This window comes from Klebsiella sp. GB_Kp047, assembly GCF_040065235.1.
Taxonomy (GTDB): Bacteria; Pseudomonadota; Gammaproteobacteria; order Enterobacterales; family Enterobacteriaceae; genus Klebsiella; species Klebsiella quasipneumoniae.
Map to the genome: position 1 here is coordinate 1 of NZ_JBEAJG010000037.1, position 55,326 is coordinate 55,326.

A 55,326-nucleotide genomic window follows, 5' to 3' on the forward strand; every position below is an offset into this window, starting at 1 on the left:
TCCCCATGTGAGAGTAGGGAACTGCCAGGCATCAAATAAAACGAAAGGCTCAGTCGAAAGACTGGGCCTTTTGTTTTGTCTGTTGTCTGTCGGTGAGCGCGCTCCTGAGGAGGACAAATCCGCCGGGAGCGGATTTGAACGTTGCGCAGCAACGGCCCGGAGGGTGGCGGGCAGGACGCCCGCCATAAACTGCCAGGCATCAAATAAAGCAGAAAGCTCAGTCGGAAGGCTGAGCTTTTTGTTTTTGCGTTTTAACAAGAACCCCGTCCCGAAAGGTGCGGGGTTTTTTGCTGTGTGGGGTATGCCTCCCCGGTGGCGCTGCGCTTATCGGGGCTACGGATCCTGAGCCACAAAACCTGGTGCGCAGCACCGTCTCCAGGCAGACCACTATGCCGGTTCGCTACTATCAGCAATAATTATCACATTAATAGGTTATCTTGCCATTGCCCTTAGTAATGCTATGGTTTATCTTCCCTGCGTGATGTACCAATGCATCGCTCTCCTGACGGAGAAAATATTAAGCAACTCGCTTATCTTTCATCCTGTTAACTGGTTAAACATTAAATGAAAAAACCGCTAATTGGGATTCTGATTTTCGCTTATGGATTAAGCTCACCTCTGTTTGCTGCCGAAACCGCCAACCTAACGCTTTCCGGGCGGGTCGTGTCAGAAACCTGCAATACTGATATTGTGAATAAACAACTTCTGCAGCGCTGCGGAAAAAATACCTATCTCATTGCCTCGAAAAATATAGCGAATCACGCGCGTGGTGTGGTCACTCGTACAGTGAATTTATCCAATGATACGAGTCGAAAAATAATTATCAGCAGCTACGATTAAATATCTCTCTCTATTTCAGCGCTATTATATTGTGTTCTGCTAAATAATAGCGCTGCATCTTCTTCATATATATTAACGCGTTAGCGAAATTACGGAATTATTCCCGCCGCTGAATACATCACTCCCATTTATGGCGACAATGGGTATGCTTCTCGCCGGTTTTTTGGTTTAATGAGCGATATCATTAACACTTTGTTAACTTGATCTGGTTTATATGACAGCAAATTTGATATACAAAGAGGGATGATTGCCTGTATGGATGCTGCCCGACGTACCTTGCGTTATCTGCTTTGGTTATCGGCTGGCAATATGAGAATAGAAATGAAAATCCTGCTTAACTGGTCGCCGTTGCGCCGGCTCTTCACTTACCTTCAGGAGCGCTTTACCTTTCTGGTGCTGCTCTGCTGGCCAGCGATAATCTGGCTGTTCTGCCGGGTCGGCGTATGGCTTACGGATAACCTGTATGAACTGCTGGGGAAATCACCCGCCCAGTCCTTCACCGTCTATCTGCAGCCGTTTATGACCCCCGGCACGCTGCTGCGCATCTCCATCAGCTGGGTGGTGTTGCTGTTCATTCTCTTCAGCATGGCGATGGCCTTCACCTGGGGTCTGCGCCACTTTATGAACCGCCACAAATAAACCATTCGGGCCGCCGGAAGTCGACGGCCCTTCTTAAGCCCTTACGCCATTTGACCGATCGTTTTGCGAAAACGCAGCAGGGCGATAGTAAAGAACACCGCTCCGATAGCCAGCAAGGTTAAGAACTGCGGCCAGACGATACTGAAGCTGGCGCCGCGGTACAAAATCGCCTGCGCCAGACTGACGAAGTGGGTGGTCGGCATGGTCAACATGATATCCTGAACCAGCTGCGGCATACTTTCCCGCGGCGTGGAGCCGCCGGAGAGCATCTGCAGCGGCAGCAGCACCAGGATCATTAGCAGCCCCAACTGCGGCATTGAGCGGGCGAGGGTGCCCATAAAAATGCCGATTGAGGTAGTGGCGAACAGGCTGAGCGCCACCCCCAGCATAAACAGTAGAATCGACCCCTCAATGGGCACCTGCAACATCCCCTGTACCATCAGCACCAGCGACAAACCGGAGACCACTAGCACCACCAGCCCCATCGACCAGATCTTGGCCATCATGATCTCAAACGGCGTGACCGGCATCACCAGCAGATGCTCGATGGTACCGTGCTCGCGCTCGCGGATCAGCGCCGAGCCGGTGAGGACAATGGCCAGCATGGTGATGTTGTTGATGATCGCCATCACCGCGCCAAAGCGCTCCTGTTCCAGGTTAGGGTTAAAGCGCATTCTTATCGCCAGCTCTACCGGCAGCACGCTGTTGTCCCGATAGCGGGCAATGAAGCTGTTTACTTCGCCGCTAATAATATTCTGGATATAGCCGTTGCCGGTAAAGGCCTGGCTCATGCGCGTGGCGTCGACGTTGACCTGCACTTCCGGCTGGCGGCCGGCCAGCACATCGCGCTGGAAGTTAGGCGGAATATTGATGGCGAAAGTGTAGCGCCCGGCATCCAGGCCGGCGTCCATCTCATCGGCGGTAATCAGCTCCGGTTCGAGAAACCAGGGGCGGTAGAATGCGTTAATAATGCGTGAAGAGAGCTGCGACTTATCCATATCGGCAACCGCAATCGGCGCCAGGTGTAGCGAGCCGGGCATCACCGTGGCTGAGGAGTACACCGACACCGTAAAAGCAAACACGATCAACGCCAGCATCGCTTTATCACCCAGCAGGCTACGCAGCTCTTTGACGCCAAGATTATAAATATTGCGTAATCCGCGCATCACCCCTCCTGTTTCTTCAGCAGCAGCACGCTCAGCCCGAGCACCAGCGGCACTGCAATCAGTAGTGGAATAAAGGAGCCCCACAAATCGCTGAGATTCAGCGCCTTGGAGAAGGTGCCGCGGGCGATAGTCAGGAAGTGGCTGGTCGGGTAGATTTGCCCAATCCAGCGCCCGGGGCCTTCCAGCGACGCTACCGGATCGATCATCCCGGAGAACTGGGTCGCCGGAATTAGCGTAATGATGGCGGTGCCGAAGATGGCGGCGATTTGACTCTTCATAAAGGTTGAGATCAGTAGTCCCAGTCCGGTGGCGATGGTGACATACAGCAGCGCCGCCAGGCTCAGCGTCAGGAAGCTGCCCTTATGTGATACGCCAAAGACGAAGACCGACAGCGCACACAGCAGAAAAAAGTTAAACATTCCCAGCACGATGTAAGGCACCTGCTTGCCGAGCAGGAATTCGCTGCGGGTGGTCGGCGTCACGTACAGGTTGATGATCGACCCGAGCTCCTTCTCACGTACCACGCTCAGGGCGCTGAGCATCGCCGGGATCATCATCAGCAGCAGCGGGATCACCGCCGGGACGATGGCCGGCAGGCTCTTCACGTCCGGGTTATAGCGATAGCGGGTCTCGATGGAGATGAGCGAGGTATCGCGCGGCGGGCTGCTCTGCCGGCCGGCCATCTCCTGCAGCCAGGCGAGATGCATGGCCTGCACGTAGCCGCGCACCGTCTCCGCGCGGTTTGGCATTGCGCCATCCACCCAGACGCCGATTTGTACCGGCGTGCCGCGGGCGATATCGCGGCCAAAGTTCGGCGGGATCTCTATCGCCACCGCCAGTTCGCCGTCGCGCATCCGCCGGTCGAGCTCATCGTAACTGCGCAGCGGCGCCTGTTCGATGAAGTAGCGTGAGCCGGCGATATTCTGCGACCAGCCCTGACTGCTGAGGGTTTGATCGCGATCGAGTACCGCAAAGTGCAGATCCTCGACGTCCATGCTGATCCCATAGCCCATGATAAACATCAGGATCACCGTTCCCAGCAGCGCCAGCGTCGAGCGTACCGGATCGCGGCGCAGCTCCAGCGCTTCGCGGCGGCTGTAGCTGAACAGCCGTTGCAGACTGAAGGCCTGGCGCGGGGCCGCGCGTTCTGGATGGGATGCTGCAGCAGGCGCAGGTTCCTCAGGAACTGCGGCGGTTGGCTGCGCCTCCTGGAGCCAGGCGATAAACGCCTCTTCGAGGCTGGCGGCACCGCGCTGTTCGACCAGCGCCTGCGGCGTATCGCTGGCCAGTACCTTGCCGGCGTGCATCAGCGAGATGCGGTCGCAGCGTTCCGCCTCATTCATAAAGTGGGTGGAGATAAAAATGGTCACCCGATCCTGACGCGCGAGGTCGACCATCAGCTGCCAGAACATATCCCGTGCCACTGGATCGACCCCGGAGGTGGGTTCGTCGAGGATCAGCATTTCCGGGCGATGGATGACCGCCACCGCCAGCGACAGACGCTGACGGATGCCCAACGGCAGGGCGGTGGGCAGGGCGTCTTCCACCTCGCTGAGCATGAAGCGCTCGCTCATTTCCGCCACCCGACCGGGGATTTCGCCGTCCGGAATATGAAACAGGCGGGCGTGCAGTTCGAGGTTTTGCCGGACGGTCAGTTCGCTATAGAGCGAGAAGGCCTGCGACATATAGCCCACCCGCTGGCGGGTGGCGATATCCTTCGGATCGACCGGCTGGCCGAACAACCAGGCTTCGCCTTCGCTGGCGGGCAGCAGGCCGGTGAGCATCTTCATGGTGGTGGATTTGCCGCAGCCGTTGGAGCCGAGGAAGCCGAAGATTTCACCGCGCGCGATGCGGAAGTTAACGTGGTCGACGGCGACGAAGTCGCCAAAGCGCATGGTCAGCCCACGGGCTTCGATGGCGATCTCTTCCTCGCGGTCGTCGCGCGGCGGGATTACCACCGCCTTATGCGCCTGGCGCTGCGCTTCCGGTAGCAGGGCGATAAACGCCTGCTCCAGCGTCTGGCTGCCGGTCTGCACTTTCAGCTCCGCAGCGGTACCGGTCGCCAGCACCTCGCCGGCGTTCATCGCCACCAGCCAGTCAAAGCGCTCAGCCTCTTCCATATAGGCGGTGGCCACCAGCACGCTCATCTCCGGCTGGCGCTGACGAATGCTGTCGATAAGCTCCCAGAACTGCGCCCGGGAAAGCGGGTCGACGCCGGTGGTAGGTTCATCGAGGATCAGCAGCTGCGGGTCGTGGATAAGGGCGCAACATAAACCCAGCTTTTGCTTCATCCCGCCGGAGAGCTTACCCGCCGGGCGATCGCGAAACGGCGCCAGCCCGGTGCTCTGCAGCAGCTCGTGGATACGTGATTCGCGTTCGGCTTTATCATGGCCAAACAGGCGGGCGAAGAAGTCGACGTTTTCATACACCGAGAGGGTGTGATAGAGGTTTTTCCCCAGTCCCTGCGGCATCCAGGCAATCTTCGGGCACACCTCGTGGCGATGATGAACGTCGCGCATATCGCCGCCGAGCACCATCACGTTACCCTGCTCAATGGCCCGCGCCCCGGCGATGAGAGAGAGCAGGCTCGATTTGCCGACGCCGTCCGGGCCAATCAGGCCGACCATGCGCCGCGCCGGGATCGCCAGGCTGATATCCCGCAGCGCCACGGTGGCGCCGAAGCGCTGGCCAACGTTGTCCAGCCGGGCAATGGGGGGCGAGGTATCCAGTGGCGTCATTATCATTGCGGCAACCTCACCGTCAGGTCTTCAGGCCAGGAGTGTTGGTTATCCAGCCGCACGTAAGCCATGCCGGGCAGGCCGGTTTTGACATACTCCAGGTGCTGCGCCAGCAGCTCCGGCGGGATGCGCGCTTTGACGCGGAACATCAGTTTGAGACGCTCGTCGCGGGTCTCCACCGTTTTCGGCGTAAACTGCGCGACGCTGGCGACAAAGCTGATATTGGCCGGGATCACCAGATCAGGGGCGGCATCAAGGATCAGCCGCGCTTCGCTGCCAAGCGCCAGCAGGCCCGCCTGTTCGGTGGGCAGAAAGAAAGTCATATAGACGTCGGCGAGATCGACCATGTTCAGCACCCGACCACCGGCGGCCAGCACTTCCCCCGGCTCGGCGACGCGATACTGAATACGGCCGTCGCGGGGCGCCTTCAGCTCGCTATCGTCAATATCGGCAAGGATCCGCCGCTCGGTCGCCTGGGCCGCTTCGACGCGGGTTTGCGCCTGAATAATGCTGGTGCGGGCGGCCTCGATGGCGGCGCGGGCGGCGGAGACCTGGGCTTTCGCCGACTCCAGCGCCGCGCGGGCGCTCTCTGCCGCGGCGCGATCGTCATCCAGCTGCTGGGCGGAGACGGCGCCGCGCTGCGACAGGGCATTCGAGCGGACGTGACGTTTCGCTGTGGAGTCGAGCTCCGCCTGACGCTGCTTCACAACCGCTTCGCTGGCGCGCATTTCACTTTGCCGCTGATCGAGCAAGGCTCTGGCGGCCAGGACCGCGCTTTCCGCTTCCTTGATTTGCGCGGCGGCTTCAAGACGCTGCTCGTTCAGTACACGGATATCCATTCTCGCCAGTACCTCTCCCTGGCGCACGAACTGACCCTCTTTGACCAGAATGGTGTCGATACGTCCGGCGATTTTGCTGGCAATATCCACTTCGGTGGCTTCTATTCGTCCGTTGCTACTGGCGAAACCCTCCGGAAGGCCCGGCGGGCGCAGCAGCCACCATGCCGCGGCGGCGAGTACCACCAGTAAGCCGACAAAATACCCTGTCCAACGTTTCTTTATTTTGTCCATACGCGACTCGCTTGATTCCCTGTGCTGAGTGATACGCGTGTCTCCTCCGGCGGGCGGAGCGTCCTTCTTGCGAAGGACGAATAAAGGGGGGAAGGGCCGCTGACGCAGCGCTCTACCGCGTCGATGCGCAGCCGAACGCTGTACTACTTATGTGGTCATCATCAGCGATCCTGGCCTTAATGAAACACGCATAGTGAGAGCTACCGTTAACGCGATAGTAACATCCGCGGCGGGCTTGTCCATACGAAAGGCAGGGTCTTGTCGACGTGTTAACAAAATATCCACTACCGGCAACATTTCATCACCTCAGAACAGCACCGGCAGCCCCAGACCACGTTTCACCTCATGCAGCGTCTGCTGCGTCAGCTGGTGGGCGCGCTCGCTGCCCTGGCGCAGCAGATCCAGCAGCATCCCTTTATCCTGAATAAAGGTGGCTCGCCGTTCGCGGATCGGCGCCAGTAGCGCCTGCAGGCAGGTCTCCAGTTCATTTTTACACTGGCGATCGCCCAGCCCGCCGCGCTGATAGTGGGCTTTCATCTCAGCCACCAGTGCCTTATCGCTATGGAAAGCGTCGAGATAGGTGAACACCACGTTGCCGTCGACATGCCCCGGATCGCTGACTCTCAGGTGTGTCGGGTCGGTATACATCGCGCTGACCGCGCGGTGAATCTCCTCTTCACTGGCCGATAACGTCAGCGTATTGCCCAGCGATTTCGACATTTTGGCGTTGCCGTCGACGCCCGGCAGGCGGCTCACTTCGCTGAGGAGCGCCTTGCAGTGGCGCAGCACTGGCGCGCCGGTGAGGCTATTCATCTTATGGACGATCTCGTTGGTCTGCTCAATCATCGGTAGCTGATCGTCGCCCACTGGCACCAGCTCGGCCTTGAAGGCGGTGATATCGGCGGCCTGGCTAATCGGATAGGCAAGAAAGCCCACCGGCAGCGAACGGGCGAATCCTTTCTGGGCAATCTCATTCTTGACCGTCGGATTACGTTCCACGCGGGCGACGGTGACGATATTCATATACAGCGCGCTGAGCTCCGCCAGCGCGGGCAGGGCGGACTGCAGGCAGATCGTGGTGAGCCTGGGGTCAATGCCGACGGCCAGATAATCGGCCATCACTTCGAGGATATGGTGGCTAACTTTTTGCGGATTGCTGCCGTTGTCAGTGAGCCCTTGCAGGTCGGCGATCAGGATAAACTGCTGGTGGTCGTGCTGCAGCGCGACGCGCTGGCGCAGCGAGCCGACGTAATGGCCAAGATGTAGTTGGCCGGTGGGGCGGTCGCCGGTGAGAATGGTTTGCGGGTGGTTCATCAGGAACTCCTTATCAGACTGTTCAGCCGAAAGACGTCCTGAAAACACCAAAGCCGCCTTCCGGCGGCTTTGAAAATGGAAACGTATATCGTGCCGCCTGTTATGCAGGCAGCCACCAACGGCGGGGAAAGGTCACGATCGCGTTTCTGTTCATCTTTTTATCCTGCCACGAAACCATAGTGGGGTAAACCCCGTTTGGTAAAGTGCCCGGCGGCGCTGCGCTGGCGCGGGCCTACTGACTGCCCGTACAGGCCGGGTAACAGGATAAAACGACCGCTGTTACATGGTCGAGAAGACGTTCATGATCACGCCGCCGGAGATAATCAGCGCCATGGCGATAATGGCCGCCAGGTCCGGTTTCTGCTTATAGAGGATCATGGAGCAGATGGTGACGCCGACGATACCAAAGCCGCACCACAGCGAGTAGGCCACGCCCACCGGGATGGTGCTCATTGCGCGGGTGAGGGCGAAGTAGCAGAGGCCGTAGGCGCAGACCACCAGCACCGAAGGGGCCAGTTTGCTGAAACCGTTGGTCTTTTTGATCATCGAGGTGCCGGTGATTTCGGAGCCGATAGACAGCGCCAGCCATAAAAATCCGAGATTAAACATAGGGGGTATTCCTTTCCTGTTAGTTAGCGATGTTCTTATCCATGGCGGCGGCTGGCGCGGCGGGCGCCGCCTCTTCGCTCGCTTCGGAACCCATTTTCGAGAACAGGTTCATGATAATGATGCCGCTGGCGATCACCGCCATGCCGATGATGGCGGCGGTATCCGGGTGCTGGCCGTAGAATGCCATTCCCAGCGTCGAGACCACCAGAATGCCGGTGCCGGACCAGGTGGCGTACGCCAGGCCGACCGGGATATCTTTCACCGCCCTTGAGAGCGAGTAATAGCAGGTGCAGTAAAGCGCAATCAGCAGCCCGAGCAGCAGCATTTTGCTGCCGCCTTCGCTGCTACCGAACATTTTTAACGTCGAGGTTGCCGAGGTTTCGGAGAGGATAACCAGCAGCATCCATAACCAGCATTTTGTTTTCGAAGACATCGTTAAGCTCCAGGTTTTTCGTTGGGTAAGGTCATATCTTTCTGTTTTTTAAGTAATCAATGGCCGCATCGGTCAGCTGAGCGCGCGGGGCCGCCGCCAGCGCCGGATTATTCACCACGTCTGTGACGGTAAGATAACGGCGCGGTTCGCTGCTGGCGGCGGCCGGCGCGGTGGGCGCGTCCAGCTTCGCCAGCAGCTCATTCATGGTGCCGAGGAAGACGCCGCAGGCTTCCAGACGAGCCAGCGTGGCCTGCAGATGCCCGGCATAGGCGCTGCCGGCCTGCGCGCCGCGCAGCTGGTTGAGCTCGCTGTGCGGATCGCAGTGGTAGCGCAGGGCCAGAACCGGAATACCCGCCAGCAGCGCCTCGTGCGCGCAGCGGGAAACCGGATTGCGCAGGGTGCCGTTCAGCAGATCCGAGGCTTGCGGATAATCGAGAAAAGGCAGCAGTACCCCCCGCCATGGCGCTGACGGCAGGGCATCCTGCCAGGCCGATGACGGGATAATCTCGCCCACCTCTCGCCAGGCGGCGGCGTCGGCGAGACCCTCCTCCAGCGCGAGGCGCAGCGGATAGCCGCTTCCCGCCAGGCGTTGGCGGATAGCTGCGCGGTAGCCGTCAGCGGCGGTCACCATCACCAGTACCGGCGGCCGCAGGCGCTGCAAAATCCGCGCAACTACACCTTCAATCTGTTCGTCGGTCATGGCGAGCCTCCGTTAGCCGATGAGCGTCACCTGCGCGCCGTTTTTTAACCCGGCGGCATTGGCTTCTTCGGTGTCGATGTGAAATTCCAGCGCGAAGTCATCGCGCACCCGCACCACCACTTCATCGAAAGTCAGCTGGCGCTCGCCGTTGCTGCGCACGCTGACCTTCTGGCCATTGCTGACGTTGAGCTGGCGCGCGTCCTGCGGCGACATATGAATATGCCGCCAGGCGCAGATCACCTGAGAATGGAGCTCAACGTGACCGGCGGGGCCAATCAGCAGCGCGCTACCGGCATTCTCCAGTTGCCCGGACTCACGAACTGGCGCTTGAATGCCGAGCGTGAAGCAGTCGGCGCGCGACACTTCCAGTTGCGATAGCGGGCGGGTCGGGCCGAGGACGCGAACGTTGGTCAGCGAGCCCTTCGGCCCGACGGCGGTTACGCACTCCTGGGCGGCAAACTGCCCCGGCTGGCGCAGCGGTTTGAACGGCGTCAGGCTGTAGCCTTTACCGAACAATGCCTCGACGTCCTGTTGCGCGAGATGGACGTGGCGGTTGGAGATCCCCACCGGGATCGCCGGCGCCGTTGCGCTCAGGCGGGCGACGATTTTTTCGCGAAGCAAAGTGTCGATCATGACTTCTTCCCTTTCTTCAGCGCAGGGTGCTTATCTTCCGCTTCGTTCGGGATAGCGGGCGGAACGATGGGTTCCGGGGCGGTGATAACCACCGGTTCGTCCGTTGTTTCCTCGCGCGGAGGGTTGCCTTTGAGGTTGCTTAACGCTTCAACCACGCAGCGCTCCGGACGGGCAATGACCAGCGACTTCACGGTGTGCTCGGCGCCGGCAACCGCCACGCCGCGTTCTATAGCGGTGTGGATGGCGCTGATTTCCCCTTCAAAGCAGACGCTCACCAGCCCGGAGCCTGGTTTGCGATAGCCAATGCAGGTCACTCCCGCGGCTTTACAGGCGGCGTCGACGGCCTGAATGGCGGCGACCCATCCTCGCGTTTCAATTACGCCTAAACTTTTCATGGTCGGCTCCTGTTAATGGCGGACTAAGCGAATATCAAAATCAAATTGCCGGAAGAAGGCTTCCAGCCGGTCCAGTTCATCCGGTGAATAAGACGGGTCCTGGCTAATCGGGTAGGGCATATCCAGGCGTTCGTACTTTTTGCGTCCCAGCTGGTGGTACGGCAGCATGTCGATGCGGCGGATATTCCCGCGCTTCGCCAGCTTCTGTACGTAATCAATGGCGCCGGTAATGGCGTCGAATGAGTCGTTGTAGCCGCGAATGAGCGGCATACGCACAATGACGTTGGCGCCGGAATCCACCAGCCATTCGAGATTGCGGCGGATCCCTTCGTTGCCGATGCCGAGCATCGCCTTGTGGTGTTCGCTGTTAATCTGCTTAATGTCGAATAAGAAGGTGTCGGTGACCGGCGCCAGCTTCTGGTAGTTGGCAAGCGGGGTGGTGCCCTGGGTTTCGACGGCGGTGTTAATCATCATCTTTTTGCATTCGCGAAATAAGGCGACGGCAAAATCAGTTTGCAGGCTCATCTCGCCGCCGCCGATGGTCACGCCGCCGCCGGAGGAGATGTAGAAGTCGTAGTCCTGCATGATGATCTCCATCAGCTCGCTGACGGTGACGTCCTTGCCCATAATGTCCAGCGCGTTCTGGGTGCAAATCTCTTCGCATTTGCGGCAGCCGATGCAGTCTTTATGGCGGTCGACGAAGTGCTTCATTTCGCCGTTCTCTTCCGCCCGATAATGAATACCCGCCGGACAGACGCTGACGCAGTCGCCGCAGTTAATGCATTTGTCGTGCGAGAACATCACCTGGAACTGGCTGTTCAGCCCTTCCGGGTTGGCGCACCACGGGCAGCGAATGTTGCAGCCCTTAAAAAACACCAGCGTGCGAATGCCATCGCCGTCATAGATCGAATATTTCTGGATATTGAAAATTCGGCCCGTTAATTCTTGTTTTGCGATCACGCTTGCCTCCCGCTCCGTCCCGTTACGGGACGGAGAACTTCCGGTTATTTCTCAAATACAGCTCATTTAATTCTCTTTAAGAGAACTAGAACTTCTCAATCACCGTACGGCTGATGATCTCGTCCTGGACTTCTTTGCACAGCTCAACGAAGTAGGCGCTGTAGCCGGCGACGCGAACGATCAGGTCGCGGTATTTCTCCGGCTCCTGCTGCGCCTTCTTCAGCACTTCGTTATCGACATAGCTGAACTGCATCTGGCCATTGCCGAGAATCGAGGCGGTACGCAGCAAGGTAATCAGACCATGGCGACCTTCCGGGGTATCCAGCAGCCCTTTGAGGAATTTGAAGTTGTGCACCATGCCGATGTTCATGGTTTCCACGTTCATCTTGCTGACCGACTTGATAATCGCCGTCGGGCCTTGCTTATCCGCGCCCTGGGTCGGGCTGATGCCGTCGGAGAGCGGCATCCACGCCAGGCGGCCGTTCGGCGTGGCGTTGGTTAGCTCGCCGATGGGCGTGTTGTTGGAGATAGACAGGGTGCCGTGGCTGAGGGTCGAGTAGAGCATCTTGTACTTACGGCACTCTTTCTCGGTCCATTCGGTAATATCCAGCGCGTACTGGTCGACATAGTTATCGTCGTTACCGTATTTCGGCGCGTTCAGGCAGTCGCGGCGCAGCGCTTCGTAACCTTCAAAGTTGGCCAGCAGCGCATCGCGGATCTGCTCAAGGGTGTATTTCTTCTCTTCGAACACCAGCTTGCGGATCGCCGCCATCGAGTCGACGTAGGTCGCCAGACCGGAGAAAATCAGCCCCGGACCGTGGTTGACCATCGCGCCGCCGGCGGCGACATCTTTGCCGCTCTCCATGCAGCCTTCGACCAGTAGCGACATCAGCGGCTTCGGCGCCACATCGCGGTGGACGCGCTGGCTGATGACGGTGCCGATAGCCGACAGGCGCACGATATGGGCGATCTGCTGTTTCACCGCCGCGTCGAATGCTTCGAAGGTGCGCAGGTCGCGCAGGTCGCCGGTGTCCAGCCCCTGATAGCTATCGAACAGCACCATCCGCCCGCGGTTAAGCACGAACTCGATAGCGATAGGCCACTGGGTGTAGCCGGTGGAGGTCCACTGGTAGATGCGCCCGGATTTCTGCGGCTCAACGCAGCCCATCAGGCAGTAATCGCGGGCGTCTTCAAAATCGAAGCCTTTGCGCAGCATCATCTTGATGTGGGAGTCATCGAAGTGGCAGGCCGGGAAGCCCATTCCCGCTTTCACCACGTCGACGATTTTTTCCATGTATTTCTGCGGCGACTGGTTGTGGATACGGCAGGCCAGCGACGGCTGGTAAACCTTCACGAAGCGCACGGCGTCCATAATCAGATAGGTCAGATCGTTACAGGCATCGCCGCCGCTACGTTTCTGGCCGCCAACGGTGAGGTTGATAAACGGCTGATAACCCGCGAAATATTTCGCTCCCAGTTCGCTCGACATCCACATCAGTTCGGCACATTTGATGATAAACGCCTGCAGCAGCTCCAGTGCGGTGTCGTGGGTCAAGCGGCCTTCGCGGATATCGGCTTCGAACATTGGATAGCAGTACTGGTCGACGCGCCCCAGCGACAGCCCGGTCTGGTTCTCTTCGATTTCAAACAGTGATTCGACGGTCCAGATACTCTGCAGCGCTTCCTGCAAGGTCTTCGGCGGATTGGCCGGCACGTTTTCGTTGACGTCGGCGATGGTCAGCAACTCGGCGCGGCGCTGGGCGTTTTGCTCTTTAGCCGCCAGTTCGCGGGCATGGGCGGCGATGCGGCGAGCGTAGTTGACCACCCCTTCGCAGGTTTCAATCGCCGCTTTGTAGTAGTAAATGCGGTCGATATCTTCCGGGTTTTCCATGCTCAGGCTGGCCAGATGCGCCTCGGCATCGGCTTTAATGCCGTTCATCCCTTTGGTGAACAGCAGCACGTCGTAGCCCGGGCAGGTATCGCCGCCGCCGTTAATCTGGTGATAGGAGAGGTCGCTGACGAAGGTCTCGCCGCTGAAGGCCCAGACGCCAGCCTCACGGTATTGCGCTTCGCAAATCTCATCCAGCGAACGGCCTTCCCAGAATGGGACGATCTCTTCGCGAATGGTTTTTTTATCCGCTTCGCTGATCTCAAACGGATCCTGCGGGCGGGTGCTCATGGTGTCGAGCTCGTCGCGCACCCAGCGCCAGGCGATATCCGGCGAGAAGGCGCCCGCGCGCGGCTTGCCGCACGGATGGCCGACGATCAGCTCATCGTCCTGAATCAGAATCGGCGCGGTTTCGCAGGCGTGGCGGAAGGCTTTCGCTCGCAGCAGAATGGTCGGCATGCCTGGGTTAGCTTTCACCACTTCGGTAAAGGCCAGCGCGCGATAGATAGAGACGCTCGGGCGTACCGTCAGATAGTGGTTACGCAGACGCTGCATACGCGGGGTTAACCCTTCCATCACCGGCGTGTCGGCGCAGGCGGCGAACGGCGCATGGCTGACCTGTTGTGCGCCGCTAAACAGACGCACCGGCAGATTCAACGCGCTGAGATTGCGCTGGGCGCTGATGAACATCGCCGAGAGTTCGTTCACCTCGGCATGGTCAAAAGCGGCGCCATGCAACATGGCGTCGAGCATCGGATAGCCGTCAATGGCGCAGGCGGCGCGGACTTCGCTCAGTTCCGCCAGCTTGAACCACAGGCACTCCACGAGCTCATACGCCTGCTGGGTATTCAGCGCGCCGCTGTTGATATCGCGCTGGAAGTAAGGCAGCAGCGCCTTGTCCGCCCCTTCCGGGTTGACTGCATAGCTGCCGTTATCCAGCTGGAGCGCCAGCTGGAACAGATAGAACGCCTGGCAGGCTTCTTTGAAATTACGCGCTGGATGGGCCGGCACGTGGTGGAGAATGGCTGCGCTATCGAGCAGCTCGGCTTTGCGATAAGCATTGGTCTCCGCCGCCGCCAGCTGCTCGGCGCTGTTGGCCAGATTTTGCGCCAGCGCCAGCAGGGCGTCGCAGGCGTAGATGGCGGCGCGGCAGCCGTTGACTTCATCCATACCGCTGCGGCTGACCGCGCTGCCGAGTGCGCGGGATTTCTCTTCCAGCTGGTGCTTAATCGCCAGCACCCCTTTTTCGACCACCAGCCGGTAGTCCGGCGAATCCAGATCGCTGTTGAGGTTGAGGAACTGGAAAGCCGATGGGCGACGGGTCGCGTTTTCGTCATGGAAAATCGCCCCGTGCGGTTTACGGCTCTGGTTGCCGACAATGAGTTCGTCGGGGCTGATGGTCAGCGGCAGCTGGCGCATCAGTTCATAGAAACGGCGCGCCGGTTTAACGGCGGCGGGAACGCCCGCGATATCGCCATCCAGGGCGTTCAGCGTGGTGGCATGTTCGGTGCACAGCGTGCTTTTCTGGGCGAGTAAACGGTCTGCCAGCACTTTGACGCGCGGCGTTAAGCTGTAGTGTGCCATGGGTAAGGTTCTCCAAATCTTGTTATCAGTGGCCCTGAGCGGCGTTGCCGGTCCATGCCCGGCGATAGAGTTCGGTCAGTGCGTGAGCATCCGGCGCGCGTGGGTTCGTCGGAGTACAGCTGTCGCGTAACGCCTGGCCGATCATCTCCGCCAGCCGTTGTTCAAACTCGTCTGCAAGGACGCCGGTATCGCGGATGCCGGCCGGCATGCTCATTTCGTCTTTAAGCGCCTGAATGGCGACCAGCAGGCTGGTGACGCCCTGGCGGGTAGTGGCCGCAGGCAGATCCAGCAGATGGGCTAGTCGGGCATATTTGCGGGCGGCATCGGTATCGCACAGCCCGTGATAATCAGCGTTCCAGGCGACGACGTGCGTCATCAGCAGGGCGTTGGCGCGGCCATGGGGCACGCGGAAGACGCCGCCGAGGGCGTGGGCCAGGCTATGGGTGATCCCCAGCGACGCGTTGGTGAAGGCCATCCCCGCCATGCAGGAGGCGTTGTGCATCTTTTCGCGCGCCTGCAGGTTGTCGCCGCTGCGCCAGCAGGTTGGCAGATAGCGAAATACCTGCTGCACCACTTTCTCCGCCAGGGCGTCGGAAAAGTCGCTGGCGGCGCGGGAGACGTAGGCCTCAAGGGCGTGACACAGCACGTCCATGCCGGTGTCGGCGGTAATTGCCGGCGGCACCGAAGCCACCAGCGCCGGGTCCAGAATGGCGATATCCGGCAGCAATGACGCATCCACCAGCACCAGCTTTTCCGCGTTGGCTTTCACCACCGAAAAGGCGGTGACTTCCGAACCGGTACCGCTGGTGGTCGGGATGGCGATGAAGCACGGACGGGGACGGTCGGCCAGCGGACGGGTTTGCGCCAGGGAGAAAATAACCGCTTTGGCGGCATCGATTACCGAACCGCCGCCGAGCGCGATAACCAGATCCGGGTAGTGGTTATCCATCAGCTTCATACCGCGCACCACGGTGGCGATATCCGGATCCGCCACCACGTCGTCCCACACCTGCCAGGCGATCCCGCGCTGGCGCAGCAGGGCGGTGACGCGCTCGGCGAGGCCAAACTTCACCATCGCTTGATCGGTCACCAGCAGCACGCTGCGGGCGGAAAGTTCGTTCAGCACCGAGAGGGCGTCCTGACCGAAGCAAATCCGCGGTTTCAGTAAAAATTCACTCATTGGGCTATTCACTCCTGTTCGGCGTCCCGAAACACCTTCTCAACAATGGCGACCACCGACATCGCTTTGTAGCGGTCTTTATTGAGCGCGAAATACTCTTCCGCCAGCACGATGTCGTGCATACCGGCGCCGACGTTATCGATGGCGACCCAAGTCTGGTCCTTCATCGGCTGCTGTTTGTCATCTAAGCGAGTGATCAACAGCAGGTTGCTGCCGCGCAGCTCATCGCATTTTTGCGTGGCGACAACATGGCCGGTCACCTTTGCGAGAATCATCGTTATATCGCCTTATATCAGTGCGTTACTTAGCAAGGCGCTCCAGCACCTGGCGGATAACGCGTTCCACGTTTTGCTCGTTGATTGCGCCTTCCGCATTCGCTGCGGCGCCTGGGCTGGCGAAGCGGTCATCGCTGCCTGCCGGGTGTGCTGGCGCAGCGCTGGCCGGAGCGTTGAAACGCACGTCATCAAGAATGCTGCGCTGCGGATCGCTCGCCGGCGTGACGATGGTCGGCTGTGGCTCAGGGCGGCTGCCCGGCGCGCGAAGCTCGTCAATCGACCGCACGCCGTAGCCGACTTTGCGGATATTGAGCAGGTTCATCGGGCCGACGTTGTCGGAGCTGGAGCCGCCGCCGACCGCGCCGCAGCCGAGGGTCAGCGCCGGGGAGATATTGGTGGTGGCGCCGATGCCGCCGAGCGCCGCCGGGGTGTTGATCAGGATGCGGTTGACCGGTTTTTCGAGGCTGAACTGGCGGATGACGTCCTGGTTGCGGGTGTGGATCACCAGCGTATGGCCGAGCCCTTCATTAGTCAGCAGCTCTACCACGCGGTGGCAGGCGGCTTTCCAGTCCTCAGCCACGTACAGACCGAGTACCGGGCACAGTTTTTCGCGCGAGTAGGGGTTTTTCGGTGAGACGGTGGTCTGCTCGGCGATCAGCACTTTGGTGCTGGCCGGGACGCAGAAGCCGGCCATCTGGCTGAGGTACAACGCGGTTTTACCGACCACTTTCGGGTTGATGGTGCCGTTCGGGCGCAGCAGCAGCGCCGCCATTTTCGCCGCTTCATCTTCATTCATGAAGTAAGCGCCCTGCGCTTCCAGCTCGCGGTGAACCTCATCATAAATGCAGCCTTCGACGATGATCGACTGCTCGGAGGCGCAGATCACGCCATTATCGAAGGTTTTGCTGGTGATGATATCTTTCACCGCGTGGTGGATATCGGCGCTGCGTTCGATAAATGCCGGGCCGTTGCCCGGACCGCCGCTGATGGTCGGGGTGCCGGACGCGTAGGCCGCGCGCACCATGCCTTCGCCGCCGGTGGCGAGGATCAGCGAAACGTCTTTGCTGTGCATCAGCTCTGAGGTGGCTTCGAGGGTCAGCTGGGTGATGCCGTCAACGCAGCCCTCCGGCGCGCCGGCCGCTTCCGCCGCGCGTTTGACGATCTCAATCGCCTTCCAGCTGCACTGACGCGCGCCCGGATGCGGGGAGAAGATAATGGCGTTACCGGCCTTGAGGGCGATCAGCGCTTTGTAGATAACCGTAGAGGTTGGGTTAGTTGAGGGGACCAGCGCGCAAATCACGCCCAGCGGCACGCCCACGTCCATCACTTTTTTTACCGGGTCGTCATGAATGATGCCAACGGTCTTCAAATCTTTGATGGCGTCGTAGACGCGCAGCGAGGCGAAGCGGTTTTTCAGCACTTTGTCCTGCCAGTTGCCAAAACCGGTCTCTTCCGCGGCCATTTTCGCCAGCGCTTCGGCGTGGTGCGCTGCTTCCTGGGCCACGTTTTTCACGATGGCGTCGATTTGCTGCTGCGAAAAGGTGGCCAGCATTGCCTGCGCTTTTTTGGCGTTGCGCACCAGTTCCCGGGCGTTCTGCCGGGACTGCAAATCGTTATCCAGTTCAATCATGAGTCTATCCTTCATCAGACGAAAAGAGTGGGGACGGGGCGTGCCCTGTCAGGTCATGCTTTGTGCTGCGCCGCGATTTTTTCGATGTCGTTATGGGGACGCGCGATGACGCGAGAGCTGACGACTTCGCCAATGCGTTTCGCCGCTTCCACGCCGGAGTCGACCGCCGCGTTGACCGCGCCGACGTCGCCTTTCACCATCGCGGTGACGAGGCCGGAGCCGACGTTTTCATAGCCGATCAGTTCGACGTTGGCGGCTTTGCACATCGCGTCCGCGGCTTCAATACAGGCCACCAGACCTTTGGTTTCGATAAGACCAAGCGCTTCTTTCATCAGGTTTCTCCGTTAGTCCGCAATTTTGTAATGCGAGACGATTTTGTTGATGTCGTTATGCGGACGGGCGATGACCAGCGAGGTCACCACTTCGCCAATGCGCTGGGCCGATTCGACGCCGGAATCCACCGCCGCTTTCACCGCGCCGACATCGCCTTTCACCATCGCGGTGACGAGGCCGGAACCGACGTTTTCATAGCCGATCAGTTCGACGTTGGCGGCTTTACACATCGCATCCGCTGCTTCAATGCAGGCCACCAGACCTTTGGTTTCAATCAGACCTAATGCATCACCCATTTGCGTTCTCCTGGCCTTCAGGCCTTGTGTTTAATGACGATTTTGTTGATGTCGTTATGCGGACGCGCGATGACCAGCGAGGTCACCACTTCGCCGATGCGCTGCGCCGATTCCACACCGGAATCCACCGCCGCTTTTACTGCGCCGACGTCGCCCTTCACCATCACGGTGACGAGGCCGGAGCCGACGTTTTCATAGCCGATCAGTTCGACGTTGGCGGCTTTACACATCGAGTCCGCTGCTTCAATACAGGCCACCAGACCTTTGGTTTCGATAAGCCCCAATGCATCACCCATCGTGATCTCCTCCAGAACAGGTTTTGTGATTCGGGAAAACCGTCCGCGTAACGGCATCAACACGCGGAAGCGGCGTTCGGGGTTCACTATAGGGAATGGGGAGGGAAGTGAAATTTAAATCCGTGTAGATGAATATTTTAGTGTTTTGTTCTGCAATTTAGCCTTATTTAGACTTCTTTTTATATTTTCATTCTGTTTTGTGCGTATTGATTTTTATGATGATATGGCGCTTTTTTAGGCTCTTTATCGGCGGGAGATGAATGTTAATAAGATGCTAATTACTTGCCTGCGGTTGGTAATATAGCCGCGTGATAATTGTGGGTATGCTCAAGTTCTCGCGTCGAAGCTAAATGCAAAACGTGCGCTTTTAGCATCCAGGGAAAAGGGGCATTAATGGAGCGTGAGCGAGGGCGCATTTTCCTCGCAGTGGTACAGGGGGGACGGGTTAATTAAGCGTGCTGCCGGACTTCAGCGTGCAGATGTAGAGCGGTGAGTTGATAGAGCTCAGCAGGATAGCTTTGTCGTTAAGCTTTTGCGCATTGAGGAACAGGCCGTCGTGGCTGTCGGACATCTCGCGCATGAAATAGTCGAAGATGACATCCGGCGATTCATCGATGGACGAGGCGCTGGATTCCCATTTCTTGATGCGGTAGTGGCGCTCGGTCGCCGAGATGCGCTGGCTGGTGTAGCTGAATTTGACGTAACGCTGCAGGTAGAGCCAGCCGGCGGCAGAATCGGTATAGCCTTCCACTACCATCGACCCGTTGCCATTGGCGGCAAAATTAAAATGGATATTGCCGTTCACATTCTCTTTTTCCATGTTTTCAAAACGCATGATCGCTTTGGTGGAGCAGCTCATCACGCCGTCGTTGGCATCCGGCAGCAGGCGCCAGGCGCTAAACCCGGCGGCGGCGATAAACGCGAGGGCAGAGAGGGCGAAAAAGGTGCGGGGCGCGAGTCTCATTGCGGCTTCCAGGAGTAGTAAAAGTAGTTATCGCAATAGCTAAACGGGTTGTCTTCGTGCATCGCGCAGTGGGCGAGAAATACCCGGCCCAGGCCGTTGGTCTCCAGCCGGTCGCCATAGAAGAAAACAAAACGCTCCCCCGGCTTGCAGCTGAGCTTCAGCCGCTGACGCACCTCATCAAAATTCTTCCCGTAGGCCGTCGCCGAGACCGAACGCAGCATTTCATCGCTGGCGAGCAGTTCGCACTGGCTGTGGTTCATCAGCGTCAGATTAATTGGCCGGGCGACGTGGGTTCCGGCAAACGTGAATGCCACCAGAAGCAGGGCGATGACCAGCAGGCAGCCGCCGGCCAGATACCAGCACATTCCGCGCGCGTGTGGTGAAGCGGCAGGCGGTATGGTTTCCCTTCCTGCCCCGGCGGGTTCGCCAGGCGGCGCGGCCGGGCTGGCGACATCGGCCAGCGCCGGCCCGGCGTCGAGCAGTTCGATGCTGAGATCCTGATTCAGCTGCAGCATGCCGCGCGACACGGTGACGATAATGTTATCGATATCGTAGTGGCGGAAAGTTTTGCGCAGCATGCTCAGATACTGGTTGAGGTTGCTATTGGAAGAAGTTAAGCCGTTATCGTCCCAGACTTTTTTCAACACTTCATCGCGACTGACCACGCCGGTATGGCGGAGAAAAAAATAGAGCAGCGCGCTGGCGGTGATGGATAGCTGGCTATCTGGTTCATCGCTGCCGGGCAGGGTTAGCGTGCCGTCTGTTGCATCATAAATGAGACGGGCATTGATGTTGTAGCGCATCGCGGCCTCACTCTATTCGCTTCATGCGGGAAGCGTCATTTTGGTCAGATCGTTCACCAGCGACTGGCGATGTTCGCTGCTCATGGTGCGCCCCTCGGTCAGCTCCGATAACCAGATACCGTCGGCGGCGTAGCGTACCAGGGTACCGGTTGGGCCGTTATCCAGCGCATCGCCTTGCGCCAGATGATCCAGCATCCAGTCGCGCCAGCATTTTCGCAGCACCGGTTCGTCCGGCATCGCCAGCGACAGCACCATCAGCTGACGGCTTTCGTGCGTGTCCGTCAACTGCGGATTGGACAGATAGTGCAAATAGGCCCGGGTAAAGCGTCCGTAAGCGATGTTATCGGCGGCCATCAGTTCGCTAATCGCCTTTTCCATAATCGCCAGCAGCCTGGCGAACAGAGCGAAAATCAGCGCCTGCTTATTGGGAAAATGGTGCAGGAGGCCGCCTTTGCTGACCCCAGCCTCGCGGGCGACAGCGTTCAGCGACAGGGCGGCGATACCGTCCCGGCCGGCAATCATCGCCGCCGATTCAAGCAGCTGACGGTGGAGACGGACGGGATCTTTTTTACGATGCTGGGCTTCCATGTTCATGGCCGGAATCATACCGACCAGACGGTATGATTATTTTTGATCGCTATCAATATGAGAGGCAGCTTCGCGCGACGGGATGCCGTTAATGCGTGGAGGCTCACAAATTGTCATATTAATGAAAGCGATAACCCGGAAGGGCTATCGCGTTGAGGTTTATTTCGTTGCCAGGTGCACCGCCAGGCCGCTTTGCCCCGGCGCCAGCTCCGGACGCAGCGTTAGCGATGGGATCAGGTAGTCGCCATGATTTTGCCGGCGAAATGGAATGGGCTCGGTTTGCCACAGCGTGTCCAGCCGCTCGGCCAGGGTGGCGCACTGGTCGGCGAACTGCGCGGCATCGGTTTTGTCCGTGCGGTAAAACACCAGCGGCGGAAGCACCTCGAAACCGGGATAGAACAGCATACCGTGCTGAATGGGGAACAGAATGTCGTCGATGGGGCCATTGATCCCGCGCGGTGAATAGTGTTCCGCCCAGCCGCCAGCGGTGACGATCAGCATCGCTCGCTTGCCGACGAAGGTGCCTTCCCCATAGCGATCGCCCCAGTGGCGGTCGCTGTGCTCGCCGACGCCATAGGCAAACCCCCAGGCGTACACCCGGTCGATCCAGCCTTTCATGATCGCGGGCATCGAGAACCACCACAGCGGAAACTGAAAAATCACCGTATCGGCCCACAGCAGCTTTTCCTGCTCGGCGGCGATATCCGCGCTTTGAGTACCTTGGGCAAAGGCCTGTTTAGAGTCCAGGGTAGGACGCCAGAACTCGCCGACCGGCGGCGCGCCGCTGTCGTCGGCGTCATACCCGGCCTTCCAGCGCATGGCGTAGAGATCGGAGACCTGGACTTCATGACCGGCCTGCAGCAGATGACGGATGGCGAAATTTTTGAGTCCGCCATTGAGGGAGCGCGGTTCCGGATGGGCGTAAATCAGCAGTACTTTCATAACATCACCTCTGAAGTGGGAAGAGCTGCAGAGTAGGAAAGCTGGCGCTATAGTAGAAATTAATTACTTAAATCCCAGGTATAGCTGTGATTAATTTACATCGTCTGGATCTCAATCTGCTGCGCACGCTCGACGTGCTGCTCAGTGAAAATAACGTTACCCGGGCGGCGCAGCGGCTGAATCTGTCGCAGCCGTCGGTCAGTATTCAACTCGCCAGGCTGCGGGAGATGTTCGCCGACCCGCTGCTGATGCCGGGCCCGCGCGGCATGCAGCCCACCGCCCGCGCCGATGAGCTTCGCCAGCCGCTGCGCGCTGCGTTAGCCGCGCTGGAGCAGGCGGTGGCGCCGGTGGCACCTTTTAATCCGGCCGCGGCGGCGGAGACCTGGCGGGTGGCGGCGACGGACTATATGGCTTCGGCGACCCTCATGCCGATGCTGGGCAGGCTACGGCAGGCCTCTCCCGGCAGTCGGCTGGCGGTATTCGAACTCCAGCCGGCGCGGCTGGAGCAGCAGGCGGCCAGCGATGAAGTGGATCTCTTTTTCCATACCCGCGAGGGCGCGCCGCCGGGGCTGCATCAGCGCCTGCTGTTTCGCGAGCGCTACGTGCTGGCGGGCCGGGCCGGGCATCCGGTGCTGCGGCAAGGGTTGAGCCTGGAAACGTTCTGTCAGCTGGAGCAAGCGATCGTCTCCCCGGACGGAGGCGGCTTCAGCGCGGCGACCGATACCGCGCTGGCGAATCTTGGCCTGACGCGGCGGGTTGTCCTTTCCGTGCCACATTTCCTGTTTATGCTGGAGACCCTGCGCAATAGCGATCTGGTGGCGGTGCTGCCGGAGCGGCTGGTGCGCGGGCAGAGCGGGCTGGCAGTCGTCGAGCCGCCACTGGCGGTCGCCGGCTTTGAGATGCTGATGCTGTGGCACGAGCGCTGGCACCGCGACCCGGCGCATCAATGGCTGCGCCAGTTCATTGTGAATTCACTGGAGGAACAGACATGCTGAGCGGACTGAATCACCTGACCCTGGCGGTCAGCCAGCTGGCGCCGAGCGTGGCGTTTTATCAGCAGCTGTTGGGCATGACGCTGCACGCCCGCTGGGACAGCGGCGCCTATCTCTCCTGCGGCGATCTGTGGCTGTGCCTGTCGCTGGATCCGCAGCGGCGTGTCACTCCGCCGGAGGAGAGCGACTACACCCATTATGCGTTTAGCATTAGCGAAGCCGATTTTGCTAGCTTCGCCGCCCGCCTTGAGGTTGCCGGCGTGGCGGTCTGGAAGCTGAACCGTAGCGAAGGCGCTTCGCACTATTTCCTCGACCCCGACGGCCACAAGCTGGAGCTGCACGTCGGCAGTCTCGCCCAGCGCCTGGCCGCCTGCCGCGAACAGCCGTATAAGGGGATGGTGTTTTTTGATGAGTGACAGGGGGCTACTATGCATTGTTATAGATTTGATTATAAGTTGAGGTTAAATGTCTGCTGAGCACATTTTTTTGATGTAAAGTCACAAGCAAATTATTGGTTGCCCGAGTGAAACCAACATATAGTCGCTTGATCTCGTCGCTGAGATCATCGCTATTACCCATTATGTTTGAACTATCTATCACTGCGACTGAATGAAACTCGAGACCTTTGCTACTAGGCAAAGGTATAATAGACAAAAAATCGCTTTGTGGTGAGTAGCGTTTTTTATCTTCCGAGCTTGCTATAAAATAGTGCGGGATTTTTGAATCCCTTAACTCTTTTACTAATATTGCAGAAAGATGTGCGGTCGAGGGACATAATATAGCCATGTCATTCCAGCTAACACCAGTATGATGTTGTTGCTTTAGCCATTTAATTATATGGATGATTTCTTGTTGGTGGTTATCAAAAATAAGCATATTTGGATCCTGGCCTTGAAGTCCACCAGCATCTGGTTTATGATATTTAAAGTTATCCTCAATATGATCATTTAAATAATCAAATGCAATGCTGGTAGCAAAGTGGAGAATCTGCTGTGTATTTCGATAATTGATGTCAAGAATAGTTGTACGCCCTTGAGCTTTGATACCAACGCTGGAAAGCGTAAAATCAAGTGAGCTTTTTTTCTGATAAATTGATTGCGCATCGTCATATAGAAATAATAGATAGTTAGTTTCGCTATCAACCATTCCAGAAAGTATTTTTAGCCAATCCTGTTTAAAATCATGCCCCTCATCAATTAATACCGCACTATATTGTTCTGCTGCTATTGTTTTATTTTGAAAACCAGCAATAACAGCTTGCTCAAGATTTTCTATAAAATTTTGCTTTGAGTTAGGGAGAATATTTTTAATTTTTGCTTGCTTATAACACCATGCATGGAAGTTGGTAATTTCAACCGGAACCGTAAGTTGATGGCTTTTTATTAGAGATTTTAATTTTTGGGCCAGCATTATATTATAACACACGACAAGAATAGGTTTCTTTAAATTATTATCTTTCGCCAGGTGTAGGCAACGATAAAGGAGAATTAAGGTTTTACCTGAGCCGGCGACGCCGTGAATTATCCGATGCCCCTCACCAAGGCTTCTGGCGAGTAATTCTTGCTGAGTATCCATTATTTTTATAATATTCGGCGTTCGGAGTACAGATATTGATTTGGCAGAGCTCTCTGGTTTATCGAGAGCGTGGGTGATGCGAATTTCAGGGTATAAATGCCAACGTATACGATCTACTTGCTTATTACTTATCTCTTTAGAAAATGTATGTTTGACCAAAGAAAATAGGCGTAATGATATTTCTTCAGATGACATAAACTCGGTGATTTCATCTTTACAAATCACGATATCAGAAGGAAAAATATCACTATTGGAAAAGTATTTATCTAACTGCTTACGTGTAATATTACTGAGGTAGACTCCATGACCGTAGGGGGCGCAAAATTGTCCTTTATATTTTTCGTTGTCCTGAAGAAGTTGTGGGTCCCGCTTTAGATAGTTAATTGCGCCGTAAGAATATTGTCTGACCTGTTCTATGGGATGGGTTAGAGAAATGTCACCATTTGATGTTTCATATATCACATGTGTTTTATTAGCGGATTTTATTTTTGAAATATACCAGTCCTTCACTTCAATAAAAAGCAGCCCTCGCTGAGGATCCAGAATGATGAAATCAGGATGTGTTTGTTTTTCGCCAGTAGGAATGTCATACCAACAAGTACAATCGCTACTCAGATTGCTTTCAAAAATTCTCGCAAGACGCTTTTCTCCGGCAGTAATCTTGTTACCGCAGCTTCCGATGGTTGGGATGATCGTTGCCATTTTGCTCTCAGCTAACTGTATGACTACGCTTATACTTTAAAAGTTAATAGTCATGCTTTTTAACGGCATTACTTAAAATGCCACCATGTATTTGTGAATGGGCCAATATATATTGGTATTTATGGTTTTGCACCACAAAAATTGTTATTCAATAATAATGAAATATTGTTTATATGAATTGTTTTGTTTTTCGTATTTGTAAGAGTGATTTTAGAATGTTTAAAGAGCGTATATCTTGCCCGGAGGCGCGCTTACCGCGCCTTTTCCGGGTTACCGGCTCGCAGATTGTGGGAATGCCGCAGCTTCACTCCATCGCCACCTTCACCGCTTCCCCCAGCTTCACCATCACCGCTTTATGTTTCTCAGTCGGCGGCAGGGCGCAGTTGATCCTGACGCAGTTGCGATACTTGCCCGCCGCGGAAAACAGCGACCCCGGCGCGACCTGGATCTTCAGCCGGCACAGCTGTTTGGCGACGCAGACCATATCCACCTGCTCCGGGAGCTCCACCCACAGCATAAAACCGCCCTTCGGCCGGGTGACGCAGATCCCGCAGGGGAAAAACTCCCGCAGCCAGCAGGTGTAGATCTCGATATTGCGCTGATAGATCTGCCGCATCCGCCGCACGTGGCGGTGATAATGGCCTTCGCGAATAAAGTTAAAGGCCGCCAGCTGGGTTGAAGGGACGTTAGTGCCGCTGGCGGCGTACTTCATCTGGAGCAGCTTGTCGTAGTAGCGCCCGGGCGCTATCCAACCGATGCGCAGGCCGGGGGCGATGGTTTTGGTAAAGGAGCTGCAGAGCATCACCCGGCCGTCGATATCCCAGGAGTGAATCGTGCGCGGGCGCGGATATTCGGTAGCCAGCTCGCCGTAGATATCATCCTCGAAAATAACGATATCGTGGCGCTGGGCCAGGTTCAGCACCGCGCGCTTGCGGGCGTCCGGCATGATAAATCCCAGCGGGTTGTTGCAGTTCGGCACCAGGATCACCCCTTTGATCGGCCACTGATCCAGCGCCAACTCCAGGGCCTCGATGCTGATCCCGGTTTCCGGATCGGTGGGGATCTCAATCGTTTTTAATCCCAGTCCGCGCAGCATCTGCATGGTGCCGTAGTAGCAGGGGGATTCCACGGCGATGATGTCCCCTGGCTGGCACACCGACAGCAGGGCCAGCGACAGCGCGCTGTGGCAACCGCTGGTGAGCACCAGATCGTCGGCAGTCACCACCGATCCGCCGTCGAGCATCAGGCGGGCGATCTGCTCCCGCAGCTCGCGGCGCCCGGCCAATTCGTCATAGTTCAACACCTCAGTGAGGTTGTGCTGGATCGCCCGGCTCAGTTCGCGCCAGATGGGCTTCAGGCTTGGCTGCGTCACGTCCGGCGAGCCGCCGCCGAAGGGGATGATCGTTTTATCGTAGCGGGCGTCGAGCATGGTCAGCACCTGATCCCACTGGGTGATCTCCACCGGACGCTGCACCGGACGCGACATCGGCGGCACCGGCGGCTGGGCCTTGCGGGGGGCGACGAAATAGCCCGATCGCGGCTGCGGCACAATCATCTGCTGCTGCTCAAGCAGCTGATAGGCCTGCTGGACGGTGCTGATGCTGACGCCGTGCTCCTGGCTCAGGCTGCGCACCGACGGCAGCTTTTCGCCGTGGCGATACAGGCCCTGTTCAATGCGTTCGGCCAGCAGCGTCGCAAGATGTTGATAGCGGGTCATGCTGTATCCTTAATTGTCGCCATACAGATGGAATAACCAGTACAGATGGCAGGAAAAATTGCGGTCTGCTGTACGTTTTAGCCAATCTGTATGTTAAAGAAAAGTGTTTTGTGAATCTGTATTCCTCCCCCCCAAATCCGTGAAGATAAAGTCTCTGGCAAGGTGAGGAGGTAGAGGATGGAATTTCATGAGAACAGGGCAAGACAGCCATTTATCGGTTTCGTATTGCTGGCACGGTTTGTCAAAAAATGGTGGCTTCAGGAGCAAATGCGCAGAGCTTTGCAGAAAATGAGCGACGAACAGCTGAAAGATATCGGCCTGCGTCGGGATCAGATCAATTAAAAAGTGCTTTTTTTTCAGGCATCACTTCTTCTTTGCCCCGGTAAGCGCTGGCGATGCCGGGGAAGCATTCACGAAATTTATCAATTGATGCGACGTGACCTTCCGTTTCTTGATACTTACCCTGATAAGTATTATTTTCTTCTCAACAATGAGAGGAAAAGCTGTGACTGAAGACGAACTGTTTGCCCGCCGCCCGCTGGGGATGCGGATGGCCATGGTGGTGCGCCAGTGGCGCGCGATTATTGACTCCGCTATCACCGATACGGGACTCACCCAGTCCAGCTGGACGGTGCTGATGCAACTGCATCAGTTGGGGGACAACGTCTCGGTCAGCGAGCTGGCGGAGGTGCAGGGAATTGAACTGCCGCCGCTGACGCGCACCCTCTCATTACTGGAAAAGCAGGGCTATCTGTTGCGTTCCACATCGCCATATGACAAACGCATTCGCCTGCTGACGCTGACCGCCGAGGGGCGGGCTATTCTGGAAAAACTGAGCCGCGTGATCGAGACCTATCAGGAGCGCGTAACCCAGACCATCCCGGAGGCCGACCTCGTCACCTTCAGCGCCACGTTAAATCAAATCGCCTGCCGTTTGCGGAATATCCGCGAAGAAGATAACAAGATCTAACACACTATGATGACGCCTGAACAAAAATTTGCCCGCTGGGTACGGGTGAGTATTGCCGCTTTTCTGGGAATATTCGCCTGGTTTATCGTTGCCGATATCTGGATCCCGCTGACGCCGGACTCCACGGTCATGCGCGTGGTGACCCCGGTTTCGTCGCGGGTCTCCGGCTATGTCTCGCACGTCTACGTGCATAACAATAGCCAGGTGAAAAAGGGCGACCTGCTGTATGAGCTCGACCCGACGCCATTCATTAATAAAGTTGAAGCGGCACAGATCGCCCTTGAACAGGCGAAACTGAGCAACCAGCAGCTGGACGCGCAAATCGCCGCCGCCCGCGCCAACCTGCGCACCGCGCAGTACACCGCCCGTAACGATAAGGTCACGCTCGATCGCTATCAGCGCCTGAGCACCATGCAGAACGTCTCGCAGTCCGATCTCGACAAGGTGCGGACCACCTGGCAGACCAGCGAGCAGACGGTCTCGGCGCTGAACGCGCAGATCCAGAACCTGCTGATCCAGCGCGGCGAGCGCGACGATAAGCGCAACGTCACCCTGCAGAAATACCGCAACGCGCTGGAGGAGGCGCAGCTGAACCTGGCCTGGACCAAAGTGCGTGCGGAAACTGACGGCATGGTCAGCAACCTGCAGCTTAACCCGGGGATCTACGCCACCGCGGCGACAGCCGTGCTGGCGCTGGTCAACAACAATACCGATATCGTCGCTGACTTCCGTGAGAAGAGCCTGCGCCACACCGCGGTAAACACCGATGCGGCGGTGGTTTTTGACGCCTTGCCGGGGGAAGTTTTCCCGGCGCACGTGACCAGCAGCGATGCCGGGATTCTGGCGGGGCAGGAGGCGGTTAACGGGCAGCTGTCGCAGCCGGAACAGTCCACCCGCTGGGTGCGTGATGCCCAGCGAATGCGCATTCACGTCGCGCTGGATCAGCCGCTGGCGAAACCGCTGCCGACCGGCGCCCGCGCCACGGTGCAGCTGTACAATAGCGAGGGACCTTTCGCCCGCACCTTCGCCGGCCTGCAGATCCATCTGGTGAGCTGGTTGCACTATGTCTATTAATACCCTGGCGCACGTCTTTACCCCGCACGGCAATATCGTCTACACGGCGAATGATTTTCGCCAGACGGTGCGTATCGCCGTGGCCGGGACCATTGCGCTCAGCATCTCCACCTTCTACGACGTGCAGTACGGCGTATTTTTTGTGGTGTATCCGCTGATGCTGATGTCGCTGGTGCCGGTGTTCAACCGCCACGTCGCCCGCCAGTTTGTGTTCAGCGCGGCGGTGAACTGCGTCGAAATGGTGCTGATTGTCGGTTATCTGTCGCAATGGCCGGTGATCATGACGCTGGTGGTGTTCGCCCTGTACGTGATGCGTTTTCGCTTTATGAGCCAGGGGCCGCTGTTTCTGCTGGGGTCGATGGGGGTGGTGTGTCAGAGCACGATGCTCAACTTTATGAGCTACCCGACCAGCAACTGGCACACTCTGATGTTCTCCAACATGGAAGCGTGCGTGCTGGCGGTGGCGCTGAGCGCGCTGCTGCATTACCTGATCCCGGACGTCGAACCGCGCAAGCCGCCGCCGCGCATTGAAAAAGACGCCGCCCGCATCCGCCACGAGTCGCTGCTCTCCGGCACGGTGGCGACGATCATCTTCGTGGTGTTTCAGATCTGCGATCTCAGCGACTCGCTGTCGGCGCTGATGGCCGGGATCCTGATCCTGTTCCCGATGCACTATCGCGGGGCGGTGATCAGCTCGATCTGGCGCGTGGCGGGGGTGGTGCTGGCCTGTCTCTATATTCTGGTGGTGCAGCTGATTATCTATGACTTCAGCAATCACATGATCCTGATGATGCCGCTGATTGGCCTCGGGCTGGCCTTTAGCGCCCGCCTGCACGTGATGGAGAAAGTGGGCGCCGGGGTGGGCTTCGCCAGCATTACCACCATCGGCATTATGTTTGGCCAAAACCTGCATCCCTATCAGGATCTGGTGTTCAGCGATCTGTACCGCATCACCTCGGTGACGGTCTCGCTGGTGGTCACGCTGACCCTGGTTTTTCTTATGCACCGTCTGCTGAACTGCTTTGCGGCGACGCGCTTTGTGGTAAGCGATTAACCTGCCGGTGGGAAGGTGGCGAGACAGCGCCACGCTTCCCCGTCCTGCTGATATAACGCCGCCGTCTGTTCCGGGACGATCCAGGCTCGCGCGTCGGCTTCCGTCCCCTCAAGCAGGATGCACAGCCCGCAGCCGCTGCGCAGCTGGCGGGGAATATCTTTGACCTCGAAGGTCATTCCCGCCGCCTGCAGGGCTTTGCGCGTTCGCACCACTCCCACCGTGGAATGAAATAAAAACAGAAACGTTGTCATCCGCGCCTCCGCTGGCGCTGGCCGATCAGCGCCGCGCCGATCGCCCCGGCGAACTGGGCGTCGGGATGGGTTGTCACCGCCATGCCGACATGGCTTTCCAGCATGCGGGCAAAGGCGGCGCAGTGGCTGACGCCGCCGGTAAACAGCAGCGGCCCCTGCGCTGATAAGCGGCCGATAAAGTTCGCGCTGCGCCGGGCCATGGCGTTAATCACCCCCGCCAGAATCGCCTCCGGCGCGACCCCCGCCGACCGCAGGCTGATGACTTCCGATTCGGCGAATACCGTACACATGCTGGTGATGGCATGCGGTTCCACGCCGTCGGTAATGGCGTCCAGCTGTTCGACGCTGGCGCCGAGGGTGCGTGAAATGACCTCCAGAAAGCGGCCGGTGCCGGCGGCGCATTTGTCATTCATCAGAAAGTCGCTGAGGTTGCCCCCGGCATCCAGCTGGATAACCTTGCTGTCCTGGCCGCCGATATCAATCACCGTGCGGGTGTCCGGCGCCAGCAGGCGGGCGCCGAGACCATGACAGGAAATCTCCGTCACCTGTTTATTGGCGAAATCCACCAGCTGGCGGCCATAGCCGGTGAGGGTTAAAAAGGGCGTTTCCGCGAGGCCAGCGCGCAGCGTCTCCCAGGCCTCATGGATGGCGTCGGCGGGGCGAAAGGGGGTCGGGCAGAGGAAACGACGCGTAACCACCCCGTCCGCGAGCAGGATGCCTTTCGTGGCAGTGGAGCCGGAATCAATACCAACCGTGTAGATCACGCGTGCTCCTTATAGCATTTCGATAAAGGCGGCGACGCGGGTGCTGAGCTGGCCGAGGTCCGCTGTCGAATAGTCGGTTTCTATCGCCATATAAGGAAGGTCGTGCTGCTGGCGGAGATGGCGTTTAATGGCCAGCGATTCCACGGCATAGGTATGGCAGGCCTGCAGAATGACGTCGATCACTCCGTCGGCCTGGTACTCCTCCACCATCTGGCTCAGCAGCTGCAGGCGCTGATGGTTAGGGGAAATACAGGAGCAGCCGATGGCGAGATATTTGTCGGTTAAGGCGTCGTAGACGTCGCCCTCTTCCGCCACGCAGCGCTCGGTGGCCTTCGCACCGGTGCAGTTTTCATAGCCTACCACCCAGCCGCCGTTTTCTTCGATGGCGCGAACCACTTTCTCCGCCGCGCCGCCGATCGGGCAGCCGGTGATCAGAATGCGCGGGCGGGATGCCAGCCGTTTACCCTGCTGCCACTCCTGACGGATGCGCTCCGCCATGGCGTTGAGCTCGTCAATCAGCGCGGTTTTGTCGAAGCGGAAGGTGGCGCCGTACACCACTTTCAGGATGTCGCCGCCGCTGAGCGCCGGCGGATTGAGCTGCCCGAGACGATAAAAGTGGGCCAGCGCCCGGCGTTCACGGTTTTTCAGCACGATGGCTTCACGCAGCGCCGCCTCGCTAATCGGCGCGCCAAACCGCGCCTCAATCACCTGCTGCAGGCGCAGGATCTCCTTTTTCCACAGCGCGCGGGAGGCCGCGTCGCTGGCGCTGTTCGGCAGCTGCATCACGTGGACCGCCTTGAACTCGGCCATGTACTCGTACATTTTCTTTTTGCCGTCGCAGGTGGTTTCCCCGACCACCAGGTCAGAGAAATAGAAGTAGGGGCATTTATCGGTTTTGCCGAAGCCGTAGCTGCTTTTGATTAACGGGCAGAGGTTGCGCGGCAGATCTTTTTCCGCTTCCTCGATGGTTTCATCGGAGGTAGAGCACAGCGAGACCACCACGGCCCCCGCCGCCATAGCGATCTCCTGAGGCATAAAGGTGCAGTAGGTACCCACCAGCGGCACGTTCTGCTCTTTAAGATCCATGACGGTGAGAAAGCCCTTCTGGCGAGCTTCCGAGAACTGGTCAAAAATAGCGGGTAGATCGGTGATAAGCGACATGGTTTTCCTTCCCCGTACACGGGAGATGCTGAAAGAGCCGCCATTATAACCCTGTTGTTTGTATGCTTTTATTGATCTCCTGCGTCTGCGCGCGGCGTTAATAGACCTTCTTTAAATCCATCTCTTCCTGGATCCGCTCGCTCCACGCCAGATGAGTGCGGATGGCCTCTTCGATACCGGCGTTGTAGAACAGCGGCCCCAGCTCCTGGGCGATAAAGTCGACAAAAAATTCAGCGTCAAACTGCTCCAGCTCGAGGTTAAACGTCTCTTCGCAGTACTTGCTGAGCCTGTCGCGCAGCAGGTCACGCTGCGCCGGGCTGAGTTCAATCTCACTCATGATGGGGCTTTCTCCGTAAAAGGGGTCACGACTGCCGGGCTTCAATGACCGCTTGCGCACACTGACGCTGGTGGCGTAACAGTCCGGCGAGGCAGCAGGCGGCGATGAGCCCGGCGGCCACCGCTAACAGGTGGAAGGGCAGTCTCCCGCCATGGAACCACAGCCAGCGCGCGCCTTCAATCGATAAGGCGCTGACGCTGAGGATCACGATATTCAGCGAGGCGGAGACCGTGCCTTTCGGCAGGTCGTTGGAAAAGAGGGTAAAGCGGAACAGCGTCGGGAAAATTAGCCCGATGCCGAAGGCGTAGAAGCAGGTGCCGAGCACCGACCACAGCCAGACGTGCGGCCATACCAGATTCCCAACGATCAGGATGGCCAGGCCGAGCATCTGTACCGGCACCGCGCTCAGCACAAAGCGCGGGCGGGTGGGATCTTTTACCCAGCGCGCCACCGACAGGTTGGCGATGATGACGGCGCTGAAGACCGGCACCTGGCTCCAGGCGAACTCGCTGGTGGTCAGCCCGCCGGCGTCCATTAAAATCACCGGCGATACCGCCACCCAGCTCATCAGCGGAATATAGCTCAGCGACAGCGTGGCGGCGCCGAGCAAAAAGATGCGGTTGCGAAAGACGTTGCGAAAATCGCGCAGTACGCCCAGGGGGCTGAACGGCACCTCGCCCCGGCGCACCGTCTCCGGCATGGTCAACAGCAGCCCCAGCCAGGCCACCAGCCCCATGGCGGCGATAATGCCGAACAGCGCTTTCCAGTGGATAAAATGCATCAGCGCCGCGCCGGAGAGCGGGCCGACGATCGGCGCCACCAGCACGACGGAGGTGATCACCGCCATCAGCCTGATCGACCTTTTTTCCTCAAAGGCTTCCTGCACGGTGACGTAGCCGACGGTGGCGATAAAGCAGATGCTGGTGCCCTGCACGAAGCGGGCAATCAGGAACTGGGTCATGGAGGTGGTGAACAGCGTCGCCAGGCAGGCGAGGGTGAAAATGAGCGCGCCGGTGAGCAGTACCGGACGCCGTCCGATTCGGTCAGAGAGCGGCCCCAGCAGCCACTGCAGCGCCATGCCGCCGGCCATATACAGGCTTACCGAGGCTGGAGCCAGCGCCACATCGGCGTTGAAATCCCGCACCACGTGGAGGATCCCCGGCTGGATCAGGTCGGTGGTGAGATAGGCGGAAAAATCATACAGAATGAGCGCCGCCGGGAAGAACAGCGCGGCGGCGTGCCGGGTTAGCCAGTGGGTCATCCGGTGCATTATCTCGCCCTCCCTGTGGAATATTTATCAGCGCTATTGTTCAGATAGTATCATTGCTAACCAATATGCAGATGCAGCAGCGAGGGGATCTGCGAGAGCAGCCACAACAACAGACCGATAGTTCCCCCCACCAGGGTGCCGTTGATGCGGATGAACTGCAGATCTTTACCGATGTTGAGCTCGATCTGCCGCGACATATCGCGGGCGTCCCAGCTCTTCACCGTGTCGCTGATATGTCGAGTGAGGAAGGCGGCGAACTCCGGCGCCACCCGATGTGCCGCCTGCTCCAGGTGTTCGTTGAGCGATTCGCGCAGCGCGTCGTCGCGGAGTAAGGTTTCACCGAACCACTGGCCGGCCTCGGCGATGCGCTGCTTGATACGCGAGTCGTCGCTGCTGATATCGTTTTTTACCCAGCCGCGCAGGTCTCCCCACACTTCGCCAAGATAGCGGTTGAAGGTCTCATCGTTTTTCAGCCAGGCTTTGATGTTATCGGCCTTCTGCGCCAGTTCCGGGTCGGATTTCAGGTTATCGATTAGCTTTTGCGTCGCGCGGTCAAAGGTCTGGCGGATCTGGTGGGTGCGATCGTGGGTGACTTCGTCCAGCAGGGTATTCACGGCGTCGGTGACCATCTCGGCGCTGTGCTCGCCGAGCCACTCGGTGGGTAACAGCCTGGCCTTCAGCGGATGTTCGGTCTCCAGCCAGTGTACGATGCCGCGGGCGATAAAAGCGCGGGAGCTGTCGCGCTGCAGCAGGGCGATCAGCTGATTTATCAGCGAATCCAGCAGCTTTTGATGGCGGTTGTCGCGGGTCAGCCCCTCCAGCATCATGGCGCTGGTCTGCGTCAGGTCGACCTTATCGATCGCCTTATGCACCGCGCGCCGCAGCAGGCGCTGAATGCGGGCGTCATCGGTCAGTTCGAGAAAACCGCTCATCACCTGCAGCAGGTGTTGGCCAACCCGCCGGGCGTTCTCAGGCTGGCTGAACCAGTTGCCGAGCATCAGCGCTGGTTGATAGCGGCGGATCAGCGCCACCAGCGACGGGGTATCGAGGAATTTCTCCTCAACGAAGCGGCCGAGGTTGTCGGCGATGCGATCTTTGTTGCGCGGGATAATCGCGGTATGGCGGGCGACAAAGGGCAGCGGAATACGGCGAAACAGGGCCACCACCGCAAACCAGTCGGCCAGCGCCCCGACCATCGCCGCTTCGGAAATGGCCTTCAGCGCGCTGACCCACGGCGTCGGCGGCAGCAGCAGGGTGGTGATAAATAGCGCGGCGGCGATCAGCAGCAGCGACAGCGCCAGCAGTTTGGCGCGTTTCAGTTCAGCGAGTTTTTCCATAAACTTAAGCATATAACCTGACGGCGAGGTCGTGCAAAAATCGCCAGATAATCCACAGACCGAACATCATCAGGATCGCCCCCGCAGCCCGCTCGACCCGCCAGACGATGGCGCTCAGGCGGCGCTGTACCTGCGGCAGCGCAATCGCGCTCACCAGCAGTAAATCCCAGAAGAACACCACGCTGACCATCCACAGCCCGCTCACCGTTTGCTGCAGCAGGGTGACCGCCGGCCCCAGCAGGGAGGTCATCAGCGCCAGATAAAACAGCGCATTCTTCGGGTTGAGCAGCGATGACCCCAGCCCCAGCAGTAGCTGCTTGCCGAACCCCGGACGCGATGTGCGAACGCTCTCCACCGCCAGCGCCGCGGGACGGCTGCGAATCAGCAGGCTGCCAATCCACAGTAAGTAGCCCGCGCCCAACAGCTCGATGAGTAAAAACAGCAGCGGCGCCTGGCGCAGAAGTCCCCAGCCAACGATGGCCAGAACAATATACAGCGCATTGCCGGCGGCGATGCCGAGACACAGTCCGAGGCTGCCGCGGATCCGGTAGCGTACAGCGTAACCGACCAGCAGAAAAAAATCGGGGCCCGGACTGAGCAGGGCGACAAAGTGGGACAGGGCTAACGCCGGGAAGGCGGCGGGGAAGAGAGTCGATAAGGTATGCATAGTGGCCTCGATAATGGTGCTGAGGCCACCCTACGCCAGATGGAAAATTACTTATTGTCGGAAATTGATCTGCTGTGCGCATACTGCCGCGGCGTGGCAGCGGTATAGCTGACAAAGGTTTTATGGAAATGGCTCTGATCGGCAAAGCCGGCCTGATAGCCGACGTCGGCGATAGGGTCCCCGGCGCGTAAGCGCGTTTTCGCATATTCGATGCGCGCCATATTGATCAAACTGGCGGGCGTCAGGCCGGTATCCTGTTTCACGGCGCGGATAACGGTCTCTTTACGTAGCGCGCTATCGTGGGCCAGTTTATCCAGCGATGGCGGAGCCGGCAGATCTGTCGCCAGGCGCTGAAACAGCAGGGCGCTGGCGTGATGTGGCGCCTGCGGCGCGGCGGCGCACAGCGGCAGCGCGTGCAGGAGCTGCGCCACCCGGGCTGGCAGTTGCTCAATGCGGCCGCGGCTCATCAGGGCGACAATCTGCTGGAAGCAGGCAAAGAGAGGGCTGTCGCGCAGCAGCGGCTGCGGCGAAGCCATGCTGACGGTAGGGGGAATATCCGGACGCTGCGCATGGCACCATGCCGCCTCCAGGTACAGCATATGATAGCTGCGCGGCTGGTCACGCAGCGGATTACAGCTATGCGGCGCGTGCGGCGGGATCACGATCAGATCCCCGGGCTGCAGGAGATATTCCTGTCCATTGCACAGGCAGCGCGTTTCACCGTCGATAATCGCCCCCACCGAGAGCTGCGGGTGGCTGTGGCGCTTATAGGCCTGACGGCTGCGCCAGGTGCTGCGCAGCTCCAGCCACGGCAGGCGATCGTCTCGCCAGAAGGTTTGGGGAATATCTCGGGTATGGTTCACCGCATCGACCTTTGCTGAGGGGATAAATCGTTTATAGCATGCTGCGCCGAGGCTGTCGCCCGCCGGGATTTGCGTACCGCGTCGAAAAAGGATGTCACGCTTGCAGTCCGGGGAAATATGTTTTCGTCGCGGAACGTAAAACTCCGGTTTCCGGGGTGCCAGAGACATTCATGGGAGGTAGAGTCCCTGCAGGATAAGCAGGCAGGGATGAGCCGATGGCAAAGGGCACCACCTCGACGCCGCATGATGCGGTGTTTAAACAGTTTCTCACTCAGGCCGACATCGCCCGTGATTTCCTGGCGATCCATCTACCGCCTGCGCTGCGTCAGCGCTGCGACCTCGATACCTTACAGCTGGAGTCGGCAAGCTTTATCGAGGAGAGCCTGCGGGCCTGGTACTCCGATGTGCTGTGGTCACTCAAAACCGCGTCTGGCGAGGGCTACATTTATGTGGTTATCGAACATCAGAGCTCGCCGGATACGCAGATGGCCTTCCGCCTGATGCGCTACGCCATCGCCGCGATGCAGCGCCATCTGGATAGCGGTCATACCAGACTGCCGCTGGTGGTGCCGATGCTGTTCTATCACGGAGCGACCACGCCATACCCGTGGTCGCTCAACTGGCTGGACTGCTTTGCCGATCCACCGCTGGCGTGGGAGCTTTATGCCTCGCCCTTTCCGCTGGTGGATATCACGGTGATCCCCGACGATGAGATCGTTCGTCAACGGCGCGTGGCATTACTCGAGCTGATACAGAAGCATATTCGCCAGCGCGATTTAATGGGGATTGTTGAGCAACTGACGACGATTTTACTTAGCGGTGACGCTAATGACAGGCAGATAAAAACGCTGTTTAATTATCTGCTGCACACTGGCAACGCGCGCCGCTTTGGCCGGTTTATCCACAAAGTGGCACAACGGGTTCCTCAGCACAGGGAGAGATTGATGACCATCGCCGAACGAATACAGGAAGTGGGCCGCAGAAAAGGCAAACGGGAAGGCCGGCAGGAGGGACAGCATGCTGAAGCGCTGCGCATTGCCCAGAGGATGCTGGCCGACGGCATTGCCCGCGAGACGGTGGTGAAAATCACCGGCCTGACCGCCGATGAGGTCGCCGCGCTGGCGCATTGATAACGCCGGGGCGGCCTGACGGTCGCCCCGGTTAGCCATCGTTATGGAATATTCCGGATATACCTAACTTTACCCGCATCGCCAGCCATCTCGACTACCCTTAATATCCTTAACGGCATTTTTGACTGCCTTTATAGCGATAACAAGGAGACATGCGATATGGCCTATCAGACGGTGAATCCTGCGAACAATCAGCTTATTAAAACGTACCCGGCGCACAGCGATGCGGACGTGGAGGCGGCGCTGCGGCAGGCGGATGCGCTCTATCATTCGGCCTGGGCGAAAGGCGATATTGAACCGCGCCTGGCGGTGCTGCATAAGCTGGCGGATCTGATCGACAGCCGGGTGGAAGATCTGGCGAAAATCGCCAGCCAGGAGATGGGGAAACTCATTAAGCAGAGCCGCGGCGAAGTGAAACTGTGCGCGCAAATCGCCCGCTATTACGCCGATAACGCCAAATCGTTCCTGGCGCCGGTGAAGTATCCCTCCGAACTGGGTGAAGCCTGGGTTGAGCACCACCCCATTGGCGTCTTACTGGCGGTGGAGCCGTGGAACTTCCCCTATTACCAGCTGATGCGCGTCCTGGCGCCAAACCTGGCGGCCGGGAACCCGGTTATCGCCAAACACGCCAGCATCGTGCCGCACTGCGCGGAGACCTTTGCTCATCTGGTGCGCGAGGCCGGCGCACCGGAAGGGGCGTGGACCAATCTGTTTATCTCTCAGGATCAGGTGGCGAAGATTATCGCCGACGACCGTGTGCAGGGGGCGGCGCTGACCGGGTCGGAAAAAGCCGGCAGCGTGGTGGCGGCGCAGGCGGCGAAGCATATTAAGAAATCGACCCTGGAACTCGGCGGCAACGATGTGTTTGTGGTGCTCGATGATGCTGAGCTCGAGCGCGCGGTGAAAATCGGCGTCCAGGCGCGGCTGAATAACGCCGGCCAGGTGTGTACTGCCGCCAAGCGGTTTATTCTGCATGAGAGCATCGCTGAGTCGTTTCTGACGAAATTTAGCGAGGCATTTCGCCAGGTAAAAATAGGCGATCCGCTGGATGAAAGCACCACGCTGGGGCCGCTCTCTTCTAAAGATGCGCTGGAAACCTTAAGCAAGCAGGTGGATGAGGCGGTCAAAAACGGCGCCACGCTGCATCTGGGCGGCAAAGCGGTGGCGCGGGAAGGCAACTTCTTTGAACCCACTATCCTGACCGGTATCACCCGTGACAACCCGGCGTACTTCGAAGAGTTCTTTGGCCCGGTGGCGCAGATCTACGTGGTGAAAAACGATGAGGAGGCGATTGCGCTTGCCAATGATTCTCACTATGGCCTGGGCGGCGCGGTGTTCAGTCAGGACATCGAACGCGCCAAACGGATGGCATCCGCCATTGAAACCGGGATGGTCTATATCAACTGGCTGACCGATACCGCGCCCGAACTGCCGTTTGGCGGCGTGAAGCGTTCCGGTTATGGCCGGGAGCTCTCCGATCTCGGGATCAAAGAGTTCGTGAACCAGAAGCTGGTGGTGGTGCGCCGCTAGGCCGGCCATAAAAAAACCTGCCATCCGGCAGGTTTTTTTATAATAGATTTATTGCACTTCGACTTTATCCCAGCCGCTTTTGAACATACAGCTGTCGACTAAGGTCTCCCGCTGATATTCATTCGCGTCTTCTACCGTATAACTTGTTTCAACATCCTGTTTCTTTTGCTTTTTGTCCGTTTTTTCTGAACTGGATCCGGTCACCACGTTATCCGGCGGGAGATCGACCAGGGCCTGCGCTTCACATTCGGTGAGCTTTTTATGCATCTCGGCATCGCTTAAACCCGGCTTCACCCAGGTATACTGAGTGCAGCCGGTCAGCAGCAACGCCAGGCTCAGCGCAGAGAGCGCGGCGAGACGTGATTTCATCAGAAGGTAACCCCGCCGCCTACGTAGGCGCCGTCAATCAGGGTGTGGTTTGGGCGGCCCTCTTTGCCGTCAACGCTCACGTGACGGTAACCCACCTTCAGGGTCAATGGACCAACCGGGGACCAGCTCACGCCGCCGTTCGCTTCAACATAGTTTTTCACGCTGTTGTTCAGGCCGTCGGGCGCGACATACCCTTCGCCAAATACGTGGATGCTGTCGGTCAGGGCCACGTTCACCCCGCCGCCGACCGGAAACGCGACGCCGTTATCGCCTTTTTTCGGTCCCAGATAGATAGCTTTCGCGCCAGCGTTGAGCATCACCGGGCCCACTTCCAGATTGTAACCCGCGCCAACGCCGCCGGTCTGGCTACCGTCATCGGTATTCTTCAGCCAGTGGCTTTCGGCATACAGGCCGGAAGAGGATTTACCCATTTCCATATTCAGGTTGGTAAAATTCTTACCTTGTTCAACGGTAAACCCCATTGCCATGGCGGAACCAGAGACCGCGGTCAGGGCAGCAACAATAAGGATGTTAAGCTTTTTCATGGTTTGCTCCTCGTCATTAAATTTGTCTGAGGGCACCTTAACAATCGATGTTTACCTCTGCAAATGTGACTTACTTCGATTTTTTATGCTGGTTTTGTCAGCGGTGTGTTTTGATAATGTTGTAAAGACGTTGGGTTACGGCGAGGTCAATCATGAAATTTGGTCTGTTTAGCAGAGGTTTAATGGGAGAGCTAAACAGAAACTGAACAGGGCGGGCATTAATTATTAAGGATCCTATTCATTTAGTTTCTTATTATTTCCAAAAGTGTTTCTACTGTTACTTATAAAAACGTTGATTTACATTTTTCGACGCGATGACGACGTTTTGTTCCTGTCTTTGACGATGTGCGGTGAGAGAAGGGGGCCTGCGCCTTAGCGCGCAGGCGGGTAGGTTAGCGTCGTAACCCGGCAAACGCCGCGCGAATTTCCTCTTCCGGCAACTGAATGCCGATAAACACCAGCGTGGTATGCGGCGTTTCATCGCCCCACGGGCGATCCCAGTCGGCGCTGTAGAGGCGCTGCACGCCCTGGAACAGCAGCCGATTCGGCTCGCCGTCGATCCACAGCATCCCTTTATAGCGCATCAATTGATCGGCGAAGGAGAGCAGCAGGTTTTCCATTACCCGTGATACCTCGCTGATATCCACCGGGTAATCCATCTCAACCACGATTGATGACACGTCGTTTTGCTTCTCGGCCATAAAGTGGAAACGCGGTGTGCTGTTAACGACCTTCTCTTCCAGCATAAAGCCGCTGGTGTTAAACAGCTGGCTTAGATCGATATCGCCATGAATGACGGTATAAATCGGCGCCCGGGCATTGATGCGCGCCAGGCGTTCGCGCAGCTTTTCGGTATCGCCGGCAACATCAGTTTTGGTCAGCAATATGCGGTCCGCGTAGCCCACCTGCGACTGGGCAATGGTGAACTGATCCATCTGCTGGTCGGCATGGACCGCATCCACCAGGGCGATCACGCCATCCAGCAGATAGCGCTCGCAAAGCACCTCATGGGAGAAAAAGGTCTGGATAATCGGCCCCGGGTCGGCCATGCCGGTGCACTCAATCACCAGCCGGTCAAACTCGATTTCGCCGCGATCGCGGCTGTCGAGGAGATCGAGCAGGGCGTCTTCCAGTTCGTTGGAGCGCGTACAGCAGATGCAGCCGTTGGTCAGGGTTTTGATCTGCGTGGCGCGGTCGCCGATCAGCTGATCGTCAACGGAGACTTCGCCAAATTCATTTTCAATCACGGCGATTTTGAAACCGTGCTGCTCATTCAGGATATGGCGCAGGAGGGTGGTTTTTCCTGCGCCGAGAAAACCGGTGAGTAGGGTGACTGCAATCGGTGCCATTATTGCCTCCATTAACAGCAGCGTACGCCGCCTTTGCCGTCGCCGCCGTAGCGGGCCTGCTGGCGTTCGCGGAAGAATTCTTCATAAGTCATGTACGGCTGATCCGGATGGTTGGTTTGCATATGGGCGACGTAGTTGTCGTAATCCGGAATGCCAATCAGCATTTTCGCCGCCTGACCGAGATATTTTTTAGCCTGACCTAAGTTACCAAACATTGTAAGTTCCAGATAACGAATAAAGCCGGATGGCGACTCGCGCCTTATCCGGCCTACGTTAATGCGCTTGTTTGTAGGCCGGATAAACGTAGCGCTATCCGGCATCAGAGTTAATGATGTGACGAGGTCTTCACACCGCCTTCCGGTACCGGCACGTACGGGGTCTCTTTGTCGGTGCGCACCTTATTGTTGCGCACGTTGAGCCAGGTTTTGATGCCGTAGAAGATGATGCTGTACACCACCACCAGGAACAGGATACTCAGCCCGGCGTTGGTGTAGTTGTTGACCACGATATGATTCATGTTGGCAATCTGCTGCGCGGTCAGCTCGCCGCCGGCGGCGATCTTCTCTTTATACTGCTGAGCCATAAAGAAGAAGCCTTCCATCTGCGGGTTGGTGCTGAACAGCTTCAGACCCAGCGCCCAGGTGGTGCACAGCAGCAGCCACGCAGCCGGGATCACGGTGACCCAGATATATTTGGTGCGCTGCATTTTGACCAGCACCACGGTGCCAAGCACCAGCGCCACGGCGGCCAGCATCTGGTTAGAAATACCGAACAGCGGCCACAGGCTCTTCACGCCGCCCAGCGGGTCGACCACGCCCTGATACAGCAGGTAGCCCCACAGCCCGACGCAGCCCGCGGTACCGATAATCCCGGCGACCAGCGAGTCGGTTTTTTTCAGGAACGGCACGAAGTTACCCAGCAGATCCTGCAGCATAAAGCGGCCTGCGCGGGTACCGGCATCCAGCGCGGTGAGGATAAACAGCGCTTCAAACAGGATACCAAAGTGGTACCAGAAGCCCATATCCGCCATCGGGATGATTTTATGGAACACGTGGGCGATACCGACGGCCAGCGTCGGCGCGCCGCCGGCGCGGTTCAGTACCGAAGGTTCGCCGATATCTTTCGCCGTCTGCAGGATCTGCTCAGGTGAAATCACGAAGCCCCAGGAGCTGACGGTCGCCGCCGCGTGAACGGTCACTTCTTTCAGCTGCGCGGCGATCATCGCCGCGTTTTCACCGCCCATTTCGTGCAGGTTCGGCATGACGATGCCCAGGCCCGCCGGCGGGGTGTTCATCGCGAAGTAGAGACCCGGTTCGATAATCGATGCCGCGACCAGCGCCATGATGGCCACGAAAGATTCCATCAGCATCGCGCCATAGCCGATAAAGCGGGCATCGGTTTCGTTGGCCAGCAGCTTCGGCGTGGTGCCGGAGGCGATCAGCGCGTGGAAGCCGGAGACCGCGCCGCAGGCGATAGTGATAAACAGGAACGGGAACAGGGCGCCTTTCCACAGCGGGCCGGTGCCATCAATGTACTGGGTCACTGCCGGCATTTTCAGGTCCGGGTTGAGGATAACGATCCCCAGCGCCAGGCCGACGATAACGCCGATTTTCAGGAAAGTAGCCAGATAGTCACGCGGCGCCAGAATCAGCCATACCGGCAGCAGGGCGGAGATAAACGCGTAGCCAATCAGGGTAAAGGTGATGGTGGTGTCTTTAAAGGTCAGCGCCGGGCCCCAGTAGGGGTCGTGAGCAATAATGCCGCCGAACCAGATGGAGGCCACCAGCAGCACGATACCGATAACCGACACTTCACCCACGCGGCCCGGGCGCAGGAAGCGCATGTAGATACCCATGAACAGCGCGATAGGTACCGTCGAGCAGACGGTAAAGACGCCCCACGGGCTCTCCGCCAGCGCTTTCACTACGATCAGCGCCAGTACCGCGAGGATGATGATCATAATCAGGAAGCAGCCGAACAGGGCGATAGAGCCCGGAACCGGCCCCATCTCCTGCTTGATCATCTCGCCCAGCGAGGCACCGTTACGCCGCGAGGAGATAAACAGCACCATAAAGTCCTGTACTGCCCCCGCCAGCACCACGCCGGCCAGCAGCCAGAGGGTGCCAGGCAGATAGCCCATCTGCGCGGCAAGCACCGGGCCCACCAGCGGGCCGGCGCCGGCAATGGCGGCGAAGTGGTGGCCAAACAGCACGTAGCGGTTGGTCGGCACATAGTTCAGGCCATCGTTATTAATGACCGCCGGCGTCGAGCGCGTCGGGTCAAGCTTCATCACCTTCTGCGCGATATACAGGCTGTAATACCGGTAGGCGACGAGGTACACGGAAACCGACGCCACGACGATCCACAGGGCACTGACGTGCTCACCGCGGCGCAGGGCGACGACTGAGAGGCAAAATGCCCCGATGATTCCGAGAATCACCCAGGGTATGTGCTTGAGTAGTTTTTTGGTATCCATAGTAAAACCTGGCGTTAATTAGATGAATAATTGGCCGAAGCCGTCTGGTTTTAAGTAAGGGTTAATGGAGGTATTGATTAGCTAGGCTGGCTTCGATCTTGCCAGAACTACGCGCGCGTAAAGTTGGGTAAATCGGTGAGTGGTTGTATAGGGGGTTAAACGGTTACTGGAGGGGGTAAGCGGTTGGCTACGAAGTGAACAGGGCTGGATTATGTGATTGTGATCACAGGAGATTGTGGCCTGCGACTCTGTTGGTTAACGCTCCTCCCCAACCGGGGAGGAGCAGGCGAGGCCATTACACCGCGACTTCCATGTCCATCATCACCGGGTGGAAACGGCGTTTAAAGTAAATCAGGCCGTGGCCTTGCGGGCTCAGGGTAATATTGCGGATCTCCACCAGATATACCAGGTGGGTACCGATGGTTTGCACCTGGCTAATCTCGCCTTCGAGACTGGCCAGCGAGCCCTTCAGCACCGGCTGCCCGAGCGCGCCGTGCTGCCAGCCGCTGAGGGCAAACCGCTCTTCCATCGTCACCCCGGTCATCCCGGCGAAATGACGGGCCATGATTTCCTGTTCGTGGTTCAGCACGTTGATGCACAACTTGCCGTTGCCCTGAAACACCGGGTTCATCGCGCTGTTGGCGTTGATACACACCATCACCGATGGCGGCGTATCCGTCACCGAGCACACCGCCGTGGCGGTAATCCCGCAGCGGCCGGCTTCGCCTGCGGTAGTGACCACATTCACCGCCGCCGACAGGCTGGCCATGGCATCGCGAAAACGCAGGCGTTGTTCATCTAATTGCATTATGACCTCCCGCTGCGAATTACTTCAGCAGCTTATCCAACATGTTGATATCAGCGTTATTGTGCAGATGCGGCACCGTCCAGCCGTTCTGGTCGTACTCGGAAAGGCAGCGGTCGACCATCGCCATCATCTTGTCCATATTGCCGGAGCTCTGCGCCTGGCGCAGACACTGCAGGCGAATCTCATCCTGGCTACCGGAGTAGTTGATTTCATACAGCTCGTGGCGGCCGCCGAATTCGCTGCCGATGGCGTCCCACATCAGTTTGAGGATCTTGATGCGTTCAACGTGATCCATACCGTTGGAGCCGCGCACGTACTTCGCCAGATACTGGTCGATCTGCGGGTTGTTCAGATCGCGGGCGCTGGACGGCAGATAAATCAGGCCGCTGGTGACGTTGCGCTCGATGATGTTTTTGATCTTGGCGTAGGCCATCGGGGCCATCACGCGATAGGTCTGCAGCGCGGCGTGATCCGGCAGCCATGCGCCGTTGACCCACGGCGTCGCTTCCGAGCACATGGAATCGCTTAACGCCCAGAACATGTTGCGCCACGCCACAACTTCGCCAAGGTCGGCCTGCACACCGCGGAATTCGAGGGTACCGGTACATTCCAGAGAACGCTTCAGCAGGGCGGTGATAAAGTCCAGTTTCACCGCCAGGCGCACGCAGGCCTGCAGCGGATACATGCGGGCGAAACCGCCCTCCATGGTCCAGCGACGGCAGCGGTCAAAGTCGCGGTAAATCAGCACGTTCTCCCAGGGGATCAGCACTTTATCCATGACCAAAATCGCGTCGTTCTCGTCGAAACGGCTGGAGAGCGGATAGTCGTACGGGGACCCGGTCGCGCCGGCGACCATCTCATAGGAGGCGCGGGAGATAAGCTTCACCCCTTCGGCATCCATCGGCGCGACGAACATCAGCGCGAAGTCCGGGTTCTCGCCCATCACCTGTGCGGAGCCGAAGCCGATCATGTTGTAGTGGGTCAGCGCCGAGTTGGTGGCGACTACTTTCGCGCCGCTGACGATAATCCCGGCATCGGTCTCTTTTTCCAGCTTGATGTAGACATCCTTCACTTCATCAGCCGGCTTGTGGCGGTCGATCGGCGGGTTGACGATCGCATGGTTAAAGTACAGGCCGGTTTCCTGAATGCGGGTGTACCAGTTGCGGGCGTTCTGCTCGAACTGGCCGTAAAACGCCGGGTTGGCGCCCAGCGCGCAGCCGAAGGCGGCTTTATAGTCCGGGGTGCGGCCCATCCAGCCGTAGCTTAGGCGTGACCACTCGGCGATGGCGTCGCGCTGCTGGCGCAGATCGTCGGCGCTTTTCGCCACGCGGAAGAATTTATGGGTGTAGCCGCCGCTGCCGGTATCGGTGCCCCAGCACAGGGAATCCTGCATCTCCGGTTTGTGCAGCGCATCGTACAGTTGCGCGACAGAAGCCGCGGCATTACGGAAAGCCGGGTGGGTGGTGACATCCTTCACGCGCTCGCCGTAGATATAAATTTCGCGGCCATCCTGCAGGCTTTTTAAATATTCTTCGCCAGTTAACGGGCGTTTCGCGTCGGCGCGGAAATCTTCAGGTTTCATAGGGGCCTCTTCAGTATTTATCGGAAAATAATGTTAAATATATGTTTTGTTTTTGTTGTTTAATTGAAGCGGTTGTTGCGCTTGTCGTGAAGGGACGTTTGCGACAACGACGGGTACTTTTCAGGCGGGAGTGAATTTTGTGATCTCTGCAGCTTTTGCCGGCTGGCGCGGCGCTGACCCGACCTGTGGGCCATCGTCCGGCAGGCGCAGCGCCAGCGGGGACTTACGATACCGGTACTTTTTGCGCCCGGTAGCTGCTGGGCGAGCAGCCGACCTGGCGGCTAAAAAAGCGCGCAAAATAAGCGGGATCTTTAAACCCCAGCTGCCAGGCTATCTCATTAACCGCGCTATCGGAAAACAACAGCAGCCGCTTCGCCTCGCGTAGCTGGCGGTCGAATATCAGCCGCTTCGGCGAACGGTTGGCAAAGCGGCGACAGATATCGGTCAGCCGCGATTCGGTCAGGTGCAGCTCCCTGGCGTAATCCGGTACCGTCCAGTGCTGATGGTAGTGGCTGTCGATCATCTGGTTAAAGCGCTGGAATAGCTTCAGCTCGCCGCGCATGCCGCTGGCAGCGTGATCGTCGAGCTTTGCGTTACGCAATAGCAGGGTAAAGACCGCCTGCGCCAGCAGCGCCAGGGTATGCTCGCGCCCCGGCAACTGGGCGGTAGATTCCCGGCGAATCAGCTGCCAGTAGTGCGCCAGCGCCGCCAGCTCGTCGGGTTTATCCGCCAGCGACAGGCAGATCCCCGGCAGGCCGAAGGTCTCCCGCGTGCCGGGATAAAGCACCTCCAGCAGCGGCCAGATGAGTTCTTCGTGCACCGTCAACACGTGACCATCGCTATCGGACTCGGTAATAAAGGCGTGCGGCACCGAAGGCGGCGTTATCACAAACAGCGGCGCCTGCACCGAGTAGCGATGGTCATCAAGCTGCAGCTCAATCTGCCCGGTATCAAGAAAGTGCATCTGAAAATAGCGGTCGTGGCGATGCGCCTGCATGTCGCGGCCAAAAAAGGCCGCCATACGGGCAAACGACTGATAGTGCACCTCTTCGGTACCCAGGCTCTCGTCGTAATCTTTATTGATGTCGATGTTGGCGATGGAATGCTGACACATACCCGCTCCTTAGTGGCCTTTTTGCGCCGCTAAGCCCGGCGCGGCGGCGGCGTCCTCACGCTGGCTCATTGGAATGCGGGTGAGCACCAGCGCGCCGACGATCAGCAGTCCGGCGACAAACCACAGCCCGGAGCTAAAGCTGCCGGTGGTATCACGCAAAATGCCGATCAACAGCGGGCTGACGGCAGAGCCGACGTTGCCGATGGCGTTGATCACCGCCAGCGCCACCGCGCGCGACTGCAGGCTGATCACCCGATCCGGGGTGGTCCAGAAAATGGCCATCGCGGTAAAGGATCCCACCGAAGCCATAATAATGCCGATCAGCTGGATCAGGCTGTGGTGCGTTGCCGAAGCCAGCAGCCAACCCGCCGCGGCGAACAGGTAGGGCAGGATGGTATGCATCTTGCGCTCTTTGCGCCGGTCGGAGCGGCGACTCCACCAGATCATGCCGAAAATGGTGCAGAACTGCGGGATCGCCGCCAGCAGGCCAATCATGATGTTGCTACTGCCGGTGTTGAAGCTCTGCAGGATCTGCGGCGTCCAGATATTAATGGCGCTGAGGGTATTGGTCAGGCAGAAGTAGGCCAGGGTATACATCAGCACCGCTGGCGTCAGGACTTCGCGCAGCGTGGAACGCGGCGAAGCCGGGACGATCGCCGCATGTTCCCGTTCGCGATCGATCATCGCCTTCAGCGCCTGTTTCTCTTCGTTATCCAGCCAGTTGGCTTTATCCGGCGTGTCGTTGAGGAAGAACCAGGTGACGACGCCAAGCACCACCGATGGCAGGCCTTCCAGCAGAAACAGCCACTGCCAGCCCTTCAGGTTCCACAGGCCGTCGAGCGCCAGAATATAGCCGGAAAGTATCGAGCCGAGCATCATCGTCACCGGCATGGCGATCATAAACAGGGCGTTGGCGCGGGCGCGATGGTAGGCCGGGAACCACCAGGTCAGATAGACGAGGATCCCTGGTAGGAAACCAGCCTCGGCGATGCCGACCAGCATGCGCAGGATGTACAGCGTATGCGGGCTGGTGGCGAACATGGTACAGGTCGAGGCGATCCCCCAGACCACCATGATCCCGGCGATCCAACGGCGCGCGCCAACTTTCGCCAGCATGATATTGCTGGGGATCCCGCACAGCACGTAGGTGACGTAGAACAGCGTCGCCGCCAGGCCGAACATGGTGGAGGTCAGACCGAGGTCTTTGCCCATCGTCAGGCCGGCGAAGCCGATATTAATGCGGTCCAAAAATGAGAAAACAAAGAGAACGAACAGGAAGGTGATCAGGCGGCGGAACAGCTTTTTGATCACCCGGTTTTCTACTTCAACGGATTTATTATCATTGTGTTGCAGGGTAGAGGTAGTCATGTTGCGCTCCACATTATCCGTTCAATAGACGGATTTATTGTTATCGGTTGTGGTCGTTGCGGTGTGGGTAAACCGGGCCGCCAGCGCTTCTGCGCCGCGGGCCAGCAGTGTGGTATCGACGCCGACGGCGACGAACAGCGCGCCCAGTTCGAGATAGCGCTTCGCCAGCTGTTCATTGGCCATCAGGATCCCCGGCGCTTTACCGGCCTGACGGATTTGCTGGATGGCATCTTCAATGGCGGCCTGTACTTCCGGGTGCTGCGGATTGCCGCCGTGACCCATATCGGCGCTGAGGTCCGCCGGGCCGATAAACACCCCGTCCACCCCGTCGACATCGAGGATCTGCGGCAGATTTTTCAGCGCTTCGCGGGTCTCAATCTGTACCAGGACGCACATGGCGTCGTTGGCCTGGTGGAGATAATCCGGCACGCGGTTCCAGCGCGAGGCGCGGGCCAGCGCGCTGCCGACGCCGCGCATGCCGGCGGGCGGGTAGCGGGTGGCTCTGACCGCCAGCCGCGCTTCGTCGGCGTTCTGAACCATCGGCACCAGCAGGGTTTGCGCGCCGATATCCAATAGCTGTTTGATCTGCACCGGGTCGTTCCACGATGGGCGGACCACCGGCTGGCTAGGGTAGGGCGCGATGGCCTGAAGCTGGGTCAGCACCGTTTGTACATTGTTGGGCGCATGTTCGCCGTCGATCAGCAGCCAGTCGAAGCCGGCGCCGGCCAGCAGTTCGGCGCTGTAGCTACTGCACAGCCCAAGCCACAGGCCGATTAGCGGACGCCCGGCCTTGAGCGCCGCTTTAAAAGCGTTGTTCATGTTGCTCTCCTCAGACAAAGCGGCAGCTGATGGCGCCCATATTGCCGTAGTCGACGTGGAAGGTATCGCCCTTGCGCGCCGGGACCGGACGGGTGAAGGAGCCGCCGAGGATTATTTGCCCGGCTTCGAGCTGGACATCGTACGGCGCCAGCTTGTTGGCCAGCCAGGCCACGCCGTTGGCCGGGTGATTGAGCACCCCGGCGGCGACGCCGGTCTCCTCAATCACGCCGTTGCGGTACAGCAGGGCGGAGATCCAGCGCAGATCCAGCTCGTCGGGTTTAATCGGGCGGCCGCCGAGGATCACCCCGGCGTTGGCGGCGTTATCGGAAATGGTGTCGAACACTTTGCGCGGGCGCTGGGTTTCCGGATCGATGTTGTGGCAGCGGGCGTCAATAAGCTCCAGCGCCGGAATAACGAAGTCGGTGGCGTTGTAGACATCAAACAGCGTGCAGTTCGGGCCGCGCAGCGGTTTGGCCAGCACGAAGGCCAGCTCGACTTCGATACGCGGAACGATAAAGCGGTCGGTGGGGATATCGCTGCCGTCGTGGAAGAACATATCGTCAAGCAGCGCGCCGTAGTCCGGCTCGCTGATCTGCGAGCTGGCCTGCATGGCTTTTGAGGTCAGGCCGATCTTGTGGCCTTTGAGTACGCGGCCTTCGGCGATCTTCATCTCGACCCACTCGCGCTGGACGGCGTAAGCGTCCTCAATGGTGATCGACGGATAATCCAGCGAGATCGCGCGGATCTGTTCACGCTGTTTTTCGGCCTGATTCAGCCGCTGGGCAATCAGGGTTCGGGTCTGTTTATCGAGCATAGAGATTCCTGTGGCATTGTATTGCCGGATGGCGCTTCGCTTATCTGGCCTACAAATTCATGGCCGTTGTAGGCCCGGTAAGCGCAGCGCCACCGGGCAATTTGCACATTATTTAAATAACGCGTGCACGTTGTTCTGTTTGTAGTTCAGCGTCGGGTCGAGCTCTTCCATGGCGAACGACAGCGCCAGGTAGCGACTCTCCATCAGCGCCGCGAAATGGGATTTGATCAGCGCGAACAGCATATCTCCCACGTCCTGACGGCTCTCCAGGCTGCGCCCGGAGCCGATCTTCAGCGTCATATGGACAAAGGCGTAATCCTGCTTGCCGTCGGCCATCTGCCAGGTATCGAGCCAGTGGGCACGGCTGCGGATCCCGCCGATCGGAAAGATGCCGGTGGCGGCCAGCGCCTCGTTGACTTTGGCGAACAGCCCGGGCAGATCGGCCTGCTCGCGGATGTTGTCGGTACATTCGGCGATAAAATGCGGCATAGGGCCCCCTTACGCCTGCGCCGGCAGCGGGAACACGGCGTTAACCTGGCCGGTACCGGAGCTGGCGAACAGCTCGGTGATAAACTCCACCTTGCCGTCATATTTATCCCAGCCCAGCAGGCCGAGCAGCATCACCGTGTCGTGCATGTTGCCTTCGCCGTAGCAGTAGTCGGCGTACTCCGGCAGCATGGTGCAGAACTCTTTAAATTTGCCCTCGCGCCACAGTTTCACCACCCGCTCATCCATCTGATGATCGAACTCGCGGGTGTAGCTGTTCATCCCCTCTTCGGCGCGTTGATCGTCGATAAAGCGGTGCGACAGCGAGCCGCTGGCCAGCACCGCCACGGTGCCGTCATATTTCTCAATGGCTTTGAGGATCGCTTCGCCCAGCCTGCGGCTGTCGGCAAAGTCGTGAACGGTACAGAAGGCGGAAATAGACACCACTTTGAAATGCTTATCGCTGTTCATGTAGCGCATCGGCACCAGGGTGCCGTACTCCAGCTTCAGGCTCGGAATATTGTGCGCTTTGGCGCGTACCCCGAGCTTCACCGCCTCGTCGGCGATGAGCTGGCCCAGCTCCGGGTTGCCGTCGTAGTCGTAGGTCATGTCGCGAATAAAATGCGGCAGTTCGTTACTGGTGTAGACGCCCTGGAAATGGTCGGCGCAGTTGATGTGGTAGGCGCTGTTGACCAGCCAGTGGGTGTCGAACACGATGATGGTATCGACGCCCATTTCGCGGCAGCGCTTGCCAATTTCTTTATGTCCGTCGATAGCGCCCTGGCGGCAGCCGTGGTTTTTCCCGGGCAGCTCAGACAGATACATCGACGGCACGTGAGTGATTTTTGCTGCTAACGCTAACTTACCCATATCAGACTCCCCATTTCGGGATCGGATGGTCGCCCATCGAGATGCAGACGTTTTTCATTTCGGCGAACACTTCAAAGCTGTACTCGCCGCCTTCGCGGCCGGTGCCGGAGGCCTTCACGCCGCCGAACGGCTGACGCAGGTCGCGCACGTTCTGGGTGTTGACGAACACCATCCCGGCTTCAATACCGCGCGCCAGACGCAGCACTTTGCTGACGTCCTGGGTCCAGATATACGACGCCAGGCCGTATTCCACATCGTTAGCCAGGCGCAGCCCTTCCGCTTCGTCTTTGAACGGCAGCAGGCAGGCGACCGGGCCAAAAATCTCTTCCTGGGCGACGCGCATGCGGTTGTCGACATCCGCCAGCACCGTCGGGCGCAGGAAGTTGCCGGCTTTCAGATGCGCCGGCAGGTCGGACGGCTTATCCGCGCCGCCGGCCAGCAGGGTGGCGCCCTCTTCGATGCCGAGGCGAATGTAGCCGGACACTTTCTCCCAGTGCTGTTGGCTAATCAGCGCGCCGACCTGGGTATTCGGATCGGTCGGATCGCCCACGCGCAGGCGGTTGGCGCGCTCGGCGAAGCGCTTGACGAACTCCGGATAAATACTCTGCTGAATGAAAATGCGCGAACCGGCGGTGCAGCGTTCGCCGTTGATCGAGAAGATGGTGAACAGCGCGGCGTCGAGCGCGCGCTCAATATCGGCGTCTTCAAAAATCAGCACCGGCGATTTTCCGCCCAGCTCCATGGAGTACTTTTTCAGGCCGGCGTTTTTCATGATGTTGCGCCCGGTGGCGGTTCCGCCGGTGAAGGAGACGGCGCGCACATCATGATGGCGCACCAGCGCGTCGCCGGCGGTGGCGCCGTAGCCCTGCACCACGTTCAGCACGCCGGCCGGGATCCCGGCCTCCAGCGCCAGCTCGCCCAGACGATCGGCGGTCAGCGGAGACAGCTCGGACATTTTCAGCACTGCGGTATTGCCTAAGGCCAGGCACGGCGCCACCTTCCAGGTGGCGGTCATAAACGGCACGTTCCACGGCGACACCAGCGCGCAGACGCCCACCGGCTGCACCAGGGTGTAGTTCAGCATCTTGTCGTCGACGGGGTAGGTTTTGCCGTTCATCTGCTGGCACACTTCGGCGAAAAATTCGAAGTTATGCGACGCCCGCGGGATCAGCACGTTTTTGGTCTGGTGGATCGGCAGACCGGTATCGGCAGTTTCCATCGCCGCGATCTCCGGGACATTCTGATCGATCAGATCCCCCAGGCGGCGCATCAGGCGCGCGCGCTCTTTCATCGGCAGGTTAGCCCACTTCGGGAAGGCCTCTTTTGCCGCCGCTACCGCCTGGTTGATTTCGGCTTCGCCGCCGGAGGAGACTTCCGCCAGTACCTCGCCGGTGGCCGGGTTGGTGGTATGAAAATAGTCTGCGCCGGCAACGTTTTTACCGTTGATCCAATGGTTAATTTTTTTCATGACAGTGTCTCCTCATACGCTTGCTGGCTGATGATATGGTTGACCAGGCGGCCCACGCCCTCGACTTCAACGATCACCTCGTCGCCCGGCACCACGTCGGACAGCCCCTTCGGCGTGCCGGTGGCGATCATGTCGCCCGGTTGCAGAGTCATAAATTCGCTTAAGTAAGCGATGAGAAACGGGATGCTGAAGATCAGATCGGCGGTGGTGCCCTGCTGGCGCAGCTCGCCGTTGACCCAGGTGCGCAGCGCCAGATTATGCGGATCCGGGATCGCCTCTTTGCCGACGATCCACGGGCCGATCGGCGTCAGGGTGTCGCGGCTTTTCACCCGCAGGTTCGGCCGATAGTAGTTTTCCAGATAGTCGCGGATCGCGTAGTCGTTGCACACGGTATAGCCGGCGACATAGTCCATGGCCTCGGCTTCGCTGACGCGGCGCGCGGTTTTACCGATCACCACCACCAGCTCGGCTTCGTAGTGCATGTATTCGACGTTATCCGGGCGTACCGACTGCTGCTGGTGGCCAGTAAAGGTGTTTGGCGCTTTGATGAACACCAAAGGCTCGGTTGGCGGTTTAAACTCCAGCTCGCTGGCGTGGTCGGCGTAGTTCAGCCCCAGCGCGAACAGCGTGCCGTCGGCGGGCGGCAGCCAACGGAATTCACCTTCTTTTAATACCGTGCCATCGTCCAGGCGCACCTGGTCGCGTTCATCGACCAGCACGTCGCGTACCTGTCCCTGCCATTCAATGCGTGCCTGTTTCATGCCAGCTCTCCTTCTGCGACAACCGGGTTTTCCAGCGTCGGGAAACCGTCGGCGAGGATACGTACCCGGTCGCCGGGGCGCAGCGTGACGCGGGAGTGGGGCGTACCGATGAGGATCGCGTCGCCGGGATTGAGGGTGGCGAACTCGCTCAAGGCGCTCAGCAGCTGCGCGGCGTTACGCTGCAGATCGCCGGTATGCCAGCTGTCCGCTTCGCGGCCGTTGATTTCGGTGATGATGGTCAGGTTATCGACGTTGCGCACCGGCGACAGCGCGCCGAGGGGGCAGAAGCCATCGCGGCACTTGGCCTTGATCGCCGGGCGATAAAAACTCTCTTCCGGCAGGCTGACGTCGTTAGCCAGCGCGTAGCCGGCGATATAGTTCGCCGCCTCTTCTTCCGCCACCTTGCGCGCGGTTTTGCCGACAATCAGCGCCACGGTGGCGCCGCTTTGCACGGTTTCACCCGGCGGATAGGGGATCGCCTCGCCATCGCCAATCACGGTATTGCGCGGCTTGATAAACCAGACCGCGGTCTTCGGCGGCGTCTTGTAGGGGGCCTGTTGAAACGCCTCGCGCCAGGCGTCGAGCTGGCTGCGATGATTGAGCGCAACGGCGAAGATGGTACCTTTCATTCACCACTCCTCTGGTACTGATTATCGATTCGAAGGAATTTCATTAATATGTTAATGATCATCTTTTATTCTTTGCGCGCCGGTTTGGCAAATAGAAGTGAATGTTTTGTGATCGGATTAACACAATATTTACATATTTTTTATTTATTTATTATTTATCATATAGATACATTTATTTTTAATGACGGCTGGTACTTT

58 protein-coding genes are annotated in these 55,326 nt (G+C 58.5%); 10 read left to right on the forward strand and 48 right to left on the reverse strand.

The genetic code is table 11. The features are described from left to right. The coding region (locus tag ABLV76_RS16520; protein ID WP_348878388.1) for a hypothetical protein at positions 1–258 on the reverse strand (258 nt) is incomplete at its 3' end. 306 nt (positions 259–564) lie between these two features. On the opposite strand from ABLV76_RS16520, the gene ABLV76_RS16525 reads away from it, so the two are divergent. After that, a complete protein-coding gene (locus ABLV76_RS16525) occupies positions 565–840 on the forward strand; it encodes a DUF2574 family protein (RefSeq protein ID WP_064151036.1) in 276 nt (91 codons plus the stop codon). 321 nt (positions 841–1,161) lie between these two features. Next, positions 1,162–1,479, forward strand: a complete 318-nt coding sequence (locus tag ABLV76_RS16530) for a hypothetical protein (RefSeq protein WP_004204117.1) — start codon at positions 1,162–1,164, stop codon at positions 1,477–1,479. A gap of 41 nt (positions 1,480–1,520) precedes the next feature. On the opposite strand, the gene ABLV76_RS16535 is transcribed toward ABLV76_RS16530, so the two are convergent. The 21 genes from ABLV76_RS16535 to ABLV76_RS16635 form a co-directional block, all read right to left on the reverse strand. Further along, on the reverse strand, positions 1,521–2,645 hold the full coding sequence (locus ABLV76_RS16535; RefSeq protein WP_023319637.1) for an ABC transporter permease: 1,125 nt from the start codon (positions 2,643–2,645) through the stop codon (positions 1,521–1,523). Beyond that, on the reverse strand, positions 2,645–5,389 hold the full coding sequence (gene rbbA / locus ABLV76_RS16540; protein ID WP_348878389.1) for a ribosome-associated ATPase/putative transporter RbbA: 2,745 nt from the start codon (positions 5,387–5,389) through the stop codon (positions 2,645–2,647). Before rbbA ends, ABLV76_RS16535 begins: the two co-directional genes overlap by 1 nt. Further along, positions 5,386–6,453, reverse strand: a complete 1,068-nt coding sequence (locus ABLV76_RS16545) for an HlyD family efflux transporter periplasmic adaptor subunit (protein WP_043522395.1) — start codon at positions 6,451–6,453, stop codon at positions 5,386–5,388. Before ABLV76_RS16545 ends, rbbA begins: the two co-directional genes overlap by 4 nt. 306 nt (positions 6,454–6,759) lie before the next feature. Beyond that, on the reverse strand, positions 6,760–7,767 hold the full coding sequence (gene trpS, locus ABLV76_RS16550; protein WP_004204121.1) for a tryptophan--tRNA ligase: 1,008 nt from the start codon (positions 7,765–7,767) through the stop codon (positions 6,760–6,762). Positions 7,768–8,046: 279 nt separating this feature from the next. Beyond that, a complete protein-coding gene (locus tag ABLV76_RS16555) occupies positions 8,047–8,376 on the reverse strand; it encodes a multidrug efflux SMR transporter (RefSeq protein WP_004204123.1) in 330 nt (109 codons plus the stop codon). A gap of 19 nt (positions 8,377–8,395) precedes the next feature. Then, a complete protein-coding gene (locus ABLV76_RS16560; RefSeq protein WP_017899148.1) occupies positions 8,396–8,809 on the reverse strand; it encodes a multidrug efflux SMR transporter in 414 nt (137 codons plus the stop codon). Between the two features lie 31 nt (positions 8,810–8,840). Then, positions 8,841–9,509: a hypothetical protein gene (locus ABLV76_RS16565; protein WP_004204125.1), complete on the reverse strand. Its 669-nt coding sequence runs from the start codon at positions 9,507–9,509 to the stop codon at positions 8,841–8,843. A 12-nt stretch (positions 9,510–9,521) separates the two neighbouring features. Beyond that, positions 9,522–10,142: a phosphate propanoyltransferase gene (locus tag ABLV76_RS16570; protein WP_004204126.1), complete on the reverse strand. Its 621-nt coding sequence runs from the start codon at positions 10,140–10,142 to the stop codon at positions 9,522–9,524. After that, positions 10,139–10,537: a BMC domain-containing protein gene (locus tag ABLV76_RS16575; protein ID WP_348878390.1), complete on the reverse strand. Its 399-nt coding sequence runs from the start codon at positions 10,535–10,537 to the stop codon at positions 10,139–10,141. Before ABLV76_RS16575 ends, ABLV76_RS16570 begins: the two co-directional genes overlap by 4 nt. A gap of 12 nt (positions 10,538–10,549) precedes the next feature. Next, the gene (cutD, locus tag ABLV76_RS16580) at positions 10,550–11,497 is read right to left on the reverse strand and encodes a choline TMA-lyase-activating enzyme (RefSeq protein WP_048322873.1); all 948 of its coding nucleotides are present in this window, start codon (positions 11,495–11,497) and stop codon (positions 10,550–10,552) included. Positions 11,498–11,582: 85 nt separating this feature from the next. Further along, complete coding sequence (cutC, locus tag ABLV76_RS16585) at positions 11,583–14,969, reverse strand: choline trimethylamine-lyase (protein WP_064189448.1); 3,387 nt, start codon at positions 14,967–14,969, stop codon at positions 11,583–11,585. Positions 14,970–14,994: 25 nt separating this feature from the next. Next, entirely contained in the window at positions 14,995–16,149 is a 1,155-nt protein-coding gene (locus ABLV76_RS16590) for a 1-propanol dehydrogenase PduQ (RefSeq protein WP_348878391.1), read from the reverse strand. A gap of 8 nt (positions 16,150–16,157) precedes the next feature. After that, positions 16,158–16,424: a EutN/CcmL family microcompartment protein gene (locus ABLV76_RS16595; protein WP_049116152.1), complete on the reverse strand. Its 267-nt coding sequence runs from the start codon at positions 16,422–16,424 to the stop codon at positions 16,158–16,160. Between the two features lie 25 nt (positions 16,425–16,449). Beyond that, positions 16,450–18,054: an acetaldehyde dehydrogenase (acetylating) gene (locus ABLV76_RS16600; RefSeq protein WP_101994389.1), complete on the reverse strand. Its 1,605-nt coding sequence runs from the start codon at positions 18,052–18,054 to the stop codon at positions 16,450–16,452. Positions 18,055–18,107: 53 nt separating this feature from the next. Continuing rightward, entirely contained in the window at positions 18,108–18,386 is a 279-nt protein-coding gene (locus ABLV76_RS16605; protein WP_004146125.1) for a BMC domain-containing protein, read from the reverse strand. A gap of 12 nt (positions 18,387–18,398) precedes the next feature. Then, the gene (locus ABLV76_RS16610; protein ID WP_002442227.1) at positions 18,399–18,683 is read right to left on the reverse strand and encodes a BMC domain-containing protein; all 285 of its coding nucleotides are present in this window, start codon (positions 18,681–18,683) and stop codon (positions 18,399–18,401) included. A 17-nt stretch (positions 18,684–18,700) separates the two neighbouring features. After that, positions 18,701–18,979: a BMC domain-containing protein gene (locus tag ABLV76_RS16615; protein ID WP_004182810.1), complete on the reverse strand. Its 279-nt coding sequence runs from the start codon at positions 18,977–18,979 to the stop codon at positions 18,701–18,703. 445 nt (positions 18,980–19,424) lie between these two features. Continuing rightward, positions 19,425–19,943, reverse strand: coding sequence for a FidL-like protein (locus tag ABLV76_RS16620; protein ID WP_004204137.1), 519 nt, complete (start codon positions 19,941–19,943; stop codon positions 19,425–19,427). Further along, complete coding sequence (locus ABLV76_RS16625; RefSeq protein WP_032455482.1) at positions 19,940–20,746, reverse strand: winged helix-turn-helix domain-containing protein; 807 nt, start codon at positions 20,744–20,746, stop codon at positions 19,940–19,942. Before ABLV76_RS16625 ends, ABLV76_RS16620 begins: the two co-directional genes overlap by 4 nt. Before the next feature lie 21 nt (positions 20,747–20,767). Beyond that, positions 20,768–21,352 (reverse strand): TetR/AcrR family transcriptional regulator, encoded by a 585-nt coding sequence (locus ABLV76_RS16630; RefSeq protein WP_017899140.1) that lies wholly within the window; start codon positions 21,350–21,352, stop codon positions 20,768–20,770. 141 nt (positions 21,353–21,493) lie between these two features. Then, complete coding sequence (locus ABLV76_RS16635; protein WP_023319649.1) at positions 21,494–22,276, reverse strand: NAD(P)H-dependent oxidoreductase; 783 nt, start codon at positions 22,274–22,276, stop codon at positions 21,494–21,496. A gap of 86 nt (positions 22,277–22,362) precedes the next feature. Here ABLV76_RS16635 and ABLV76_RS16640 point away from each other — a divergent pair, with 86 nt between their 5' ends. Both ABLV76_RS16640 and fosA read left to right on the forward strand, forming a co-directional pair. Beyond that, complete coding sequence (locus ABLV76_RS16640) at positions 22,363–23,271, forward strand: LysR family transcriptional regulator (RefSeq protein ID WP_032455484.1); 909 nt, start codon at positions 22,363–22,365, stop codon at positions 23,269–23,271. Continuing rightward, positions 23,265–23,684 (forward strand): FosA5 family fosfomycin resistance glutathione transferase, encoded by a 420-nt coding sequence (fosA, locus tag ABLV76_RS16645; protein ID WP_032418092.1) that lies wholly within the window; start codon positions 23,265–23,267, stop codon positions 23,682–23,684. Before ABLV76_RS16640 ends, fosA begins: the two co-directional genes overlap by 7 nt. Positions 23,685–23,694: 10 nt before the next feature. Here fosA and ABLV76_RS16650 read toward each other — a convergent pair whose 3' ends face one another. Together ABLV76_RS16650 and ABLV76_RS16655 are read right to left on the reverse strand one after the other, a co-directional pair. After that, a complete protein-coding gene (locus ABLV76_RS16650) occupies positions 23,695–25,545 on the reverse strand; it encodes a nuclease-related domain-containing DEAD/DEAH box helicase (RefSeq protein ID WP_004204147.1) in 1,851 nt (616 codons plus the stop codon). A 304-nt stretch (positions 25,546–25,849) separates the two neighbouring features. Beyond that, entirely contained in the window at positions 25,850–27,262 is a 1,413-nt protein-coding gene (locus tag ABLV76_RS16655) for a PLP-dependent aminotransferase family protein (RefSeq protein ID WP_004204148.1), read from the reverse strand. Positions 27,263–27,439: 177 nt separating this feature from the next. Here ABLV76_RS16655 and ABLV76_RS16660 point away from each other — a divergent pair, with 177 nt between their 5' ends. From ABLV76_RS16660 to ABLV76_RS16675, 4 genes are all read left to right on the forward strand, one after another. After that, positions 27,440–27,604 (forward strand): DUF1127 domain-containing protein, encoded by a 165-nt coding sequence (locus tag ABLV76_RS16660; RefSeq protein ID WP_348878392.1) that lies wholly within the window; start codon positions 27,440–27,442, stop codon positions 27,602–27,604. A gap of 163 nt (positions 27,605–27,767) precedes the next feature. After that, the gene (locus ABLV76_RS16665) at positions 27,768–28,232 is read left to right on the forward strand and encodes a MarR family transcriptional regulator (protein ID WP_004204151.1); all 465 of its coding nucleotides are present in this window, start codon (positions 27,768–27,770) and stop codon (positions 28,230–28,232) included. A 6-nt stretch (positions 28,233–28,238) separates the two neighbouring features. Continuing rightward, complete coding sequence (locus tag ABLV76_RS16670) at positions 28,239–29,306, forward strand: HlyD family secretion protein (protein ID WP_064151040.1); 1,068 nt, start codon at positions 28,239–28,241, stop codon at positions 29,304–29,306. Next, positions 29,296–30,360, forward strand: coding sequence for a DUF2955 domain-containing protein (locus ABLV76_RS16675; RefSeq protein WP_004204153.1), 1,065 nt, complete (start codon positions 29,296–29,298; stop codon positions 30,358–30,360). The genes ABLV76_RS16670 and ABLV76_RS16675 overlap by 11 nt, the downstream gene beginning before the upstream one ends. On the opposite strand, the gene ABLV76_RS16680 is transcribed toward ABLV76_RS16675, so the two are convergent. From ABLV76_RS16680 to ABLV76_RS16715, 8 genes are all read right to left on the reverse strand, one after another. Beyond that, complete coding sequence (locus ABLV76_RS16680; RefSeq protein ID WP_004204154.1) at positions 30,357–30,611, reverse strand: DUF3343 domain-containing protein; 255 nt, start codon at positions 30,609–30,611, stop codon at positions 30,357–30,359. The two genes, ABLV76_RS16675 and ABLV76_RS16680, sit on opposite strands and share 4 nt — an antisense overlap. Then, complete coding sequence (gene yjiL / locus ABLV76_RS16685; protein ID WP_017899136.1) at positions 30,608–31,375, reverse strand: putative 2-hydroxyacyl-CoA dehydratase activator YjiL; 768 nt, start codon at positions 31,373–31,375, stop codon at positions 30,608–30,610. The genes ABLV76_RS16680 and yjiL overlap by 4 nt, the downstream gene beginning before the upstream one ends. 9 nt (positions 31,376–31,384) lie before the next feature. Further along, positions 31,385–32,536, reverse strand: coding sequence for a double-cubane-cluster-containing anaerobic reductase (locus ABLV76_RS16690; protein ID WP_348878393.1), 1,152 nt, complete (start codon positions 32,534–32,536; stop codon positions 31,385–31,387). A 97-nt stretch (positions 32,537–32,633) separates the two neighbouring features. Further along, entirely contained in the window at positions 32,634–32,873 is a 240-nt protein-coding gene (locus tag ABLV76_RS16695) for a DUF2164 domain-containing protein (RefSeq protein ID WP_004204157.1), read from the reverse strand. Between the two features lie 25 nt (positions 32,874–32,898). Further along, complete coding sequence (gene mdtM / locus ABLV76_RS16700; protein WP_167878480.1) at positions 32,899–34,146, reverse strand: multidrug efflux MFS transporter MdtM; 1,248 nt, start codon at positions 34,144–34,146, stop codon at positions 32,899–32,901. 53 nt (positions 34,147–34,199) lie between these two features. Further along, positions 34,200–35,492, reverse strand: coding sequence for a DUF445 domain-containing protein (locus ABLV76_RS16705; protein WP_023319661.1), 1,293 nt, complete (start codon positions 35,490–35,492; stop codon positions 34,200–34,202). Beyond that, on the reverse strand, positions 35,485–36,147 hold the full coding sequence (locus ABLV76_RS16710) for a LysE family translocator (protein WP_049092928.1): 663 nt from the start codon (positions 36,145–36,147) through the stop codon (positions 35,485–35,487). Before ABLV76_RS16710 ends, ABLV76_RS16705 begins: the two co-directional genes overlap by 8 nt. Positions 36,148–36,194: 47 nt before the next feature. Next, positions 36,195–37,010 carry an AraC family transcriptional regulator gene (locus ABLV76_RS16715; RefSeq protein ID WP_136084706.1) on the reverse strand — a complete coding sequence of 272 codons (816 nt, stop codon included), beginning with the start codon at positions 37,008–37,010 and terminating at the stop codon, positions 36,195–36,197. Between the two features lie 215 nt (positions 37,011–37,225). Between ABLV76_RS16715 and ABLV76_RS16720 the strand changes: the two genes are divergently transcribed. Both ABLV76_RS16720 and ABLV76_RS16725 read left to right on the forward strand, forming a co-directional pair. Beyond that, positions 37,226–38,140: an Rpn family recombination-promoting nuclease/putative transposase gene (locus ABLV76_RS16720; protein WP_348878394.1), complete on the forward strand. Its 915-nt coding sequence runs from the start codon at positions 37,226–37,228 to the stop codon at positions 38,138–38,140. Between the two features lie 159 nt (positions 38,141–38,299). Next, on the forward strand, positions 38,300–39,670 hold the full coding sequence (locus ABLV76_RS16725; protein WP_080848013.1) for an NAD-dependent succinate-semialdehyde dehydrogenase: 1,371 nt from the start codon (positions 38,300–38,302) through the stop codon (positions 39,668–39,670). Between the two features lie 48 nt (positions 39,671–39,718). Here ABLV76_RS16725 and ABLV76_RS16730 read toward each other — a convergent pair whose 3' ends face one another. The 16 genes from ABLV76_RS16730 to ABLV76_RS16805 form a co-directional block, all read right to left on the reverse strand. Then, positions 39,719–40,039, reverse strand: a complete 321-nt coding sequence (locus ABLV76_RS16730; RefSeq protein ID WP_004204165.1) for a hypothetical protein — start codon at positions 40,037–40,039, stop codon at positions 39,719–39,721. Beyond that, positions 40,039–40,584 (reverse strand): YfaZ family outer membrane protein, encoded by a 546-nt coding sequence (locus ABLV76_RS16735; protein ID WP_004204167.1) that lies wholly within the window; start codon positions 40,582–40,584, stop codon positions 40,039–40,041. The genes ABLV76_RS16730 and ABLV76_RS16735 overlap by 1 nt, the downstream gene beginning before the upstream one ends. A gap of 392 nt (positions 40,585–40,976) precedes the next feature. Next, positions 40,977–41,933, reverse strand: a complete 957-nt coding sequence (gene yjiA / locus ABLV76_RS16740; protein WP_094334268.1) for a GTPase — start codon at positions 41,931–41,933, stop codon at positions 40,977–40,979. Between the two features lie 11 nt (positions 41,934–41,944). Continuing rightward, complete coding sequence (locus ABLV76_RS16745) at positions 41,945–42,148, reverse strand: YbdD/YjiX family protein (protein ID WP_004204171.1); 204 nt, start codon at positions 42,146–42,148, stop codon at positions 41,945–41,947. A 110-nt stretch (positions 42,149–42,258) separates the two neighbouring features. Further along, positions 42,259–44,409: a carbon starvation CstA family protein gene (locus ABLV76_RS16750; protein WP_004204173.1), complete on the reverse strand. Its 2,151-nt coding sequence runs from the start codon at positions 44,407–44,409 to the stop codon at positions 42,259–42,261. Positions 44,410–44,704: 295 nt separating this feature from the next. After that, positions 44,705–45,217 (reverse strand): 4-hydroxyphenylacetate 3-monooxygenase reductase subunit, encoded by a 513-nt coding sequence (locus ABLV76_RS16755; RefSeq protein WP_017899127.1) that lies wholly within the window; start codon positions 45,215–45,217, stop codon positions 44,705–44,707. A 19-nt stretch (positions 45,218–45,236) separates the two neighbouring features. Beyond that, positions 45,237–46,799 (reverse strand): 4-hydroxyphenylacetate 3-monooxygenase, oxygenase component, encoded by a 1,563-nt coding sequence (gene hpaB / locus ABLV76_RS16760; protein ID WP_002887473.1) that lies wholly within the window; start codon positions 46,797–46,799, stop codon positions 45,237–45,239. Between the two features lie 223 nt (positions 46,800–47,022). Then, positions 47,023–47,913 (reverse strand): 4-hydroxyphenylacetate catabolism regulatory protein HpaA, encoded by an 891-nt coding sequence (hpaA, locus tag ABLV76_RS16765; RefSeq protein ID WP_004204176.1) that lies wholly within the window; start codon positions 47,911–47,913, stop codon positions 47,023–47,025. Positions 47,914–47,922: 9 nt separating this feature from the next. Beyond that, positions 47,923–49,281: a 4-hydroxyphenylacetate permease gene (gene hpaX / locus ABLV76_RS16770; RefSeq protein ID WP_004204177.1), complete on the reverse strand. Its 1,359-nt coding sequence runs from the start codon at positions 49,279–49,281 to the stop codon at positions 47,923–47,925. Positions 49,282–49,302: 21 nt separating this feature from the next. Further along, positions 49,303–50,100, reverse strand: a complete 798-nt coding sequence (gene hpaI, locus ABLV76_RS16775) for a 4-hydroxy-2-oxoheptanedioate aldolase (protein WP_348878395.1) — start codon at positions 50,098–50,100, stop codon at positions 49,303–49,305. Positions 50,101–50,110: 10 nt separating this feature from the next. Continuing rightward, a complete protein-coding gene (gene hpaH / locus ABLV76_RS16780) occupies positions 50,111–50,914 on the reverse strand; it encodes a 2-oxo-hept-4-ene-1,7-dioate hydratase (RefSeq protein ID WP_004204180.1) in 804 nt (267 codons plus the stop codon). Positions 50,915–51,022: 108 nt separating this feature from the next. Beyond that, complete coding sequence (locus ABLV76_RS16785; RefSeq protein WP_017899124.1) at positions 51,023–51,403, reverse strand: 5-carboxymethyl-2-hydroxymuconate Delta-isomerase; 381 nt, start codon at positions 51,401–51,403, stop codon at positions 51,023–51,025. Between the two features lie 9 nt (positions 51,404–51,412). Beyond that, positions 51,413–52,270 carry a 3,4-dihydroxyphenylacetate 2,3-dioxygenase gene (gene hpaD / locus ABLV76_RS16790; protein ID WP_002887492.1) on the reverse strand — a complete coding sequence of 286 codons (858 nt, stop codon included), beginning with the start codon at positions 52,268–52,270 and terminating at the stop codon, positions 51,413–51,415. Position 52,271: 1 nt separating this feature from the next. Continuing rightward, the gene (gene hpaE, locus ABLV76_RS16795) at positions 52,272–53,738 is read right to left on the reverse strand and encodes a 5-carboxymethyl-2-hydroxymuconate semialdehyde dehydrogenase (protein WP_135730086.1); all 1,467 of its coding nucleotides are present in this window, start codon (positions 53,736–53,738) and stop codon (positions 52,272–52,274) included. After that, positions 53,735–54,499 carry a fumarylacetoacetate hydrolase family protein gene (locus ABLV76_RS16800; protein WP_048294123.1) on the reverse strand — a complete coding sequence of 255 codons (765 nt, stop codon included), beginning with the start codon at positions 54,497–54,499 and terminating at the stop codon, positions 53,735–53,737. Before ABLV76_RS16800 ends, hpaE begins: the two co-directional genes overlap by 4 nt. Further along, positions 54,496–55,128 (reverse strand): fumarylacetoacetate hydrolase family protein, encoded by a 633-nt coding sequence (locus ABLV76_RS16805; RefSeq protein WP_004204186.1) that lies wholly within the window; start codon positions 55,126–55,128, stop codon positions 54,496–54,498. Before ABLV76_RS16805 ends, ABLV76_RS16800 begins: the two co-directional genes overlap by 4 nt. Between the last annotated feature and the right edge of the window lie 198 nt (positions 55,129–55,326).

Coding starts and splice junctions, on each gene's coding strand:
- ABLV76_RS16525 (WP_064151036.1), top strand. CDS start 565: ATGAAAAAACCGCTAATTGGGATTCTGATTTTCGCTTATGGATTAAGC.
- ABLV76_RS16530 (WP_004204117.1), top strand. CDS start 1,162: ATGAAAATCCTGCTTAACTGGTCGCCGTTGCGCCGGCTCTTCACTTAC.
- ABLV76_RS16535 (WP_023319637.1), bottom strand. CDS start 2,645: ATGCGCGGATTACGCAATATTTATAATCTTGGCGTCAAAGAGCTGCGT.
- rbbA (WP_348878389.1), bottom strand. CDS start 5,389: ATGATAATGACGCCACTGGATACCTCGCCCCCCATTGCCCGGCTGGAC.
- ABLV76_RS16545 (WP_043522395.1), bottom strand. CDS start 6,453: ATGGACAAAATAAAGAAACGTTGGACAGGGTATTTTGTCGGCTTACTG.
- trpS (WP_004204121.1), bottom strand. CDS start 7,767: ATGAACCACCCGCAAACCATTCTCACCGGCGACCGCCCCACCGGCCAA.
- ABLV76_RS16555 (WP_004204123.1), bottom strand. CDS start 8,376: ATGTTTAATCTCGGATTTTTATGGCTGGCGCTGTCTATCGGCTCCGAA.
- ABLV76_RS16560 (WP_017899148.1), bottom strand. CDS start 8,809: ATGTCTTCGAAAACAAAATGCTGGTTATGGATGCTGCTGGTTATCCTC.
- ABLV76_RS16565 (WP_004204125.1), bottom strand. CDS start 9,509: ATGACCGACGAACAGATTGAAGGTGTAGTTGCGCGGATTTTGCAGCGC.
- ABLV76_RS16570 (WP_004204126.1), bottom strand. CDS start 10,142: ATGATCGACACTTTGCTTCGCGAAAAAATCGTCGCCCGCCTGAGCGCA.
- ABLV76_RS16575 (WP_348878390.1), bottom strand. CDS start 10,537: ATGAAAAGTTTAGGCGTAATTGAAACGCGAGGATGGGTCGCCGCCATT.
- cutC (WP_064189448.1), bottom strand. CDS start 14,969: ATGGCACACTACAGCTTAACGCCGCGCGTCAAAGTGCTGGCAGACCGT.
- ABLV76_RS16590 (WP_348878391.1), bottom strand. CDS start 16,149: ATGAGTGAATTTTTACTGAAACCGCGGATTTGCTTCGGTCAGGACGCC.
- ABLV76_RS16595 (WP_049116152.1), bottom strand. CDS start 16,424: ATGATTCTCGCAAAGGTGACCGGCCATGTTGTCGCCACGCAAAAATGC.
- ABLV76_RS16600 (WP_101994389.1), bottom strand. CDS start 18,054: ATGATTGAACTGGATAACGATTTGCAGTCCCGGCAGAACGCCCGGGAA.
- ABLV76_RS16605 (WP_004146125.1), bottom strand. CDS start 18,386: ATGAAAGAAGCGCTTGGTCTTATCGAAACCAAAGGTCTGGTGGCCTGT.
- ABLV76_RS16610 (WP_002442227.1), bottom strand. CDS start 18,683: ATGGGTGATGCATTAGGTCTGATTGAAACCAAAGGTCTGGTGGCCTGC.
- ABLV76_RS16615 (WP_004182810.1), bottom strand. CDS start 18,979: ATGGGTGATGCATTGGGGCTTATCGAAACCAAAGGTCTGGTGGCCTGT.
- ABLV76_RS16620 (WP_004204137.1), bottom strand. CDS start 19,943: ATGAGACTCGCGCCCCGCACCTTTTTCGCCCTCTCTGCCCTCGCGTTT.
- ABLV76_RS16625 (WP_032455482.1), bottom strand. CDS start 20,746: ATGCGCTACAACATCAATGCCCGTCTCATTTATGATGCAACAGACGGC.
- ABLV76_RS16630 (WP_017899140.1), bottom strand. CDS start 21,352: ATGATTCCGGCCATGAACATGGAAGCCCAGCATCGTAAAAAAGATCCC.
- ABLV76_RS16635 (WP_023319649.1), bottom strand. CDS start 22,276: ATGAAAGTACTGCTGATTTACGCCCATCCGGAACCGCGCTCCCTCAAT.
- fosA (WP_032418092.1), top strand. CDS start 23,265: ATGCTGAGCGGACTGAATCACCTGACCCTGGCGGTCAGCCAGCTGGCG.
- ABLV76_RS16650 (WP_004204147.1), bottom strand. CDS start 25,545: ATGGCAACGATCATCCCAACCATCGGAAGCTGCGGTAACAAGATTACT.
- ABLV76_RS16655 (WP_004204148.1), bottom strand. CDS start 27,262: ATGACCCGCTATCAACATCTTGCGACGCTGCTGGCCGAACGCATTGAA.
- ABLV76_RS16660 (WP_348878392.1), top strand. CDS start 27,440: ATGGAATTTCATGAGAACAGGGCAAGACAGCCATTTATCGGTTTCGTA.
- ABLV76_RS16670 (WP_064151040.1), top strand. CDS start 28,239: ATGATGACGCCTGAACAAAAATTTGCCCGCTGGGTACGGGTGAGTATT.
- ABLV76_RS16675 (WP_004204153.1), top strand. CDS start 29,296: ATGTCTATTAATACCCTGGCGCACGTCTTTACCCCGCACGGCAATATC.
- ABLV76_RS16680 (WP_004204154.1), bottom strand. CDS start 30,611: ATGACAACGTTTCTGTTTTTATTTCATTCCACGGTGGGAGTGGTGCGA.
- ABLV76_RS16690 (WP_348878393.1), bottom strand. CDS start 32,536: ATGTCGCTTATCACCGATCTACCCGCTATTTTTGACCAGTTCTCGGAA.
- ABLV76_RS16695 (WP_004204157.1), bottom strand. CDS start 32,873: ATGAGTGAGATTGAACTCAGCCCGGCGCAGCGTGACCTGCTGCGCGAC.
- ABLV76_RS16705 (WP_023319661.1), bottom strand. CDS start 35,492: ATGCTTAAGTTTATGGAAAAACTCGCTGAACTGAAACGCGCCAAACTG.
- ABLV76_RS16710 (WP_049092928.1), bottom strand. CDS start 36,147: ATGCATACCTTATCGACTCTCTTCCCCGCCGCCTTCCCGGCGTTAGCC.
- ABLV76_RS16720 (WP_348878394.1), top strand. CDS start 37,226: ATGGCAAAGGGCACCACCTCGACGCCGCATGATGCGGTGTTTAAACAG.
- ABLV76_RS16725 (WP_080848013.1), top strand. CDS start 38,300: ATGGCCTATCAGACGGTGAATCCTGCGAACAATCAGCTTATTAAAACG.
- ABLV76_RS16730 (WP_004204165.1), bottom strand. CDS start 40,039: ATGAAATCACGTCTCGCCGCGCTCTCTGCGCTGAGCCTGGCGTTGCTG.
- ABLV76_RS16735 (WP_004204167.1), bottom strand. CDS start 40,584: ATGAAAAAGCTTAACATCCTTATTGTTGCTGCCCTGACCGCGGTCTCT.
- yjiA (WP_094334268.1), bottom strand. CDS start 41,933: ATGGCACCGATTGCAGTCACCCTACTCACCGGTTTTCTCGGCGCAGGA.
- ABLV76_RS16745 (WP_004204171.1), bottom strand. CDS start 42,148: ATGTTTGGTAACTTAGGTCAGGCTAAAAAATATCTCGGTCAGGCGGCG.
- ABLV76_RS16750 (WP_004204173.1), bottom strand. CDS start 44,409: ATGGATACCAAAAAACTACTCAAGCACATACCCTGGGTGATTCTCGGA.
- ABLV76_RS16755 (WP_017899127.1), bottom strand. CDS start 45,217: ATGCAATTAGATGAACAACGCCTGCGTTTTCGCGATGCCATGGCCAGC.
- hpaB (WP_002887473.1), bottom strand. CDS start 46,799: ATGAAACCTGAAGATTTCCGCGCCGACGCGAAACGCCCGTTAACTGGC.
- hpaA (WP_004204176.1), bottom strand. CDS start 47,913: ATGTGTCAGCATTCCATCGCCAACATCGACATCAATAAAGATTACGAC.
- hpaX (WP_004204177.1), bottom strand. CDS start 49,281: ATGACTACCTCTACCCTGCAACACAATGATAATAAATCCGTTGAAGTA.
- hpaI (WP_348878395.1), bottom strand. CDS start 50,100: ATGAACAACGCTTTTAAAGCGGCGCTCAAGGCCGGGCGTCCGCTAATC.
- hpaH (WP_004204180.1), bottom strand. CDS start 50,914: ATGCTCGATAAACAGACCCGAACCCTGATTGCCCAGCGGCTGAATCAG.
- ABLV76_RS16785 (WP_017899124.1), bottom strand. CDS start 51,403: ATGCCGCATTTTATCGCCGAATGTACCGACAACATCCGCGAGCAGGCC.
- hpaD (WP_002887492.1), bottom strand. CDS start 52,270: ATGGGTAAGTTAGCGTTAGCAGCAAAAATCACTCACGTGCCGTCGATG.
- hpaE (WP_135730086.1), bottom strand. CDS start 53,738: ATGAAAAAAATTAACCATTGGATCAACGGTAAAAACGTTGCCGGCGCA.
- ABLV76_RS16800 (WP_048294123.1), bottom strand. CDS start 54,499: ATGAAACAGGCACGCATTGAATGGCAGGGACAGGTACGCGACGTGCTG.
- ABLV76_RS16805 (WP_004204186.1), bottom strand. CDS start 55,128: ATGAAAGGTACCATCTTCGCCGTTGCGCTCAATCATCGCAGCCAGCTC.